This window comes from Deferrisoma palaeochoriense (assembly GCF_054656955.1).
Genome location: NZ_BAAHXI010000025.1, coordinates 1 through 48,827 on the forward strand (window position 1 = coordinate 1; position 48,827 = coordinate 48,827).

General features: G+C 72.2%; 45 protein-coding genes and 2 pseudogenes. 32 read left to right on the plus strand and 15 right to left on the minus strand.

Annotated elements, in window-relative coordinates:
- The 9 genes and pseudogenes from ACYQ8L_RS08655 to ACYQ8L_RS08695 all read left to right on the plus strand — a co-directional run.
- A partial coding sequence (locus ACYQ8L_RS08655) for a Clp protease/crotonase-like domain-containing protein (protein WP_459941388.1) occupies window positions 1-616 on the plus strand: 616 nt, incomplete at its 5' end.
- Between the two features lie 192 nt (window positions 617-808).
- Window positions 809-1,402: a carbonic anhydrase gene (locus ACYQ8L_RS08660; protein ID WP_459941389.1), complete on the plus strand. Its 594-nt coding sequence runs from the start codon at window positions 809-811 to the stop codon at window positions 1,400-1,402.
- Window positions 1,399-1,728: a PGPGW domain-containing protein gene (locus ACYQ8L_RS08665; protein WP_459941390.1), complete on the plus strand. Its 330-nt coding sequence runs from the start codon at window positions 1,399-1,401 to the stop codon at window positions 1,726-1,728. The genes ACYQ8L_RS08660 and ACYQ8L_RS08665 overlap by 4 nt, the downstream gene beginning before the upstream one ends.
- Entirely contained in the window at window positions 1,725-2,000 is a 276-nt protein-coding gene (locus tag ACYQ8L_RS08670) for a zf-TFIIB domain-containing protein (RefSeq protein ID WP_459941391.1), read from the plus strand. Before ACYQ8L_RS08665 ends, ACYQ8L_RS08670 begins: the two co-directional genes overlap by 4 nt.
- Window positions 1,997-2,488 (plus strand): annotated as a pseudogene (locus ACYQ8L_RS08675) (D-glycero-alpha-D-manno-heptose-1,7-bisphosphate 7-phosphatase); the annotation flags it as partial. The gene ACYQ8L_RS08670 and the pseudogene ACYQ8L_RS08675, both read left to right, overlap by 4 nt.
- A 51-nt stretch (window positions 2,489-2,539) precedes the next feature.
- Window positions 2,540-3,496 carry an L-threonylcarbamoyladenylate synthase gene (locus ACYQ8L_RS08680; protein ID WP_459941432.1) on the plus strand — a complete coding sequence of 319 codons (957 nt, stop codon included), beginning with the start codon at window positions 2,540-2,542 and terminating at the stop codon, window positions 3,494-3,496.
- A complete protein-coding gene (locus ACYQ8L_RS08685) occupies window positions 3,493-5,514 on the plus strand; it encodes a monovalent cation:proton antiporter family protein (protein ID WP_459941392.1) in 2,022 nt (673 codons plus the stop codon). The genes ACYQ8L_RS08680 and ACYQ8L_RS08685 overlap by 4 nt, the downstream gene beginning before the upstream one ends.
- Window positions 5,515-5,610: 96 nt before the next feature.
- A complete protein-coding gene (gene tyrS / locus ACYQ8L_RS08690) occupies window positions 5,611-6,837 on the plus strand; it encodes a tyrosine--tRNA ligase (protein ID WP_459941393.1) in 1,227 nt (408 codons plus the stop codon).
- Between the two features lie 15 nt (window positions 6,838-6,852).
- Window positions 6,853-7,719 carry a DMT family transporter gene (locus ACYQ8L_RS08695; protein WP_459941394.1) on the plus strand — a complete coding sequence of 289 codons (867 nt, stop codon included), beginning with the start codon at window positions 6,853-6,855 and terminating at the stop codon, window positions 7,717-7,719.
- 345 nt (window positions 7,720-8,064) lie between these two features.
- Here the strand turns inward: ACYQ8L_RS08695 and ACYQ8L_RS08700 are convergent, their stop codons facing one another.
- Both ACYQ8L_RS08700 and ACYQ8L_RS08705 read right to left on the minus strand, forming a co-directional pair.
- On the minus strand, window positions 8,065-9,438 hold the full coding sequence (locus tag ACYQ8L_RS08700) for a sigma-54-dependent transcriptional regulator (protein WP_459941395.1): 1,374 nt from the start codon (window positions 9,436-9,438) through the stop codon (window positions 8,065-8,067).
- A gap of 26 nt (window positions 9,439-9,464) precedes the next feature.
- The gene (locus ACYQ8L_RS08705; protein ID WP_459941396.1) at window positions 9,465-10,241 is read right to left on the minus strand and encodes a prepilin peptidase; all 777 of its coding nucleotides are present in this window, start codon (window positions 10,239-10,241) and stop codon (window positions 9,465-9,467) included.
- Window positions 10,242-10,451: 210 nt separating this feature from the next.
- Between ACYQ8L_RS08705 and tolQ the strand changes: the two genes are divergently transcribed.
- The 7 genes from tolQ to ACYQ8L_RS08740 all read left to right on the plus strand — a co-directional run bounded on the left by tolQ (window position 10,452) and on the right by ACYQ8L_RS08740 (window position 16,421).
- Window positions 10,452-11,165, plus strand: coding sequence for a protein TolQ (gene tolQ, locus ACYQ8L_RS08710; protein WP_459941397.1), 714 nt, complete (start codon window positions 10,452-10,454; stop codon window positions 11,163-11,165).
- Window positions 11,162-11,584 carry a protein TolR gene (tolR, locus tag ACYQ8L_RS08715; protein ID WP_459941398.1) on the plus strand — a complete coding sequence of 141 codons (423 nt, stop codon included), beginning with the start codon at window positions 11,162-11,164 and terminating at the stop codon, window positions 11,582-11,584. The genes tolQ and tolR overlap by 4 nt, the downstream gene beginning before the upstream one ends.
- A complete protein-coding gene (locus tag ACYQ8L_RS08720; protein ID WP_459941399.1) occupies window positions 11,581-12,498 on the plus strand; it encodes an energy transducer TonB in 918 nt (305 codons plus the stop codon). The genes tolR and ACYQ8L_RS08720 overlap by 4 nt, the downstream gene beginning before the upstream one ends.
- Window positions 12,458-13,147, plus strand: a complete 690-nt coding sequence (locus tag ACYQ8L_RS08725) for a septal ring lytic transglycosylase RlpA family protein (RefSeq protein ID WP_459941400.1) — start codon at window positions 12,458-12,460, stop codon at window positions 13,145-13,147. Before ACYQ8L_RS08720 ends, ACYQ8L_RS08725 begins: the two co-directional genes overlap by 41 nt.
- Complete coding sequence (locus ACYQ8L_RS08730) at window positions 13,144-15,042, plus strand: sensor histidine kinase (protein ID WP_459941401.1); 1,899 nt, start codon at window positions 13,144-13,146, stop codon at window positions 15,040-15,042. Before ACYQ8L_RS08725 ends, ACYQ8L_RS08730 begins: the two co-directional genes overlap by 4 nt.
- A gap of 11 nt (window positions 15,043-15,053) precedes the next feature.
- Window positions 15,054-15,878: a hypothetical protein gene (locus ACYQ8L_RS08735; RefSeq protein WP_459941402.1), complete on the plus strand. Its 825-nt coding sequence runs from the start codon at window positions 15,054-15,056 to the stop codon at window positions 15,876-15,878.
- Between the two features lie 165 nt (window positions 15,879-16,043).
- Window positions 16,044-16,421: a hypothetical protein gene (locus tag ACYQ8L_RS08740; RefSeq protein WP_459941403.1), complete on the plus strand. Its 378-nt coding sequence runs from the start codon at window positions 16,044-16,046 to the stop codon at window positions 16,419-16,421.
- A gap of 87 nt (window positions 16,422-16,508) precedes the next feature.
- Here the strand turns inward: ACYQ8L_RS08740 and ACYQ8L_RS08745 are convergent, their stop codons facing one another.
- Window positions 16,509-17,735 (minus strand): glycosyltransferase family protein, encoded by a 1,227-nt coding sequence (locus ACYQ8L_RS08745; RefSeq protein WP_459941404.1) that lies wholly within the window; start codon window positions 17,733-17,735, stop codon window positions 16,509-16,511.
- Between the two features lie 178 nt (window positions 17,736-17,913).
- On the opposite strand from ACYQ8L_RS08745, the gene mazG reads away from it, so the two are divergent.
- Window positions 17,914-18,822 carry a nucleoside triphosphate pyrophosphohydrolase gene (mazG, locus tag ACYQ8L_RS08750; protein WP_459941405.1) on the plus strand — a complete coding sequence of 303 codons (909 nt, stop codon included), beginning with the start codon at window positions 17,914-17,916 and terminating at the stop codon, window positions 18,820-18,822.
- On the opposite strand, the pseudogene murJ reads toward mazG, so the two are convergent.
- Window positions 18,796-20,400 (minus strand): annotated as a pseudogene (gene murJ, locus ACYQ8L_RS08755) (murein biosynthesis integral membrane protein MurJ); the annotation flags it as partial. The gene mazG and the pseudogene murJ overlap by 27 nt on opposite strands.
- Between murJ and ACYQ8L_RS08760 the strand changes: the two are divergent.
- From ACYQ8L_RS08760 to ACYQ8L_RS08770, 3 genes are all read left to right on the plus strand, one after another.
- Window positions 20,399-21,064, plus strand: coding sequence for a TIGR04282 family arsenosugar biosynthesis glycosyltransferase (locus ACYQ8L_RS08760; RefSeq protein ID WP_459941406.1), 666 nt, complete (start codon window positions 20,399-20,401; stop codon window positions 21,062-21,064). The pseudogene murJ and the gene ACYQ8L_RS08760 overlap by 2 nt on opposite strands.
- 295 nt (window positions 21,065-21,359) lie before the next feature.
- Window positions 21,360-23,705, plus strand: a complete 2,346-nt coding sequence (gene ptsP / locus ACYQ8L_RS08765) for a phosphoenolpyruvate--protein phosphotransferase (protein WP_459941407.1) — start codon at window positions 21,360-21,362, stop codon at window positions 23,703-23,705.
- A 59-nt stretch (window positions 23,706-23,764) separates the two neighbouring features.
- Window positions 23,765-24,037 (plus strand): HU family DNA-binding protein, encoded by a 273-nt coding sequence (locus tag ACYQ8L_RS08770; RefSeq protein WP_459941408.1) that lies wholly within the window; start codon window positions 23,765-23,767, stop codon window positions 24,035-24,037.
- Between the two features lie 78 nt (window positions 24,038-24,115).
- Here ACYQ8L_RS08770 and ACYQ8L_RS08775 read toward each other — a convergent pair whose 3' ends face one another.
- Together ACYQ8L_RS08775 and ACYQ8L_RS08780 are read right to left on the minus strand one after the other, a co-directional pair.
- Window positions 24,116-25,135, minus strand: a complete 1,020-nt coding sequence (locus ACYQ8L_RS08775; protein WP_459941409.1) for a peptidylprolyl isomerase — start codon at window positions 25,133-25,135, stop codon at window positions 24,116-24,118.
- A gap of 82 nt (window positions 25,136-25,217) precedes the next feature.
- Entirely contained in the window at window positions 25,218-26,081 is an 864-nt protein-coding gene (locus tag ACYQ8L_RS08780; protein WP_459941410.1) for a lipoyl synthase, read from the minus strand.
- Window positions 26,082-26,195: 114 nt separating this feature from the next.
- Here ACYQ8L_RS08780 and ACYQ8L_RS08785 point away from each other — a divergent pair, with 114 nt between their 5' ends.
- The 4 genes from ACYQ8L_RS08785 to ACYQ8L_RS08800 all read left to right on the plus strand — a co-directional run bounded on the left by ACYQ8L_RS08785 (window position 26,196) and on the right by ACYQ8L_RS08800 (window position 31,692).
- Window positions 26,196-27,530 carry a class I SAM-dependent RNA methyltransferase gene (locus ACYQ8L_RS08785; RefSeq protein WP_459941411.1) on the plus strand — a complete coding sequence of 445 codons (1,335 nt, stop codon included), beginning with the start codon at window positions 26,196-26,198 and terminating at the stop codon, window positions 27,528-27,530.
- A 65-nt stretch (window positions 27,531-27,595) separates the two neighbouring features.
- A complete protein-coding gene (locus ACYQ8L_RS08790) occupies window positions 27,596-28,987 on the plus strand; it encodes a sigma-54-dependent transcriptional regulator (protein ID WP_459941412.1) in 1,392 nt (463 codons plus the stop codon).
- A 112-nt stretch (window positions 28,988-29,099) separates the two neighbouring features.
- Window positions 29,100-29,999, plus strand: a complete 900-nt coding sequence (locus tag ACYQ8L_RS08795; protein ID WP_459941413.1) for an AEC family transporter — start codon at window positions 29,100-29,102, stop codon at window positions 29,997-29,999.
- Between the two features lie 397 nt (window positions 30,000-30,396).
- The gene (locus ACYQ8L_RS08800; protein ID WP_459941414.1) at window positions 30,397-31,692 is read left to right on the plus strand and encodes a class II fructose-bisphosphate aldolase; all 1,296 of its coding nucleotides are present in this window, start codon (window positions 30,397-30,399) and stop codon (window positions 31,690-31,692) included.
- 169 nt (window positions 31,693-31,861) lie between these two features.
- On the opposite strand, the gene ACYQ8L_RS08805 is transcribed toward ACYQ8L_RS08800, so the two are convergent.
- From ACYQ8L_RS08805 to ACYQ8L_RS08820, 4 genes are all read right to left on the minus strand, one after another.
- Window positions 31,862-32,572 (minus strand): hypothetical protein, encoded by a 711-nt coding sequence (locus ACYQ8L_RS08805; RefSeq protein ID WP_459941415.1) that lies wholly within the window; start codon window positions 32,570-32,572, stop codon window positions 31,862-31,864.
- 41 nt (window positions 32,573-32,613) lie between these two features.
- Complete coding sequence (gene mobB / locus ACYQ8L_RS08810) at window positions 32,614-33,123, minus strand: molybdopterin-guanine dinucleotide biosynthesis protein B (protein ID WP_459941416.1); 510 nt, start codon at window positions 33,121-33,123, stop codon at window positions 32,614-32,616.
- Window positions 33,120-34,358 carry a molybdopterin molybdotransferase MoeA gene (locus tag ACYQ8L_RS08815; protein WP_459941417.1) on the minus strand — a complete coding sequence of 413 codons (1,239 nt, stop codon included), beginning with the start codon at window positions 34,356-34,358 and terminating at the stop codon, window positions 33,120-33,122. The genes mobB and ACYQ8L_RS08815 overlap by 4 nt, the downstream gene beginning before the upstream one ends.
- Before the next feature lie 175 nt (window positions 34,359-34,533).
- Window positions 34,534-35,523, minus strand: coding sequence for a KamA family radical SAM protein (locus ACYQ8L_RS08820; protein WP_459941418.1), 990 nt, complete (start codon window positions 35,521-35,523; stop codon window positions 34,534-34,536).
- 101 nt (window positions 35,524-35,624) lie between these two features.
- On the opposite strand from ACYQ8L_RS08820, the gene efp reads away from it, so the two are divergent.
- Both efp and ACYQ8L_RS08830 read left to right on the plus strand, forming a co-directional pair.
- Window positions 35,625-36,188, plus strand: a complete 564-nt coding sequence (gene efp / locus ACYQ8L_RS08825) for an elongation factor P (RefSeq protein ID WP_459941419.1) — start codon at window positions 35,625-35,627, stop codon at window positions 36,186-36,188.
- Window positions 36,189-36,190: 2 nt separating this feature from the next.
- Complete coding sequence (locus ACYQ8L_RS08830) at window positions 36,191-37,105, plus strand: EF-P lysine aminoacylase GenX (RefSeq protein ID WP_459941420.1); 915 nt, start codon at window positions 36,191-36,193, stop codon at window positions 37,103-37,105.
- A gap of 12 nt (window positions 37,106-37,117) precedes the next feature.
- Here ACYQ8L_RS08830 and ACYQ8L_RS08835 read toward each other — a convergent pair whose 3' ends face one another.
- Window positions 37,118-37,414 carry a hypothetical protein gene (locus ACYQ8L_RS08835; protein ID WP_459941421.1) on the minus strand — a complete coding sequence of 99 codons (297 nt, stop codon included), beginning with the start codon at window positions 37,412-37,414 and terminating at the stop codon, window positions 37,118-37,120.
- Between the two features lie 124 nt (window positions 37,415-37,538).
- Between ACYQ8L_RS08835 and ACYQ8L_RS08840 the strand changes: the two genes are divergently transcribed.
- From ACYQ8L_RS08840 to ACYQ8L_RS08865, 6 genes are all read left to right on the plus strand, one after another.
- Window positions 37,539-37,856, plus strand: coding sequence for a hypothetical protein (locus ACYQ8L_RS08840; RefSeq protein ID WP_459941422.1), 318 nt, complete (start codon window positions 37,539-37,541; stop codon window positions 37,854-37,856).
- 147 nt (window positions 37,857-38,003) lie between these two features.
- Entirely contained in the window at window positions 38,004-40,331 is a 2,328-nt protein-coding gene (locus tag ACYQ8L_RS08845) for a DEAD/DEAH box helicase (protein WP_459941423.1), read from the plus strand.
- Window positions 40,328-41,554: a ribonuclease H-like domain-containing protein gene (locus tag ACYQ8L_RS08850; protein WP_459941424.1), complete on the plus strand. Its 1,227-nt coding sequence runs from the start codon at window positions 40,328-40,330 to the stop codon at window positions 41,552-41,554. The genes ACYQ8L_RS08845 and ACYQ8L_RS08850 overlap by 4 nt, the downstream gene beginning before the upstream one ends.
- Window positions 41,555-41,688: 134 nt before the next feature.
- The gene (locus ACYQ8L_RS08855) at window positions 41,689-42,192 is read left to right on the plus strand and encodes a CBS domain-containing protein (RefSeq protein ID WP_459941425.1); all 504 of its coding nucleotides are present in this window, start codon (window positions 41,689-41,691) and stop codon (window positions 42,190-42,192) included.
- Window positions 42,189-43,376, plus strand: a complete 1,188-nt coding sequence (locus ACYQ8L_RS08860) for a cation:proton antiporter (RefSeq protein ID WP_459941426.1) — start codon at window positions 42,189-42,191, stop codon at window positions 43,374-43,376. Before ACYQ8L_RS08855 ends, ACYQ8L_RS08860 begins: the two co-directional genes overlap by 4 nt.
- A 14-nt stretch (window positions 43,377-43,390) precedes the next feature.
- Entirely contained in the window at window positions 43,391-44,626 is a 1,236-nt protein-coding gene (locus tag ACYQ8L_RS08865; protein ID WP_459941427.1) for a cation:proton antiporter, read from the plus strand.
- Between the two features lie 68 nt (window positions 44,627-44,694).
- Here the strand turns inward: ACYQ8L_RS08865 and ACYQ8L_RS08870 are convergent, their stop codons facing one another.
- The 4 genes from ACYQ8L_RS08870 to ACYQ8L_RS08885 form a co-directional block, all read right to left on the minus strand.
- A complete protein-coding gene (locus tag ACYQ8L_RS08870) occupies window positions 44,695-46,047 on the minus strand; it encodes a dihydrolipoamide acetyltransferase family protein (RefSeq protein ID WP_459941428.1) in 1,353 nt (450 codons plus the stop codon).
- 114 nt (window positions 46,048-46,161) lie between these two features.
- Complete coding sequence (locus tag ACYQ8L_RS08875) at window positions 46,162-47,139, minus strand: alpha-ketoacid dehydrogenase subunit beta (protein ID WP_459941429.1); 978 nt, start codon at window positions 47,137-47,139, stop codon at window positions 46,162-46,164.
- 18 nt (window positions 47,140-47,157) lie between these two features.
- Window positions 47,158-48,237 (minus strand): pyruvate dehydrogenase (acetyl-transferring) E1 component subunit alpha, encoded by a 1,080-nt coding sequence (gene pdhA, locus ACYQ8L_RS08880; RefSeq protein WP_459941430.1) that lies wholly within the window; start codon window positions 48,235-48,237, stop codon window positions 47,158-47,160.
- A 93-nt stretch (window positions 48,238-48,330) separates the two neighbouring features.
- A complete protein-coding gene (locus ACYQ8L_RS08885) occupies window positions 48,331-48,717 on the minus strand; it encodes a hypothetical protein (protein WP_459941431.1) in 387 nt (128 codons plus the stop codon).
- Window positions 48,718-48,827 lie beyond the last annotated feature (110 nt).

Genomic DNA, 48,827 nt, shown 5'->3' on the forward strand with positions numbered 1-48,827 from the left:
GCCCAAGCACGGATCGGCGCCGGTGGGCGGGTCCACGGACTTTCTGCCGTGGTTCCTTTCCATGGAAGACGCCATGTGGAACTGCATCTCGTGCGAGCTGTGGTCGGCCTACAAGATGAAGGCCAAGGGGCTCATCTCGAAGGCCGTGCCGGTGTTGAAGACGGCGGACGGCACGTTCATCCGAAACCCCCAGGTGATCACCGAGGAGTACGTGCGCGACGGCGAGATCGTGTACGGGGAGTTCAAGACGGGGGAGGAGGCCCAGAAGGCCAAGGAGCTCGTGAAGTCGTGCACGGTGGACTTCGAGCTCCTCGACAAAGAAGTCAACCAGATCATCTGGCGGTTTGCGAACCTGTTCCCGGGGTGCCTGCAGATGTCGATCGACATGATCCGGGCGAAGAAGAAGTTCTTCTGGGACCAGGCAAAGCTGGCGAACCGGCACTGGCTGGCGGCGAACATGATGTGCGAGGCGTTCTTGGGGTTCACGGCGTTCAGCACCCGGAAGATGACCGGGGAGGACGTGATCGACTTCATCAAATACCGCCAGCTCGTGGCCCAGGGGGCGCTGATGGACGAGGGCGCGTTCGAGCAGGTGCTGCCCAAGCCCAAGGGCTGAGGGGCCGCGCCTGGCTCTCCAGCGGGCCCCATGCCCCCGACCGTGTCTATTTCGCCGCCGGAGTAATAGTACAAACGGGCTGGGCTCCTCTCGGTGGAGGCGCCCGGCCCGTTCCCTTGCCGGTGCCCCGCCCGGGCGGTACGGTTCCGCCTCGGGACCGCGAAACCCCGAAGACCCCACCGGGAAGCCGCCATGATCCAATGCATCCTTGACGGAAACCGACGGTTCGTGGAACGGGAGTTCGTGCCCCGCAGGGCGTTCTACGCGGCCCTGTGCCGGGGCCAGCGCCCGTCGGTGCTCTGGGTCGGGTGTTCGGACTCCCGGGTCCCGGTGAACCTGATCACCAACTCGGGACCCGGGGAGATCTTCGTCCACCGAAACGTGGCGAACCTCGTGCCCCGGCACGAGCCGGCGGTCGGCGCGGTCCTGGAGTACGGGATCCGAGAACTCGGGGTCCAAACCCTGGTGATCTGCGGTCACTATGGGTGCGGCGGGATCGAGGCCCTCGACCGTCCGGACGAACCGGGCGGGTTCGTGTCCCGATGGCTCGGGCACCTCGACGGACTGAGGGGACGGGCGGGCCGTCGGGCGGCCGCCGACCCATGGGAAGGCCCGTCGCACCGGCACCGCTGGATGGTCGAGGAGAACGTGCGGCTCCAGGTGGAGAACGCCCTCTCCTACCCCTTCGTGCGGGAGGCCGTGGAAGCCGGCCGGTTGGAGGTCCACGGCCTCGTGTACGACCTTGCCACCGGCCGGCTGGTTCCGGTTTCTCCCGCGCCCCCATGACCCCTGAACCCGGCGGCCGACCCGGCCTCCGCCCGCCCTGGTGGTACGCGGCCGGGCGGTCCCTTCCCGAGGCGGTCCGGCTGGTCCGCAAGGTGGCCGTGGCCCTGATCGGCGGGACCCTCCTGGCCGCGGGCCTGGTGCTCCTCCTGCTTCCCGGCCCCGGCATGGTGGTGATCCCCCTGGGGCTCGGCGTGCTGGCCCTGGAGTTCGGCTGGGCCCGCCGGACGCTGGCCCGGGTGCGGGCCTATTACGACCGGGCCGCCCGCCGGGAACGGGGCGCCGGCCACCCCGACCCCGAAACACCCGAACACGGAGTCGCCCCATGATCTGCCCCCGCTGCGCCAACACCCTTACCCGCACCCTGCGCTACCGGGTGTGGCTCACCCACTGCCCGGTGTGCGGAGGAATCTGGATCGACCGGGACCAGATCGACGAACTCGCCCGCCAGGTGGAGCGGCGCGACGCGGAGCGCCGCCGGGCCGAGGCCGAACGGGCCCGCCGGCGCGGCGTCGTGAACCCCGGGGTGGAACCCGCCCCGCGCACCAAGATGGAGCGGATCCTCCTGGCCCTGGCCCGCACCGACGGGGAGGAGGAATGACGCGCCCCGCCGTGTTCCTCGACCGGGACGGGACGCTCGTCGAGGACGTGGGGTTCGTCCGGTCGCCCGAGGATCTCGTCTGGTTTCCGGACACCGAGTCGGCCCTGGGGCTCCTGGCCCCCCACTTCGACCTGTTCGTCGTCACGAACCAGCCGGGCATCTCCCTGGGCGAGGTGACGGCCGACGAGGTGGAGCGGGTCCACGGCCATATGGCAAGGAGGCTCGGGGAGGTCGGGGCCCCGATCCGGGCCTTCTACACCTGCCCCCACCAGCGCTCGGAGCGGTGCGCCTGCGTGAAGCCCAATCCCCATTTCCTCCTCCGGGCGGCCGAGGAGTACGGCATCGACCTCGCGCGGTCGTTCGTGGTGGGGGACCGCCCCCACGACATGGAACTGGCCCGGCGGGTGGGCGCCACGGGCGTCTATCTCCTCACGGGCCACGGGGCCCAACACCGGGACGAACTGGGTGGGCTCGCCGATGCGGTGCTTCCCGGCATCGGAGAGGCCGCCCGCTGGATCCTGGCCCGGGCCGGCATCGGCATCGTGGGCACCGAGGGGATCGAACAGGCGACCCGGGTCCTCCGGGAGGGGGGGCTCGTGGCCTTTCCCACCGAGACCGTGTACGGCCTGGGAGCCCACGCCCTCGACGAGGACGCCGTGGCCCGGGTGTTCGAGGCCAAGGGCCGGCCCCGGTTCGACCCCCTGATCGTCCACCTCGGGGCCGCCGAGGATCTGCCGGCCGTGGCGGCCGAGGTGCCGGCCCTGGCCCGGGAGCTCGCCCGGCGGTTCTGGCCGGGGCCGCTCACCCTGGTGCTCCCCAGGGCGACCCGGGTGCCCGACCTCGTGGCCGCGGGCCTTCCCACGGTGGCCGTGCGGGTGCCCTCCCACCCCCTGGCCCTGGAGCTCCTCGCCCGGGCCGGCGTGCCCGTGGCGGCGCCCAGCGCGAACCGGTTCGGCCGCACCAGTCCCACCCGGGCGGAGCACGTGGTGGAGGAGCTCGCCGGGGCCGTGGATCTCGTGCTCGACGGCGGCCCGTGCCCCCTGGGGGTCGAATCCACCATCGTGTCGCTGGTGGGGGAACCCCGGCTGCTTCGGCCCGGCGCCGTGCCGGTGGAGGAGATCGAGCGGGTGACCGGCCCCCTCGCCCGGGGTGCGCCGAAGCCGGGGCTCGCCCCCGGCACCCTGCCCTCCCACTACGCCCCCCGGACCCCGGTCGTGCTGGTCGACTCCCTGGGTGCCGCCGACCTCCCCCGGGGCCGGCTGGGGGCGCTCGCGTTTCGCGGCTCGCCGCCCGGAGACCGGTTCGAGGCCGTTGAGGTCCTCAGCCCCCGGGGCGATCTGCGGGAGGCGGCCGCCCGCCTGTTCGCGGCCCTGCGGCACCTGGACCAGGCCGGCCTCGACGCGATCGTGGCCGAGGCCGTGCCCGCCGAGGGCCTGGGCCTGGCCATCCTCGACCGCCTGCGCCGGGCCGCGGCCGCCGGATCGGAGGCGCCGTGACCGTCGTCCAGATCCTGGGGGACTACGTCCTGGTGCTCGCCCTGACCGTGGCGGTGGTGTACCTCTTCCACCGGGTGCGGGTGCCGGCGGTGGTGGGGTTCATCGCGGCCGGGGTGGCCCTGGGGCCCCACGGGTTCGGGCTGGTGGAGCGGCACCACGAGATCGAGATCCTGGCCGAGATCGGGGTGGTTCTCCTCCTCTTCTCGATCGGGATCGAGTTCTCCGTGGAGCGGCTCTGGCAGCTCCGGCGGGTCGTGTTCGGGGGCGGGGCCGTGCAGGTGGCCTTGGCGGGGGCGTTGGTGGCGGGGGCCGCCCACCTGGCCGGGCTTTCACCGCCTTCGGTCCTGGTGCTCGCCCTGGCCGCATCGCTCAGCAGCACGGCCCTGGTGGCCCGGCTCGCGGCCGAACGGGCCGAGGTGGACTCGCCCCAGGGCCGGGCCGCCCTTTCGCTCCTCATCTTCCAGGACCTGTGCGTGGTGCCCATGATCCTGGTGGTGGACTGGCTGGGCGGGCACCACGCGGGCTGGGCCGGGCTCGCCTGGACCGCGGCCAAGGGCGTCGGGTTCATGGCCGGGGCCCTCGCCGCGGCCCGGTGGGTGGTGCCGGCGCTGCTGCGGGCCGCCGTGGGCACCCGCCGAAGGGAGGTCTTCCTTCTCACGGTGCTCGGCCTGGCCCTGGGCGCGGCCTGGGCTTCGGCCCAGGCCGGTCTCTCCATGGCCCTCGGCGCGTTCGTGGCGGGCCTCATCCTTTCCGAATCGGAGTTCGGGATCCAGGCCTTCGGCGACATCGCCCCGCTCCGGGAGATCTTCACCATCCTCTTCTTCGTCTCGGTGGGCATGCTCCTCGATCCGCGGGTGATCTGGGAGTCCCCCGGCATGGTGCTCGGGGGCACCGCCGTCGCCACCGGGGCCAAGGCCCTCGCCGTGGCCGCCGGGGTTCTGGTGGCCGGGTACCCCCTGCGGATCGCGGCCGCGGCGGCCCTGGCCCTGGCCCAGATCGGGGAGTTCTCGTTCGTGCTGGCCCAGGAGGCCGCTAGCCGCGGCGTGATCGCCCCGGCCGAGGCCCAGTGGCTCGTGGCCTCCACCTGCCTCACGATGGGGGTGACCCCGTGGCTCTACCGGGCCGGCGGCAGGGTGGCGGGCTGGAGGGGCCGCCTCGGCCGGTGGGCCCTGGTGCGGGGCCCGTCGCTGGAGCCGGAGGACACCGCCCCGGCCCTCGAGGACCACGTGGTGGTGGTGGGCTACGGGGTGAACGGCCGAAACGTGGTGCGGGCCCTCGAGGTGGCCGGAATCCCCTACGTGGTGGTGGAACTGAACCCCCACACCGTGCGCCAGGAGCGGAAGAGGGGCGTGCGGATCCTGTACGGCGACGCCACCTCCCCCGACACCCTGGTCCACGCCGGCGTGGAAAGGGCCCGGGTGGTGGTGGTGGCGGTCTCGGACGCCGCCTCCACCCGCCGGATCGTGGCCCAGGTCCGACGGCTCAACCCCGCGGCCCACCTCATCGTGCGCACCCGGTACGTGCTCGAGGTGCCGGCGCTCCTGCGGCTCGGCGCGGCCGACGTGATCCCCGAGGAGTTCGAGACCTCGGTGGAGATCTTCGTCCGGGTGCTCCGGCGGTACCTGGTCCCCCGGGAAACGGTGGAGGCCCTCGTGGCGGAGATCCGGCAGGGGGCGTACGAGATGCTCCGGGGGCTCGAGGCCGAAGCGGCCGGCGCGGACCTGGGGCCGTACCTGGCCGGGGTGGCGTTGCAGACCGTGCGGGTGGCCGCCGATAGCCCGGTGGCCGGGAAGACCCTGGCCGAGGCGGCCCTGCGGTCGCGCACCGGCGCCACCGCGGTGGCCGTGCGGCACCCCGACGGCCGGGTCATCGCAAACCCGCCCCCTGGCACCCGGCTGGCCGCCGGGGACGAACTCGTGCTGATCGGCGACCCGGCCGCCCTGGCCGAGGCGGCCCGGCTCCTCTCCCCCGCCCCGCCCGAGCCGGAGATTCCCCCGGCCCCCCCGGCCGGCCGTTGACCCCCCGGCGAACCGGTTGCTAGGATCGCCCGCCTTTGCGGGACTCCCCCGGGGGCCCCGCCAGCCCCGATCGATCACCACCAGGAGGGACACCCCATGGCCCACGTGCTCGACGTGCTCCGGGAGCGCGGGTTCCTCGAGCAGACCACCGGCGAGGAGGAGGTGCGCGAACTCCTCACCGCCCCCACCACCTGTTACATCGGGTTCGACCCCACGGCCTCGAGCTTCCACGTGGGGAGCCTCGTGCCCATCATGGCGCTGGCGCACATGCAGCGGGCCGGCCACCGGCCCATTGCCCTCGTGGGGGGCGGCACGGCCATGATCGGCGACCCCTCGGGCAAGACCGAGATGCGAAAGCTCCTGACGCGGGAGCAGATCGAGGAGAACGCCCGGGGGCTCAAGGCCCAGCTCGCCCGGTTTCTGGATTTCGACCGGGGGGCGATGCTCCTCAACAACGCCGACTGGCTCCTCGAGCTCAACTACATCGAGTTCCTCCGGGACATCGGGGTCCACTTCTCGGTGAACCGGATGCTCGCGGCCGAGTCCTACCGCCAGCGGCTCGAGACCGGGCTCAATTTCATCGAGTTCAACTACATGCTGCTCCAGGCCTACGACTTCCTCTACCTGTTCCAGCACTACGGGTGCCGGCTCCAGATGGGCGGAAACGACCAGTGGGGGAACATCGTGGCCGGGGTGGAGCTCATCCGGCGGGTCGAGGGCGCCGAGGCCCACGGCATCACGTTTCCGCTCCTCACCACGGCCTCGGGCGCCAAGATGGGCAAGACGGCCCAGGGCGCGGTGTGGCTCGACCCGGAGCGCACGAGCCCCTACGACTTCTACCAGTACTGGATCAACACCGAGGACCCGGACGTGGAGCGGTTCCTGGGGCTGTTCACGTTCCTGCCCATGGAGGAGGTGCGGGAACTGGGGCGGCTCGAGGGCGCCCGGATCCGGGAGGCCAAGGAGGTGCTGGCCTTCGAGGTCACGAAGCTCGTCCACGGCGAGGCCGAGGCCCGGAAGGCCCGGGACGCGAGCCGGGCGCTCTTCGGCGGGGCCGGAAACCTGGACGAGGCGCCGACCCACGAGGTGGACGCCCCCCGACTCCGGGAGGGCATCGAGGCCTTCGTGCTGCTGCACGAGGCCGGCCTCACGAAGAGCCGGGGCGAGGCCCGGCGGCTCATCGCCCAGGGCGGCGCCTACCTCCACGGCAAGCCGATCGGGAGCTTCGACCAACGGATCACCGAGGCCGACCTCCAGGACGGGGTGATCCTCCTTAGGGCGGGCAAGAAGAAGTACTGCGTGGTGCGGCCCCGGGGGAACTGAGGGCGGGGGCGCGGGGTGCGGCCCGGGCCGGGGTGGGTGCTCACGGGCGGGGTGGGGGTCATCTCCACGGCCGCCATCCTGATCCGGCTGTGCGAGGCGCCGAGCCTCGCCATCGCCGCCTACCGGCTGGGGATCGCCGCGGCGCTGCTGGTGGCCTACGACCTCTGGCGGACCCGGCGGCTCCCCCCCCGGTCGGCCTGGCCCTGGTTCGGGGCGGCCGGGGTGTGCCTCGCGGCCCACTTCGCCCTATGGATCGCGAGCCTCCGGTACACCACCGTGGCCGCCTCGGTGGTGTTGGTGACCACGAACCCCCTGTTCGTGGCCCTTTTCGCCTGGCTCCTGGGGGAACCGCCGGACCGCCGAACCCTGGCCGGCATCGGGCTCGGGCTCGCCGGGGCGGGGCTCATCGGGTGGGGGGACTTCGGGGGCGGGACCGAGCCGCTTCTGGGGGACCTCCTGGCCCTGGGGGGCGCGCTCGCCATGTCGGCCTATCTCACCGTGGGCCGCCGGGCCCGCCGGGGCCTGCCGGCCCGGACCTACTCCACCTGGGTCTACGCCGTGGCCGCGGCCGTGCTCGCGGCCGCCGTGCTGGTCACCGGCACCCCCTTGGGGCCCTATCCCCCGGCCACCTACGGCTGGCTCCTGGCCCTGGCCTTGGGGCCCCAGATCCTGGGGCACACCGCGATCAATGCGACCCTGAGCCACCTCACGGCCCCGGCCGTGGCCCTGGCGATCCTGGGCGAGCCCGTGGGTTCCACCATTCTGGCCTACCTGATCCTGGGCGAGGTGCCCTCGTGGCAGACCGTGGGGGGCGGGAGCCTCATCCTCGCCGGCATCGCCGCCGGGTTCGGCCTGGGCGGGAGAGGCCGGCCCGCAAGGTAGGAATGCCTTCCCGCTGGGACGCTGGGAGGCTGGGAGGCTGGGAGGCTAAAATCCTTTGGGGTTCCAACGTCAGCGGCTGTCCCAACCCGTGGGAGCGGCTGCTGTACCAGGGGCCAGAAGTCAGAGGACAGATGTCAGGTACCCCCGGCAACGCCGGGGGCTTACCCAGGATCAGAGAACCTCTGTCCTCTGTCCTCTGTCGTCTGTCCACTGGCCCCTGACAAAAGAGTCGCCGGAGACGGGTCGCGCTCACGCGCGGGGGGGCGTGCGGATGCGGGCGACGGACCGGATGGCCCAACCGGGCCATCCCGATTCACCCTTCTCGATTCCCGATCCCTCAGCCCTTCACAGATCGATCCCGTAGTCCTTGATCTTGTAGAGCAGGGTCCGGTGGCTGATCTCCAGGAGCCGGCTCGCCCGGCTCCGGTTGCCCCGGGTCTTCCGGAGCGCCCGGCGGATCAGCTCCTCCTCCACCCGGGCCACCACCTTCTTGATCGAGTACTCGTCGGGGCCGATGGCCGGGAAGAGCCCGTCCTGCCCCTCCTGGATCCAGGGGCTCAGGTGGTTCGCCTCGATCGCGGTGCCGTCGGCCATCACCACGGCCCGCTCGATCACGTTCTCGAGCTCCCGCACGTTCCCCGGCCAGCCGTAGCGAAGGAGCATCTCCATCCCCTCGGCGCTCACCCCGGTCACGGGTTTGCCGGTCTCCTGGGCAAACCGCTCCAGGAACCGGTTCACCAGGAGCGGGATGTCCTCGCGCCGCTCCCGGAGGGGCGGCACCAGCACCGGGATCACGCTGAGCCGGTAGTAGAGGTCCTCCCGAAACCCGCCCTCGGCCACGAGCTTCTTGAGGTCCACCTGGGAGGCGCTCACCACCCTGACGTCCACCGGGAGGTCCGCGGCCCCCCCCACCCGGCGCGTCACCCCCTCCTGGAGCACCCGCAGGAGCCGTACCTGGAGGAACGGGGGCAACCCGTCCACGTCTTCGAGGAACAGGGTGCCGCCCTGGGCCCGTTCGAACAGGCCGGGCCGGGCGCGGGGCACGTCGCCGAAGGCACCCGGTTCGTGGCCGAAGAGCTCCGCCTCCAGCACCGCCTCGGGCACGGCCCGGCAGTTCACCTTGAGGAACGGCCCGTCGGCCCGGCGGGAGTTGGCGTGCAGGGCCCGGGCCAGCACCTCCTTGCCGGTGCCGGCCTCCCCCACCAGGAGCACGCTCGTGCGGTAGTCGGCCACCTTGGCCAACAGTTCCAGCACGGCCTGCATCCGGGGGCTCCGGGCCACCAGGTTCTCGAACCGGTATTCGCGCCGGATCGCCTCCTTGAGGGCCCGGTTCTCCCGCAGGAGCCGTTCGCGCTCCTCGGCCTTCTTGAGGGTGAGGAGCACCTCGTCCGTCTTGAACGGCTTCGAGATGTAGTCGTAGGCGCCGAGCTTCAGGGCCTCCAGCGCCGTATCCACCGTGCCGTAGGCCGACATCATGACGATGGTGGAGGTGCACCCCCGGGCCCGCGCCTTCCGGAGGAACTCCAGGCCGTCCACCCGGGGCATCTTGATGTCGCACAGCACGAAATCGAACGCGTCGGCGCCCCGCTCGTCCAGCAGATCAAGGGCCTCCTGGCCGTCGGCCGCCTCGGTGACGGTATAGCCCTCGTCCGCCAGAATCGAGGCGAGGGTTTCCCGGACGATGGCCTCGTCGTCCACGATGAGAAGCGTGTGGGTCACGATCGTTTCTCCCGCCTGGCGATGGGTCAGCCCAAAAGCCCCAGGTACCATCCCACGAGTTCCGGCCCGGCGTAAAGGTAGAGCGCGGCCCCCAGGCACAGAAACGGGCCGTAGGGCACCTCGAGCCGGAGCCCGCCGCCCCGGGCGAGGCCCCAGGCCACCCCCACCGCCGCGCCCACCAGCGAACTCACGAACACCGTGAAGAGCACGGCCTGCCACCCCAGGAACGCGCCCACGGCGCCGAGGAACTTGACATCCCCGAGCCCCATGCCCTCCCGGCCGGTGACCGCCCGGTACCCCAGGGCCACGGCCAGAAGGAGCCCCGCCCCCAGGCCCGCCCCCAGGAGGCTCTGGACCGGCCCGAGCCCGGTCACGAACGAGGCGGCGAACCCGGCCGCGATGCCTCCGAGGCTCAGGGAATCGGGGATGATCTTGTGATCCAGGTCGATGAAGGTCACGGCCACGAGCCCGGCCACGAACACAAAGTACGGCCCGAAGGCCCACGCGGGCCCCACCCGGAGCCACAGGAGCGCCGAGAGCGCGGCCGTCAGGGCCTCCACCAGGGGGTAGCGGGGCGAGATGGGGGCCCCGCAGTCCCGGCACCGGCCCCGGAGCACGAGGTAGCTCAGGATCGGCACGTTGTCCCGGGGCCGGACCCGATTGCCGCACCGGGGGCAGTGGCTGGGGGGCCGCACCAGCGACTCCCCCCGGGGAAGCCGGTAGATCACGACATTCAAGAAGCTCCCCACCACGGCCCCGAGCAGGGCGGCCGCGGGGGTTCCGAACAGGGTCAGGGGGTCCAACGCGGTTCTCCAATCCGGGACGTCGCGGGGAGCGATACGGGCCCAAGGGACCGGGGGCGCCCCAGACGCGGCCGATTCCCCCCGAGACGGTGGACCGGCCGCCCCTGGGCCCGCCGGGGCGGCCGGCTATGCGTTGACACCCCGGCCGCCGGGCGCCTATCTTCGTTCGTTCCGATCCGCTTTCGCAACGCGCTCCCGAGGGAGATGGACGTGCATCCCTGGAACAGCTCTTCCAACATCCTCTCCATGGCTTTCGGGTCCGGGCCCGTGGTGGGCGGGGTGCTCCTCGTGCTCGTGCTCGCCTCGGTCCTGTGCTGGGGCATCATCCTCTACAAGTTCTGGGTGATCCGCCAGGCGGCCCGCCAGAGCCGGGACTTCCTGGAGATCTTCTGGGGCGGGAACCGGTTCGAGGCGATCCTGGCCGCCTCCCAGGACCTCACCGAAAGCCCCCTGGCCCAGATGTTCCGGGCAGGGTACCGGGAATGGAGGAAAACCCGCAACCGGGACGACGCCCACGACGAGGCTGGGGACCTGGCCCCCCACCTGGGCCGCCTGGAGACGATCCAGCGGACCCTGCGACTCGTGGCCGACGCCGAGATCACCCGGCTCGAGCGCATGCTCGTGTTCCTCGCCACCGTGGCGAGCGCCGGGCCGTTCGTGGGGCTGTTCGGCACGGTCTGGGGCATCATGGACTCGTTCCACCAGATCGGGGTCATGGGCACGGCCAACCTGGCCGTGGTGGCCCCGGGGATCTCCGAGGCGCTGATCGCCACGGCCACCGGGCTCGCGGCCGCGATCCCGGCGGTGGTGGCGTACAACTATTTCAACAACGCGATCAAGGTGCTGGCCACGGAGATGGAGGCCTTCTCGAGCGAGTTTTTGAACATCGTGACCCACCACCAGGCCGCGAGGGGGACCCCGTGAACGCGCCTGCGCCCGGGGGCCGCACCGCCCGCACCCACCTGGCCGAGATCAACGTCACGCCGCTGGTGGACGTGATGCTCGTCCTGCTCATTATCTTCATGGTCACCGCCCCCATGATCCAGCAGGGGGTGGACGTGAACCTGCCCCAGGTGGTGGCCACGGAACTGCCCGCCCAGACCGACCTCATGGTGATCTCGGTGGACCGGTCGGGACGGGTGTTCCTGGGGAACAGCCCGGTTCCGCTCGAGACCCTGGCCGAGAAGCTCGAGGCCATCTACCGCCGCAAGGGCGCGAAGGAGGCGTTCCTCCGGGCCGACCGGGACGTGCCCTACGGGGTGGTCGTGCGGGTGATGGCCGAGGCCAAGCGGGCCGGCATCGAGCGGCTCGGCATGATCACGGAACCCCCGCGAGAGCCGTGAGAATCCACCGATACCACGGCCTGTTCGGCGACCGCCGGGACCAAGGGGTGTGGAAGGCCCTGGGGGTGTCCCTCGTGCTCCACGCCGCCCTGTTCCTGGCCTTCGGACGGTTCCACATCCGGCCCGTGGAACGCACCTTCTACGCCCCGATCCACGTGGTGAATCTCGTGGAGCGGCCCGGGCCCAAAGGGGCGAGGGGCGGACCCGCGGCCCCCCGCCCGAAACCGAAATCCGCCCCAAAGCCGAAGCCCAAGGCGCCGGCCCCCAAGCCCGCGGCCAGAACCCCGCCCAAGCCGGCGCCGAAGCCCAAACCGGCGGCGAAATCCCCGGCGAAACCGGCCCCCCCGAAGGCGGCCGCGGCGGTCCCCGCCGAGCCGGCGCCGAGCCCCGCCCCGGCGGCGGAGCCCAACCCCGAGGCCCTCGAGCGAAAGATCGCGGAGCGCATCGCCGCCCTGCGGGAAAAGCACGGCGATCCGCTGGCCGCCGGCCCGGCCGGCCCCTCGACGGAGCTCGGGGAGCGCCGGGTGGGGCAGGCCATCGAGGCGATCCGCAAGCGGCTCGACGCCGCCTCGGCCCAGGGGCCCGGGGGCTCGGGCGCGACCGGGCTCTCGGGCCGGCGCTCGGCCCTGGAGGAGGTCCGGCTCCGGGCCTACTACAACCGCCTGTGGGACCGGGTGAACGAGCACTGGGCCATCCCCCCCGGCCTCAAGGGCCGGGACCTCTCCGTGATCGTCTCGGTGGTGATCGACCGCGCGGGCCGGATCCAGCGCCTGGTGGTGGAGGAGTCCTCCGGGAGCGACGCCTTCGACCGGGCGGCCCTGGCCGCCCTGGAGCGGGCCCAGCCGCTTCCCCCCATCCCCGACGAGGTGGCCGATGACACCCTGGAAGTGGGGTTCCGGTTCCACGGCGAGTAGGCTCCTCGCGGCCGGACTGCTGCTGGTGGCCTCGTGCGCCGGGCCCCCGCCCCCCGGCGCCTACCGGGTCAAGGGCCGGACCTACCGGCCGCTCCCCACGGCCCAGGGGTATGTGGCCGAAGGGCTGGCCTCGTGGTATGGTCCGGGGTTCCACGGCCGTCCCACCGCCAGCGGGGAGATCTACGACATGTACGCGCCCACGGCCGCCCACCGCACCCTCCCCCTGGGCACCCGGGTCCGGGTGACAAACCTGGAGAACGGCCGGTCGGCCGTGGCCCGCATCAACGACCGGGGCCCCTTCGTGGACGGCCGGATCATCGACCTCTCGTACCGGCTGGCCCAGGACCTGGGGATGGCCGAGGCCGGGGTAGCCCGGGTCCGGGTGGAGGCCCTCGACGGCGTCACGGACCGGACGGGGCCCTTCGCCTGGCAGGTGGGCGCGTTCACGGTGGCGGCGAACGCCCACCGGCTCGTGGCCCAACTCGATGGTCGGATGGGCCGAGCCTGGACCGAGCGGTTCGACCGGGGGGACGCCGTGTTCCACCGGGTGCGGGTGGGCCCCTTCGGCACCCGGGAGGACGCCGACCGGGTCCTCGGAGAACTGCGGGCCCTCGGGCTTCGCCCCTTTCTCGTGCGGATCGACCCATGACCCCTGCGCCCCTTCGCCTTCTCCTCGTGGACGATCAGGCGGACCACCGGCTGCTCCTACGGGCGAACCTCGAGGAGCAGGACCCGGAGCTCGGGTTCGCGGAGGCCGGGTCGGTGGAGGAGGCCCTCGATCTTCTCCGGGACGGGGGGGCCGACGTGGTGCTGAGCGACTTCTGGTTGGGGGGCGAGACGGGGCTCGATCTCCTGCGCCGGGCCCGGGCCGAGGGGATCCCGGCCCCGTTTCTCCTGGTCACGAACCACGGCAGCGAGGAGCTCGCCCGCCAGTCGTTCCTGGAGGGGGTGGCCGACTACGTGACCAAGGAGGTGGCCCTCCGGAACCCGGCCGACCTGGCCCGCCGGATCCGCCGCGCCGCCGAAAAGGCCCGGCTGGCCGAGGAGCGGCATCGGGCCGAGGTGCTCCTCGAAAGTTTCCTCACCAACAACCCCTTCGCCATCCTGATCCTGGACGAGGGAGGCCGGCCGATCCGCTGGAACCCGGCCCTGGAGCGCATGGAGTCCCACCCCGAGGACCTGGAGCGCCTGCGACGCTACCGGCCCTTCGAGGACCCCCAACTGGCCGAGGCCGGGGTGCGCCACCTCCTCGAACGGGCCCGGGGGGGCGAGTGGGTGGAGCTGCCGCCCTTTCCCTGGGACCCCGTGCGGGCCGGCCTCCAGGGCCCGGTACGGATCCTGAGCGGGGTGGCGTTCCCGGTGGCGATCGCGCCCGGCGAGACCTATCTGTGCGTCATGATCCAGGACGTCACCCTGGCCGAGACGGCCCGCCGGGAGCGCGACGAGTACGCCGCGGTGCTGGCGAGCCTGCTAAACGCCTCGCCGGCGGCCATCGTGTTCGTGGACGTGGAGGGCCGGGTCCGGTTCGCCAACCGGCGGATCGAGACCCTCCTCGGGGTGGACCCCCGCCCCTTCGTGGGCCGGCCCTACGCCGAGCTGGCCGAGGCCCTCAGCCGAAACCTCGCCGACCCCCGGGGCATCCTCCAGAACCCGGCCGACCCCGAGGCCTGCTCCATCGACTCCTGGAGCGAGGCCGTCGAGGTGGCCCGGCCCGAGCGACGGCATCTCGTGCGCACCGTGGGGCCGGTGCGCGGCCCGGGGGGCCGGTACCTCGGGTGCATCGAGGTCTTCATCGACGAAACCGGGGCGAGGGAGCGCCAGCGGCTCCTGGAGGAGCGGAACCGGGAGCTCGACGCCTTCGCCTCGCGGCTCGCCCACGACCTCAAAACCCCCCTGGTGAGCCTTAAAGGGTTCGCCGACCTCCTCACCCGCTCGGCCGGCCCCGGGCTCGACGAGCGCCACCGCATGTTCCTCGAGCGCATCCGGACCTCGGCCGACCTCCTGAACGAGATGGTGGACGGCCTGCGGGAGCTCTCGCGGGCGAGCCGGCCGGCCGGGGAGCTCCACGACCTCGACCCCCTGCCCCTCGTGAAGCTCGCGGCCGAGCATCTCGCGGCGGAGGCCGACGAGGCCGGGGTCCGGATCGAACTGCCCGAGAGCGTCCCCCCGATCCGGTGCGAGCGGGCGAAGCTCTTCCAGATCGTCCAGAACCTCCTGGCCAACGCCGTCCGCTACGCCGATCCCTCCAAACCCGATCGGTGGGCCCGGGTCGCGTTCGAGCCCCAGGGCGACCGGGTGGTCCTGGAGATCGCGGACAACGGCCGCGGCATCGACCCCGAAGACCTCCCCCACCTGTTCGAGCCGTTCCGGCGGGGGAAATCCGCGGGACAGACCCCGGGGATGGGGCTGGGGCTCGCGCTCACCCACCGCCTGGCCCAGGCCTGCGGGGCCAGCGTGGAGGTTCTCTCCCGGCCCGGCGAGGGCACCCGGTTCCGCCTGTCGTTTCCGGCGGGGTCGGCAGAGCCTTCCTCGCCCACCGGGTAGGGGAGCGGGTCATGGGCGGTGGGGAGACGGGCACGGCACCCGACCGGCGCGGACCGCGAAGCATCCGGGACCTCTGGGAGGCCCCGGCCGAGGAGCGGCACCGGGCCCTGGCCCGGGTGGTGCCCGAGCCGCTGCTCCGGCACTACGGGCTTGCGCTGCCGGAGAGGTGGTCCGAGGGACCAGAGGGGGCTTTTCGGTGTCTTGAGGTTCCCGGGGAAAACGCGGTGCGCATCGAGGTGTGGCCGGAGACGGAATGTGAAGACCCGGCCCTGATCCTCGAGCTCACGGATACTTACCTGGGCCACCTGGAGGCCTCGTGGATCGTGATCAACGACATCCACGGCCCCCGGTTCCACGTGGACCGGGACCCGAAGGGCAACCCGATTCCCCTGGGCTCGACGGTGCGCAACCTCCGGGAGGAGATCCGGGCGCTCGCGGCCGGCCTTGCCCCGAACCAGGTGCGGCCGGGGCTGCGGATGTTCCGGCACCTCATCGCGAACGTCGAGGCGTTCTGCCGGTTCCTCGGCGTCGAGATCCTCTACGTGGCGCCCCTGGCGTACCACAACGCCATCAAGTACGAGCAGTACGGGTTCACCTACGCCTCGGGCCAGGAGGACATGGAGTGGATCCACCGGCAGTTTCTGCCCGGGGGGGTGCTCCGGGCCCGCATGGACGGATCCCGGCCGTTTCGGATGCCCTGGATGGCCGACACGATCCGGGGCCGGTCGTGGGCGATCCACGACGGGGTGCTGGGCCGGCGCTGGATGGCCCCCCAGATGTACAAATTCGTCGGCCGCGATTTTGCCACCTGCACGTTCCCCAACGCAGTATGGTGATCGGGTGTCGGAATTCGGAGGACAGAGGACAGGATGGGCCCGATTTGGTGCGTTACACTCCGGCCCTAGAGAGGTCGCCACCGCAGGGGAATTCCCGACCACGACAATGGGATGACTGGGCTTTTGGCCTTCTAGCTTTCCAGCCTTCTCGCACCGAATACCGCCATGCCCGACTACCCCTACGTGTACGGCACCGCAGCCCCCCGGCCCGTGGAGCCCGGCGGCACCCGGATCCGGGTGTTCCGCCGGCGCCGCGAGGAGCAGGGGGAAGAAGGCGGCGAAGAGGCGGCGGACCGCTGGGCGGCCTGGGAGGAGGCCCTGGCCGAGGCGGTGGAGGAGCTCAACCGCGACCTCGAGGCCCAAGGGTCCGGGGTGCGGGTGCACCTCGCCGAGGAGGAGGGCTCTCTCTTCCTGACCCTGACCGGGCTCCCCGGGGCCCTGCCCTCCCCCCTGCCCTCCGCCCCCCTCGACCCCGCCGACCTGCCCCGCTGGTTCGCCCGCCTCCGCTCCCACCTCGGGCTCCTGGTGGACGAGACGGCGTAGGGCAGCGGCCGCGGGCACAAGCGCCCCCTCCCAGGAACCGTCGAACGCCTCTCTCCCCTGGCCCCCCAGCGCCCATCCGCCGTTCGGCTACCCCCCTCCAACCTCCCCGTCGGCCTCCACCGCCTCCCGGAGCATCGGGCCCACGTCGGGCACGCTCGCCAGCACCTCGGCCCACGAGGGGATCGGCGGGGTTCCCGCGGGGTCCTCCCGGAACCCCTGGCCGGCGTCTTCGAGCACCGCGGCGAAGATATCCACGAGGCCCAATTCGGCCCGGCGGTCGAAACCCAGGCCGTTGGCCGCGGCCAGGTGGGCGTACCGGCGGACCGCCTCGCGCCCCTGGTGGCGGTAGGCCAGGGGCAGCGCCCGCAGTTCCCCCTCCCCCAGCACCACCCCCTCCTCCGCCAGGGCCCGCAGGAGCGTGAGCGCGATCTCCCGGGCCATGCGCACGAGGCCCGCGGGCCGCGCCCCGCCCTCTCCCGTGGCCTGGTGCTTGTGGTCGTAGGGGATCGCCAGGTCCACCTGGCAGGCGCCCCGTTCCCCGGCGATCCGCCAGGCCTCCACCAGGGTCCCCACCTCGAGGCCCCAGTCGCCCGGGATCCGGGCCTCCCGGGCCAGCCGGGCCTCCATGGCGAACTCCCCGGCCAGGGGGTAGCGGAACGCCCGGAGGAACCGGAGGAGCGGGTGATCGCCCACCAGCCGCGAACCGGCCTCGAGGAGCGGCCCCACGAAGAGCCGGCAGACCCGGCCGTGGAGCCGGTCGGTCACCCGGGCGTAGTACCCCTTGGCGAACGCATACCCGAGCTCCGGGTGCGCCACGGGCAGGACCAGGCGGTCGAGAAGCTCCCGCTCGTAGGTCACGATGTCGGTGTCGTGGAGCGCGATGGCCGCCGGGGGCCGCTCGCCGGCCAGAAGGTACCCGTAGGCCATCCAGGCCGCGAGCCCCTTGCCCGGCTCGCCCAGGGTGAACCCGGCCCGCCGGATGCGCTCCTTGACCGCCGCGATCCGGGGGCCGTCGTTCCACACGATCCGCACCCGGCCGGGGAGCCGCGAGAACACCTGGCGGGCGTGGCGGAACTGGGCCTCGTCGGCCACGCCCAGGGTCACCACGATCTCGGACAGATACCCCACCCCTTCGAGCCGCTCCAGGATGCGCGGCAGCGCCGGCCCGGCCAGCTCGGAGTAGAGGCACGGGAGCACGAGGGCCACCGGCCGGCTCCGGGCCGCCTCGCCGAGGGCGGTCTCCCACCGGGCCGGGTCGTGGCCCGTGAGGGCCTGGATCGTGGTGACGGGTCCGGTCTGAAGGAAATCAGCCATGGGCGTCTCCGGGGTGACGTGAGGACGTTGGGACGTGAGGACGTTAGGACGGGCCAGGGACCGCAGCCGCTGACCGGGCGGCGGGTCGCATCCCGCGTCATCGGCCTTCCAGCCTCCTAGCCTCCCAGCTTCCCAGCCTTTACACTACCGGCCGCACTTTACCCCAAGGAGGCCCCCGATGTCCCTACCCCTTCCCGACGACACGGCGGAGCGGTTCCTGCGGCTCCTGGAGATCGTCGAGCGGCTCCGGGCGCCCGACGGGTGCCCCTGGGACCGGAAGCAGACCCCGGAGACCATCGCCCCCTACCTGGTGGAGGAGGCCTACGAGGTCCAGGAGGCCGTGGAGCGGGGCGACCGGGCCGGGCTTCGGGAGGAGCTGGGCGACGTGCTCCTGGAGGTGGCGCTCCTGGCCCAGATGGCCCGGGAGGAGGGGGGCTTTACCGTGGCCGACAGTCTCACGGAGATCTGCGAGAAGCTCGTGCGCCGCCACCCCCACGTGTTCGGGGAGGCGCGGGCCGACACCCCGGACGAGGTGGCCGCCTCGTGGGCCCGGATCAAGGCGAAGGAGAAGGGGGACCGGGGCACCCTCGAGGGCGTGCCCCGCCGGCTCCCGGCCCTCCACCGGGCCCGCCGGGTCTCGGAAAAGGCGGCCGGCGTGGGGTTCGACTGGAGCCGGGCCGACGAGGTGCTCGAAAAGGTGGACGAGGAGCTCGGCGAGCTGCGCCGGGCCATGGCCGAGGGCGACCGCGCGGCCGCGGCCGAGGAACTCGGGGACCTCCTGTTCGCGCTGGTGAACCTGGGCCGCCACCTGGAGGTGGACGCCGAGCAGGCCCTCCACGGCACGGTGGAGAAGTTCCTGCGCCGGTTCGCCGCGGTGGAGGCCGCGCTGGCGAGCCGGGGGCGACGGCCGTCCGAGGCCTCGCTCGACGAACTCGAGGTCCTGTGGCAGGTGGCCAAGCGAGGATCAGGCCCGGCCGAGACGCCGTCGGACCACCCCGAGGAGGATGGCCACCTCCCGGACCCCGAGGGCCCGGGCGAGCCCGAGGTAGACCCCGACCCCGACGGCCACAAGCCCGAGCACCCCTAGGAGCCCCAGGATCCCCCCGGCCGGCAGCCACGGCCGCCCCGCGGCGACCAACCCCGCCATGCCAACCGCGGCCAGGGCCATCGGCCCCAGCCGCCGCCCCAGGGGCCGCAGCCGCAGTCCCTCGCCCCGGCGGCTTAAGGCCCAGGCCAGGTACCCCGCGTTGAAGGCGCTCGACACCGCGGTCGCTAGCGCCAGCCCCACGTGCCGGAGCGGCCCCATGAGGGCCAGGCTCGCCGCCAGGTTCACCCAGAACGCCCACCACGAGGCCTTCACCGGGGTTTTCGTGTCGGCCAGGCTGTAGAAGGCCGGGGCCAACACCCGCACGGCCGCCACGGGGGCCAGCGCCGCCGCGTAGGCCACCAGCGCCCCGGCGGTGGCCTCCACGCTCGCCGGGTCGAAGGCCCCCCGCCCGAACAGGGCCCCCACGATGGGACCCGCCAGCACCGCCAGCCCGGCCGAGGCCGGGAGCATCACGAGCGCGGTCATGGCCAGGGCCTCCTCCAGGGTGCTCCGGAACCCCTCCCGGTCGCCCCGGGCCACGAGCCGGCTCAGGCTGGGGAGCGAGGCCGTGCCGATGGCCACGGCGAAAAGCCCCAGGGGGAGCTGGAACAGCCGTTCGGCGTAGTAGAGGTACGACACGCTGCCGTCGGGGAGCCACGACGCCAGGAACGTGCTCACCAGGATGTTCACCTGGTACACCGCGACCCCGAACACCGTGGGGCCCATGAGCCGCACGATCCGGCGGATGTGGGGGTCGCCCGGTGCCCAGGCCGGCCGAAACCGAAACCCCAGCCGCCCCAGGGCCCGCACCTGGAGCGCCAACTGCCACACCCCGCCCGCGAGCACGCCCACCGCCAGGGCCAGCACCGGCGGATCCAGGAGCCGCGCCAGCCCCAGGGCGGCGCCGATCAGGCACACGTTCAGCACCACCGGCGCGAGCGCGGGGGGGCCGAACACCCCCCAGGCGTTGAGCATGCCGCCGGCCAGAGCGGTGAGGCCGATGAGCCCGATGTACGGAAACACCCACCGGGTGAGCTCCACGGTGAGGGCGAACTTGGCCGGGTCCCGGCCGAACCCGGCCGCCGTGGCCCGCACGATCCCGGGGGCGCCGGCCACCCCCACGGCGCTCACTCCGGCCAGCACGATCCCCAGAAGTGTCAAGGCCCGGCACCCCAAGCGATCGGCGACGGACCGCCCCTCCCCCTCGGTCACCTCCACGAACACCGGCACAAAGGCCACCGTGAGGCTGCCCTCGGCAAAGAGCCGCCGCAGGGTGTTGGGCAGCCGGAACGCCACGAAGAAGGCGTCGAGCGCCCCGCCGGCCCCGAACGCCCAGGCGAGCACCACGTCGCGGACCACCCCGAGCACCCGAGAGAGACCGGTGGCCGCCGACACGATCCCGGCCGCCCGGGCGATCCGGCGGCCCTCTTCCCTGCGCGATTCTCCGGCCCGTTCCATGGCGTCTCCTGGCCCCTTCCGAAAAGAGCCGGTAGGATAGCACGCGCCCTGTGTCCGGACGAAGGGCCGCCGGGGCGGCACCGGGCTTCGTGTATCCAAGAAACGTTCTTCAGAGGCCATGCTTCATCTTTTTATTTTTGCAAAGGAACCACAACCATCAAAAGTGAAGACCCGGCTCATTCCCCTCCTCGGGGCGACAGGGGCCGCGCGGCTGTATGCCGCGATGCTCCGGGACGTGGCGGCTTCCGTGGGGTCCTGGCCCGGGGGCCGCACCACATGGGTCGTGGACGGCGATCCGGACCATCCCGCCTTCCGAGGGCGGGAGGTCTGGCCCCAGGGAACGGGCGATCTCGGGGACCGCCTGGAGCGGGCCGTCGCCCGCGCGTTCCAGGAAGGCGCGCGGACCGTGGGGGTGATCGGCACGGACTGCCCGTTCCTCGGGGTGGAGCACCTGGACCGGCTGTTTGCGTCCGCCGGCGCCCCTCCGACCGCCTCGGTCATCCCCGCCGAGGACGGGGGCTACGTGGCCCTGGCCCTGGGATCACCCTGCCCCGCCGCGTTCCGAGGCATCGCCTGGTCCACCTCCGAGGTCCTTTCCCAAACGATTGAGGCGTTGGAAGGAGCCGGGTTTCGGGTCACCCGATTCCCGGCGTTGCCCGACGTGGACACCCCCGAGGACCTGGCGAAGCTTCGGGAGGCGCTTCGCCGGGATCCCCGGCGGGCACCCCACACGGCGCGGGAACTGGAGGGGCTCCTGCGCGAAATCGCCCACCCCGTTCCCTGACCGGGAGAAGGCCCAGCCGGAACCGGGGCCGTGGGCGGCCCCTCGGTCGGAAGCCGCGCCAAGGGACCCGATCTTGCATTTCGAGATAGGCCGCCCGGTCCCCTGGCCGCCGGGTTGAATCCCCCGGCCCGGCAACCGGAAGGGGCGCCGCCGCCCTTTGCGTCGGCTCGGAGGAACCTGGAAAGGAAGTCCAGATCGTAGAGGTCAGTGGATCCAAACATTGGCCGCTGCAATAAGATGCAGACAAAAGAGAAGACCTGACCCTAGACGAGAACAACAAGAGGCCCGAGACCCAGTGGTCACCGAAAGCGAAAAGCTCATCTTGCTGGAAGACCTCTCCCGCATCGTGGTGTCGTGCCACGACCTCAGGGAAACCCTGGACGCGATCACCGGGCTCCTGCGGGAACGCCTGGGGGTCGAGGTGTGTTCCGTGTACCTCCACGAGGACGGAGAGCTCGTGCTGCGGGCGACCCACGGCCTCGACCGATCGGCCGTGGGCCGGATCCGGATGGGGGTGAACGAGGGGCTCACGGGGCTCGCCTTCGAGACCGGCCTTCCGGTGAACGAGGAGAAGGCCGACCGGCACCCGCGGTTCAAGTTCTTTCCGGGCATCGGCGAGGAGAGGTTCCGCTCGTACCTCGGCGTGCCCCTGATCCACCGGCGCCAGCCCATCGGGGTTCTGGCGGTGCAGACCGCCGAGGCGAGGCGGTTCACGCCCGACGAGGTGCGACTCCTGGTCACGGCGGCAAGCCAGGTGGCGCCGTTGATCGCCAACGCGAGCCTCCTCGACGCTCGGGCCCGGGCCGCGTCCGAGCCTCCCGCGCCGCCCCCGGCCGCCGCGTTCCTGCGGGGCATTGCGGTTTCGCCGGGCTATGCCCGGGGAGCGGCCTATCCCCTGGCCGAGGAACTCGGCCTGGAGCCGCCCCCGGACGACGCCCCGGCGGACCCCGACCAGGAGATGGCCCGGCTCGAGAAGGCGGTGGAGGCGAGCGTGGCCGAGGTCGAGGCCCTCCGGGACCAGGTCACCCGGGCGCTTTCCAAGGAGGAGGGCGCCATCTTCCACGCCCACCTCTTGATCCTCGAGGACCGGACGCTGCGCGACAAGATCAAGGAGCGGGTCCGGGCGGGGACGTCCGCCAGCCGGGCCGTGGTGGAGGTGGCCCGGGAGTACATCGGCGCCTTCCTCAAGCTGGAGGATCCCTACCTGCGGGAGCGGGCCGCCGACGTGCGGGACGTGGCCCTGCGGATGCTCGGCCATCTGCGGGGCGATGGCCCCCCGCCCCGGCCGGCCCGGTTCCGGGAGCCCACCGTGGTGGTGGCCGACGATCTCATCCCGTCCCGGTTCGTTCAGCTCCTGCAGCCCAACCTCGTGGGGGTCGTGCTCGCCGAGGGCGGCCGAAACTCCCACACGGCGATCCTGTGCCGCTCGGCCGGGATCCCGGCCGTGATGGGGGTGGGCCGGCTGCCCCACGTGGAGCCCGGAACCCAAACCATCGCCGACGGGAACGCCGGGGTCGTCTATTTCGATCCGCCCGACACGGTGGTGCGGGAGTACGAGCGCCTGGAGGCCGACGCCCAGGAGCTCAGATCGGAGCTCCTGGCGCACCTCTCGGAACCCGCCGTCACCCGGGACGGCGTCCGGGTGCGCCTGTGGGGCAACGCGGCCCTCCTGAGCGACGTGGCCCGGATCCTGGAGGCCGGGGGGGAGGGCGTGGGCCTCTACCGGACCGAGTTTCCCTTTCTCGTCCGGGAGCGCTTTCCCGACGAGGACGAACAGGTGGAGATCTACCGGCGCATCCTAGGAGCCCTCGGGGGGCGCACGGCGACGCTTCGCACCCTGGACGTGGGGGGCGACAAAAGCCTGCCGTACCTCAAGCTCCCCCGGGAGGAGAACCCGCACCTCGGATGGCGGTCGATCCGGGTGAGCCTCGAGATGGACGAGCCGTTCCGGATCCAGCTGCGGGCCCTTCTGCGGGCGGCGCGCCACGGGCCCTTGCGGATCGTGTTCCCGATGATCTCCACGGTGGAGGAACTGGACCGGGCCCTCGAGATCCTGGCGGAGGAGCGAAGGAGCCTGGAGGCGCGGGGCATGGAGGTGCCCGAGGTCCCGGTGGGCATCATGGTGGAGGTCCCCTCGGCCGTGCTGCTCCTCGACCGGCTGGCCGAGCGGGCCGACTTCTTCTCGGTGGGGACGAACGATCTGGTTCAGTACGTCCTGGCGGTGGACCGGGCGAACCCCCGGGTGGCGCACCTGTACACCCCGCTCCATCCGGCGGTGCTCGCCATGCTGGCCCGGGTGGCGGAGGCCGGGCGGCGGTTCGGAAAGCCGGTGTCGGTGTGCGGCGAGATGGCGAGCCTGCCCCTGGGCGCCGCGGCGCTCCTCGGGCTCGGCATCACCGAGCTTTCGGTGAGCCCGGGGGCCCTACCGCGGATCCGGCGGCTCGTGCAGACCGTGCGCCTGGAGGGGCTTCGCCGCCTCGTGCCCCAACTCCTCGCCTCGCCGGGAGCCCGGGACGTCCAGGAACTCCTCGCCGGGGAACTGCGGCGCCAGGGGGTGCCGGAGCCCCTTTTTCGCTCCCCGGGCCCGGATAACGGCGTTTTTGCCAGCAAACCCCTTGAGTTTCGCCAAACGGAAAGGTAAAGTCGGGCCGTTCGTTGGCCCCGTAGCCCTTCCCCCCTTCCAACCAAGGAGGATGCCCCATGAACAAGGCCGAACTGCTCCAGGAGATCGCCGTGAAGGCCGGGCTCAAGGCCAAGGAGGCTGAGGCCCTGCTCGACGCGTTTATCGCCACCACCGAGGAGGCCCTGAAGAAGGGCGACAAGGTGGCCATCACCGGGTTCGGCACCTTCGCCGTGACCGAGCGCGCCGCCCGCAAGGGCCGCAACCCTCAGACCGGCCAGACCATCGACATCCCCGCGAGCAAGAGCCCCCGGTTCACCCCGGGCAAGAGCTTCAAGGACGCGGTGAAGTAGCACCGAGGTCCTTCCGAGGCATAAGAACGGGCGGCCCCGAGGGGCCGCCCGTTTTCGTTCGTCCGGTTCGCCCGCCCCCTAGAGGTGGGGGGCCACCACGTCCACCTTGGCCGATTTCCGCAACTCGGCCAGCTTCGCCTGCACGGCCTCGTCGAGGGCCTTGGCCTTGAGGTACTCGGCGATGTTGTCTTTGACCTCGTCGAACCCGTGCTGGGTGGCCTCCTTGCGGTCGGTCACCTTGATCACGTGGTACCCAAACCGGGTTTCGACCACGTCGCTGATCTTCCCGGTTTCCAGGGCAAAGGCCGCGTCGGCGAAGGGCTTCACCATCCGCTCCCGGGTGAAGAACCCAAGGTCCCCGCCGTTGGGGGCGCTGCCCGGGTCCTCGGAGTTCTCCTTGGCCAGGGTGGCGAAATCCTCGCCGGCGGCCGCCCGCTTCTGGAGGGCCTCGGCCTTCTCCCGGGCGGCGTTGCGCTCGGCCTCCGGCTGGGAGGCGTCGGCCCGGATCAGGATGTGGCTCGCCCTCACCTGCTCGGGGGTGGAGAACTTGTCCTTGTTGTCCTCGTAGAACTTCTTCACCTCCTCGTCCGAGACCTTCACCCCGGGCTGGATCTCGGTCTCCACGTAGTGCCGCACGAGCACCTGCTGGGCGATCAGGTCCTTGAGGGCGTCTTCCGTCAGGTTTTCGCCCTCCAGGGCCTTCTGATAGGTGGCCTCGTCGGGGAACCGCCCCTTGATGGCCTCAAGCTCCTTGGCGACCTGGGCCTCCAGGTCGGCGGGCGGGTTCTTCTTGGCCTCTTGGTAGAGGAGCGTGCGGTCCACGAGCTGCTGGAGCACCTCGCTCTTCATCTGTTCGTTGGGCTGGCTCACCCCGCCGTGCATGCCACCCGTGAGCTGACGGAACCGTCGCAGGTACGCGGCCATGGCCCGGTCGTACTCGGCCTTGGTGACCGGCTGGCCGTTCACCACCGCGATCGGGGTGTCGGGCCCCAGGGTCGCTCCCTCCTTCACCTGGGGCTTCCCGGCCTCGTTCGCGGCAAACGCGGGTCCGCCCAGGGCGAGCCCCGCCAGCATCATCCACACCACTGCCTTCTTCATGCCTGACTCCTTCCTCGGTTGAGGGAAACACGGGGCGCCATGCCCCAATCGTGTTGAAAGCCTTTGAGGGACCCAAGGGACGTCAGGGACCCAAGGGTCGCCACTCGCTCGGCCCCGCCGCATAGGAACTTCTCACCCGCGGGCCGCTCGCCACTTCCGTGAACCCGAGGACCCAGGCCTCTGCAGCCCACGCCCGGAACTCCTCCTCCGGGACGTACCGCTCGACGGGCAGCCGGTCGGGCCCGGGCCGCAGGTACTGGCCCAGGCACACCGACGTTACCCCTGCGGAGCGCAGGTCGCGCAACACGCCCCGGACCTCCTCGGCCGTCTCCCCGAGCCCCAGCATGAGGCCGCTTTTCACGGGCCGCCCGCGGGCCTGGCCCACAAGGGCCGCGAGCACATGGAGGCTCCGGTCGTAGTCCGCCCCCGGCCGCACCCGGGGGTAGAGCCGGGGCACCGTTTCCAGGTTGTGGGCGAGCACGCCGAACGGCGCCCGGGCCACCGTGCGGATCGCCCCCGGGTCGCCCCGGAAGTCCGGCACGAGGGCCTCGGCCGTGGGAGCATCGGGCAGGCCGGCCAGCGCCCGGGCCACGGCCGCGTACTGGCCCGCCCCGCCGTCCGGGAGGTCGTCGCGGGTCACGCTGGTCACCACCACGTGGCGCATGCCGAGGCGCGCGGCCAACCGGGCCACCCGGGCCGGCTCCTCCGGGTCCACGGGTTCCGGGGCTCCACTCCCCACGGCGCAGAACCGACACCGCCGGGTGCAGTTCCGCCCCAGGATCAGCACGGTCACGTGGCCCCGCCGGTAACACTCGGGCCGGTTCGGGCACAGGGCGCCCTCGCAGACCGTGGGGAGGCCCAGCGATTCCAGGAGATCCCTCGTGCGGTCCAGCACGCCGGGCCGGACGCGGACATGGGGAAGCCGATCGGGGGGGGTTGGGACCAATCCGGGAAACGTTCCTGGTCAAGAGGGGCGGCGTGGACCCGCCGGGGTGTCGGGGTGTACGGTATGCGCCGCGAGCGGCCTACCGATCCTCTGCCTTGGTCCGGCGAGTCTACCATGGGCGATCCCCCCGCACCACCCGAACGCACCCACCGGATCCGGATTTTTGCCGCGGCCGACCGGGGAATGGGCATGGGCCACCTCGGGGGCAAGGTGGCCTTCGTGCCGCTCACGGCGCCGGGCGACACCGTGCTCGCGGCCGCCGTGCGCGAGAAGCGCCGGCACGTCGTCTGCCGGCTGATGGAGGTGATCGAGCCCTCGCCGCTCCGGCGGGAGCCCCCCTGCCCCGCCTTCGGCCGGTGCGGCGGCTGCCACTGGCAGCACCTTCCCTACCCCGAGCAGTGGCGGGCCAAGGCCGAGAGCTTCCGGAAGTTCGTCCGGTCCCGCCTGGGCGACGGGGTGGAGGGCCGGTTTCGCGACCCCCTTGCCTCGCCCAGGGAGTTCGGGTACCGGAACCGCGTGGGCTGGAAGGTCCGGTGGATCGAGGGGGGAGCCCGGGTGGGCTACTTCGCCCAGGGCACCCACCGGCTCGTCGAGATCGACGACTGCCCCATCGCCCACCCGGCGCTCCGGGAGCGTCTGGGCCCGCTCCGGGCGTTCCTCCAGGCGTTCCCCCCCGCCAGGGGGCATCTGCCCCAGGTGGACCTCCAGGTGGACGACCAGGGGCGCGTCTGGGGCGTGTTCCATCTGCTTCGCCCGCCCATCCCGGAGGAGCGGATCCGGCTCCGGGAGTTCTGCCGGTGGGCCGGGATCGCGGCGGCCCACCTCCAGGCCGGCCGCAAGGAGACCCTGGAGCCCCTGGCCCCCGGCACGGAAGCCATGCGGTTCCGGGTGCGCGCGGGCGGCCGCGACCTCTGGTACGGGGTCCGGCCCGGCGGGTTCGTGCAGGCGAACCCCGGGGTGAACCAGGCCCTGGTGGACGAGGTGACGGCCCTGGCGCCCCTCTACCGCGGCGCCGACGCCCTCGACCTTTACGCCGGGGCGGGCAATTTCACCCTTCCCCTCGCTCTTGCCGCCCGGCGGGTGGTGGCGGTGGAGGGCTACCCGCCGGCGGCCCAGGACCTCGCCCGCAACGCCCTGGAACTTGGCTGGACCCACGTGGAGGCCCGGGCCGAGCCGGCCGCCCGGGCCCTGGAGCGCCTGGGCCGCGAGGGGTTCCGGCCGCGGTTCGCCCTCCTCGACCCGCCCCGGGAGGGCGCGGCCGACGCCGCGGCCGCCTTGGCCGACCTCGGCCCCGACCACATCCTCTACGTGTCCTGCTCCCCGCCCACCCTGGTGCGGGACCTGGGCCTCCTCCTCGGCCGGGGCTACCGGGTGGAATGGATCCGGGCGGCCGACATGTTCCCCCAAACGGCGCACCTGGAGTGCCTCGCCCTGCTCCGGCGGCTTTGACTCCGCACGCCGCGGGTGCGTAAAATGGCGCACCTTTCTCCCGCGCAGCCGGCCCCGGAGCTCCCATGCCCAAGCCCAAGGTGCTGATCGTCGACGACGAATATCTGATCCGCTGGTCCCTCTCGGAGAACCTCCAAAAAGAGGGGTACCGGTGCGTCACGGCCGAGACCGGGGAGGAGGGGCTCGAGGCGTTCCGGGCCGAGGCGCCGGATCTCGTGCTCCTCGACATCAAGCTCCCGGGGATCGACGGCATCCAGGTGCTCCAGCAGATCAAGGAGGTGGACCAGGAGACCCCGGTGATCATGATCACGGCCACCACCCAGGTGGACGTGGCCGTGAAGGCCATGAAGCTCGGGGCTTACGACTACGTGTCCAAACCCTTCGATCTCACCGAGATCCAGACCAAGGTCCGCCACGCCCTCGAGACGAACCGCCTGCGCCAGGAGGTGGCGTTCTTCCGCACCCAGCACGGCCACAAGCTCGGGTTCGACCGGATCATCGCGGGCTGCGCCCGGATGAAGGAGGTGCTCTCGGTGGCCCGGCGGGTGGCCCAGTCGTCCTCCACCACGGTGCTCCTCATGGGCGAGAGCGGCACCGGAAAGGACGTGCTCGCCCAGGCCATCCACTACGAAAGCCCCCGGGCCGACCGGCCGTTCATGCCGATCAACTGCACCGCCCTTCCCGAGGAACTCCTGGAAAGCGAGCTCATGGGCTACGAGAAGGGCGCGTTTACCGACGCCAAGAAGACGAAGAAGGGCCTCTTCGAGCTCGCGGACGGGGGCACGATCTTCCTGGACGAGATCGGGGACATGAAGCTGGGGCTCCAGGCGAAACTCCTTCGGTTCCTGGAGGACCGCACCTTCAAGCGGATCGGCGGCAAGGAGGACATCGAGGTGGACGTGCGGATCATCGCCGCCACCAATGCCGACCTGGAGCAGGCCATCGCCGAGAAGCGGTTCCGGGAGGATCTCTACTACCGGCTCAGCGTGGTGCCCATCGTGCTCCCGCCGTTGCGGGAGCGGCGCGAGGACATCCTGCCCCTGGCCTACCATTTCCTCGAGACCTACAACCGGGAGTTCAAGACCTCGTTCCGGGGGTTCTCGGAGGAGGCCGAGGCGTTCCTCCAGCGTTACGACTGGCCCGGCAACATCCGGGAACTCCGGAACGTGGTGGAACGGGCCGTGATCCTCTCGACGGGCGACGAGATCGGGGTGGACGCCCTGCCCTGGAAGATCAAGGGCGGGGGGCCCGAGCGCAGGCCCGCGGCCTCCGGCGCCGCGCCCCAGCCGGGGGTGGTGGTGCTTCCGGACCAGGGCGTGGACATCGAGGAGGTGGAGCGGGAGCTCATCGTCCAGGCGCTCGAGAAAACCGGGAACAACCAGACCCGTGCCGCCAAGATGCTCGGCCTCACCCGCGACGCCCTGCGGTACCGGATGAAAAAGTACAACCTCCTGTAGGCTGGGAGACTGAAAGCCCGGGAAACCCTGCGGGCCGGGGCGCCGGGCGCTTCGTTCGGGCCCGCCCCGCGCGCCGACCGCTTTCCCCCTCACCCCCAACCCGACCTGGCCCATGGCGCCGATCCTACGCGTCCTTCCCGTTTTCCTGGTGATCCTCGTGGGCTGGGCCGGCCGGCGCCTCGGGCTCCTTCCGCCCGAATTCCGGGCGCCGGCGAACCGCCTGGCCTACTACCTGGCCGTACCCTGCCTCATCTTCCTCAAGATCTCGGCCGCCCCGTTCCGGGAGGTGTTCCGGCCGGCGGGCATCGTGGCCGCCGTGTCGGCCATCGGCACCGTATGGCTCCTGGCCCAGGTGGTAGCCCCGGTGCTGGGGCTTCGGGGCGGGAGCCGGGGGACCTTCGTGCAGGCCTCGGTGCACGCGAACCTGGGCTACATCGGGCTCGCCGTGGCCTACTACGGGCTCGGGGACCGGGGCCTACAGTTCGCCGGGGTGTACGCCGCGTTTTTCATGCTGGCCAACAACTTTCTCTCGGTGCTCGCGCTCGTGACCGCTTCGGGCCAGCGGCCCGGCCTCGGGGGGCTCGCCCGGCGGATCGCGCTCCAGCCCGTGATCGTGGGGAGCCTTCTCGGGCTCGTGTGGAGCTATTTCCGCCTGCCCCTCCCGGACCTGGCCGGGGAGACCCTGCGGATCCTGGGGAGCATGGGGCTTCCCCTGGCGCTCTTGCTGATCGGCGCCGACCTCGGGCTCCAGGCCCTGCGCCACCCCGTGCCGGCCCTCACCTCCACGGCGCTCAAAAACCTGGCGCTACCTGCGCTCGGCACCGTGCTCCTTGGGGTGGCCGGCGCCTCGGGCGTGGAGCGGACGGCGGCCGTGGTGCTCCTGGCTTCCCCCACCGCCACCCTGACCCTGGTGATGGCCCGGGAACTCCGGGGCGACCCGGGGCTCGCCTCGACCGCCATCAGCCTGAGCACCCTCCTGAGCGCAGCGACCCTCCCCCTCTGGCTGGGCTGAACCGGGCGCGCAGCGCAGCGCCCTGTGGCGTGGCCCCCGTAGGGGTGTCCGGCAACCGGGTGGAGCTGGGGGCGTTGTCGGAGCGCGACGCCCGAGCAGCAAGGCCCGCCCGGCTCGAGGGGAGCGGCCGCGGCGCGTGCCCTCACGCGCCGCAGCGGACCGAGCCGAGGCGGCCCCTGCGAGGGGGTCAGCGAAGACAACGCCCCCAGATCCACGCACGGCCAGGCTCTACGAGCTTACGGTCCACGACGCGTACCGCCGGGCCCCTCGCCCGGCCGACGCCCGGCGGACACCATTGACCCGCCCCGTTGGATTCCGTAAAAGTAGGCGTCTCCGGCGGTTTCCATCGATTCGGCCGCCCCGGGGCGGCCCCGTTCCTCGACGGAGGGGTATCTCCATGAGCCAGATCGTGTCGTCCGCTTCCCAGGAGTTCCAGAGGGCCCTCGAGGTGGGCCGGCCGCCCAACGTCCGGAAGCTGTTCCCCCACTCCCGGGCGCTTCTGGTGAGCGGCAAGGTGATCGACCGGGCCATGCTCGCCAAGGGCGGCGCCATGGCCATCGCGGCCAACGCCCGGAACCGGTTCGTGATCTACGGGGTGCTGCGGGCCGCCCAGCGGGCCAACGCCGCGGTCATCATCGAGATCGCCAAAAGCGAGGGCGGCACCGGCGCCTATTGCGCCGTGAACTACTGGAACATGGCGACCTACGTGGACCAAGCCGCCAACGAGCTGGGGATCACCGTGCCCGTGGCGATCCACGCGGACCACTACACCCTCAAGAAACCCAAGGACGTGGAGACGGCCCGCACCGAGATCCCCAGCATGTTCGACGCCGGCATCACCTCGATCGCGATCGACGCCTCCCACCTGCCCGACGACGAGAACCTGCTTACGAACCTCGACCTCTACCGGTACGTGCCCGCCTGGGCCGGCCTCGAGACCGAGGTGGGAGAGATCAAGGGGGAGTCGGGCCTCTCGACCCCCGACGAGGCCCTGTTCCTGGTGCGGGGCCTCAACGCCCACGGGGTGTTCCCCGACTGGATCGCCCTCAACAACGGCACCTCCCACGGCATCCAGGACTCGGACGCCGGGATCCAGGTGGAACTTACCGCCGAGATCCACAAGGCCCTGGAGCCCTACGGGGTCTCGGGCGCCCAGCACGGCACCTCGGGGAACAGCTTCGAGCGCCTGCGGCGGATCGCGGCCGAGACCCGGACCACCAAGGCCAACGTGGCCACGGCGCTCCAGATGATCTCCTGGGGGGTCAAGGTGAACGAGTACGGGAACGCCATCCTCGACGACCAGGGCGAGTTCGTGCGGGAACCCGGGGCGGGGGTGACCGACGAACTCTGGGCCGAGATGGTGGCCTTCGCCAAGGAGAAGGGGTGGAAGAAGGGCGACTACAAGAAGCTCAACCTCCCCTTTGAGAACAAACTCTGGGCTCAGCCTGCCGAGATCCGGGAACGGATGATCCGGGGGGTGGAGGAGTTCACCTACCGGCTCCTGACCGAGGTGTTCAACGCGGCCGACACGGCCCCGCTGGCGATCGAGGCCATCCTCCGGGCCGAGTCCTACGACCTCGGACCCAAGGCCGAGCGGATCGAGGACCCGGCCGAGTGGACCGAGGAGAAGATCCGGGCGCGGGCCAAGACCCTGCACAAGGAGGAAGGCCCCCAGGGCGACTTCGACGACTGAGGGGCCGGACCCGCCGGGCGGCTAGGCGGCCGGGCAGCCAGGCGGCTCGCAATTTCGGAGCGCGAGACCTCACGGCCAGTCCCAGCCGGGGGGCACGGCCCCCGGGACGCGGTGATGCCCCCGGGAGGTTGCCCCGCGGACGGGGCTCTGGCAACCCGGTTCCGGCGCCCTACCCCGGGATCTCGGGGGACCACAGGAGCCGCTCGGCTCCTAGCCGGGCGAGGTAGGCGGCGGGGGGTTCGCTCTCCCGCCGGAGGAACAGCGTGTTGCCCCGGGACCAGAGGGGGTGGGGATCTTCGTCGTTCCGCAGGCACGCGGGTTCGGCCGCCCGGCACGGCCGATCGCAGGCCAGCGGCGCCTCGGTCCAGGGGCACGCCAACGCCACGGTCACCGGGATCCAGGGGGCGTGGACCCGGAGCGTGACCCCCCCGGGGAGCGCGGGCACCCGGAGCCCCGGCAGGATGAGATCGAGCTCCACCCCCACGGCCCCGAACTCCTCCAGGAGCCGCACCCCTTCGGGCTCGTCCCAGACGCTTCCCCGGAGCTCCCGGGCCTCCCGCGGGGCGGCCGCCGCCACCATGCCGAGCACCCGGGGACCCCGGCGTTGCCGGGAGAGGAGCCGGCCGGCCACCCCCCGAAAGGCGAGCCCCTCGGCCCGCGCCCTCTCCCAAAGCCCCCAGTCGTTGAAGGCCACCTCGGCGCCCGGGGCGACCTCGAGGGCGGCGCGAAGCCACGCCCACACGGCCTCGAACGCCCCCTCCCGCACGGCCGGGGTGACGAACTGGACGCCGAGCCCCTGGCTTTTCCACCGCCGGAGGTAGGGCGCCAACTCGCCCGGAGCGGCGAGCCGGCGGGGGCAGAACTCCGCCCCCACCGCCACCCCGTCGTAACCGGCGAGATCTTCCGGGAAGGGGGGATCGGTCAGCCGGAGGTAGCGGGCGTGAGGAGCGCCCGCTCCACGAGGTCGGCCAGGCCGGCCGCGTCCTCCAGGCCGTACACCGGGCAGGGCGCCCCGAACCCGGCGAGGTCGGTGGCGACGCAGAGAACGTTCTCGGTCCATGGAATCTCCCGCTCGAACCCCCGCCGCACGACCTCGATCCGGGGATACTCGGTGAGGCCCTTGAATCCTTCCACCAAAAGCAGCTCGGTCCCGGCCGGGCACCACCCCGCAAGAACGGCGGGCGACACGTCGGCCGGCCGGTCGCGAAACACCACGATCTCGTCGGCCGTGACGAAGAACGTGGCCACCGCCCCGGCCTTCCGGTGGCGCCAGGTGTCCTTTCCCGGCCGGTCCACCTCCACCCGGCCCCGGTGGTGCTTGGCAGTGGCCACCCGGCGGCCCCGGGCCGTGAGTTCCCCCACCAGGCGCTCCAGGAGCGTCGTCTTGCCGCTTCCGGAGGGCCCGCACACGAGGCAGACGGCCGGCTTCACGGCCCGATCCCCGGCTCCGTCTGGTCGAGGAACCCCTCGTCGTAGATCTGGACCCGCACGAGGTCCCCCGGCTTCGCGCCCGTGGAGTCAGACGGGATGACCAAGAGCCCGTTGGCCTCCACCAGGGTGCTCAGGATCCCGGAGCCCTGCTTTTTCACGCTCACCACCCGGAACCCGGTGCCCCGGCGCTCCACCCGGCACCGCACGAAGTCCATCCGGCCGGCCTTCGTCTTGACCGGGCCGGCCTCGTCGCCCAGCACGGCCTCGACGACGGGCCGGAACAGCCGGGCGTGGCCCTGCATCTTCCGGAGGGCCGGCCGCACGAACTGCTCGAAGGCCACCATGGCCGACACCGGGTTCCCGGGGAGCCCGAACACGGGGGACGCCCCCCGGAGCCCGAAGACCACCGGTTTTCCGGGCTTCATGGCGACCTTCCAGAACTGCACGGCCACCCCGGCCTTCGCCAGCACGGGCCGCACGAAATCGTAGTCGCCCATGGAGACCCCGCCGGTGGTGATCACGGCGTCGCAGGTCCGGGCCCGCTCAAACATCTCGAGGAGCCCGTCGGGGTCGTCCCGTCCGATGCCCAGCACCACGGGCACCCCGCCGGCCTCGGCCACCTGGGCCGCCACGCCGTAGGAGTTCGAGTTGATGATTTTGGACCCCTGGGCCGGGGAGTCGAGATCCACGATCTCGTCGCCGGTGGCGAGCACGGCCACCCGGGGCCTCTGGTGCACCAGCACGAAGGCCCGGCCCAGGCTCGCCATCATGCCCACCTCGGCCGGCCGCACCCGGGTGCCCCGGGGGAGCACCAACTCCCCTTCCCGAACGTCCTCGCCCCGGGGCCGGATGTTCGCCCCGGCCTTGGGAACGCTCACGATCTCGACCCGGCCGTCCAGGGGCCGGGTGTCCTCCACCGGCACCACCGTGTCCGCCCCGGCGGGGATCGGGGCCCCGGTCATGATCTTCGCGGCCTGGCCCGGCCCCAGGCCCCGGGTGGGATCCGTGCCGGCCGGGATCTCCTCGAGCACCTCGAGAACGACCCCCGGGGCGAGGTCGGCGTGGCGCACGGCGTAGCCGTCCATGGCCGAGTTGTCGTGGGGGGGCAGGTCGCGGGGCGCCGCGATGTCCTCGGCGAGCACCCGGCCGTCGGCCTCGAGGATCGAGACCTTTTCGGGGGGTAGGGGCCTCACGGCCCCCAGGATGATCTCCACGGCGTCCAGAACGGGAATCATGGGAGGATCGGTCTCCGGTCGTCGGTCTACGGTCGACGGCAGGGGCACGGCCTCGCGGGGCGCCGTACGGGCCCGCGACGGAGGGGGCAGGTCCGAAAACGCGTCCCTCCGTGTCCTCCGTGCCCTCCGTGGTAAAAAACGGGGATGTGATCCTAACAACCCGGCGGAAAACCGGTCAACGAGGGGGCACCGGCTCCCACACGTCCCACCACTCGGCCCGGTCGCCGGCCACGAGCGAGCGCCACCCCGAAGGCCGGGCCCACCGGTACCGCACGCGCCGGCGCCCGCCGGCCCGCTCCTCGGCCACCGGCGCCAGGTCGCGGACGAACGCCTTTCCGTGGCCCGTGGGCAAATCCACCACGTAGGGCAGTTCCGGGCCCAGCCTGCGCTCGGCCGACCGCACCGTTTCGAGCCCCCGGGCCAGGCTCACCCGGAACCGCGCCGTGCCCGGGGCCCGGTCGGGGTGGTGCAGGTAGCGCAGCCTCATCCCCCACGCCTCGAGCCCCTTCACCAACCCCGCCAGCGTCTCCGGGTCGGCGTTCACGCCCCCGAGCAGCACGGCCTGGTTCTCCACGGCGACCCCGGCCTGCCGGAGGCGCCCCACCGCCTCGGCCACGGCCGGCCGCAGTTCGGCCGGGTGGTTCGCGTGGAGCACCACCCGGCAGGGGGGGCCGGCCGCGAGCGCCTCGAGGAGCCCCCGTCCCACCCGCCGCGGCACCACCACCGGGGCCCGGGTGTGGATCCGCCAGCGCCGCAGGTGCGGGATCGCCGCCAGCCGCCCCCCAATCCACGCGATCGCGCGGTCGGGCAGGGTGAGCGGGTCGCCGCCCGAGAGGATCACCTCCTCGACCTCGCCCCGTTCCCCCAGCCAGGCGAAGATCCGCTCCCAGTCCGCCGCACCCGGGGACTCCCGGTGGGCCGGACCGCCCCGCCGGAAGCAGAACCGGCAGTAAAAGAAGCACCGGTGGGCCGCGAGCACGAGCACCCGGTCCGCGTGCTTTTGCACCACGAACGGCACCGGGTGGAGCGCCTCCTCCCCCGTGGGGTCCGCAAGGGCGTCGGGATCGGGCCCGTCCTCGTCCGGCCCGGGGTCCCCCATGGCGTGAAGCGGGCTTCCGGGCCCCAGGGCCTCGGCCGTCCGCCGGTACTCGGGCGGCCAGCGCACGGGAAACGCGTTCAGTTTCAGCTCCTTTCGTTTTGACAGGGCACCCGGAGGGGCGGTAAAAATACGCCCTTTCCCAACCTCCGGCCAAGGAGCTTTTCGACATGTACAAGGCGGGTGATCTTCGCAAGGGCTTGAAGCTCGAACTCGACGGCGAGCCCTACGTGATCGTGGACTTCGAGTTCTCGAAGCCGGGCAAGGGCCAGGCGCTCTACAAGTGCCGGCTCAAGAACATGCTCACGGGCGTGCAGTTCGACCGCACCTGGCGCTCGGGCGACACCTTCAAGCCGGCCGACGTGGAGGAGCGCAAGATGAACTACCTCTACACGGACGGCCAGTTCTACACCTTCATGGACCAGAAGACCTACGAGCAGTACCAGGTGTCAGCCGACCAGTTGGGCGACAGCCGGTACTTCCTCACCGACAACCTCGAGGTGGACGTGGTGCTCTGGCAGGGCCGCGCCATCGGCGTGACGCTCCCCAACTTCGTGGTGCTCACCGTGACCCGGGCCGATCCGGCGGCCCGCGGCGACACGGCCACCAACGTCACGAAGCCCGTGGAGGTGGAGACCGGGTACGAGCTCCAGGCCCCGGCCTTCGTGGAGGAAGGGGACAAGATCCAGATCGACACCCGCACCGGCCAGTACGTGACCCGGGTGAAGGAGTAGCGGTGGCCGATCCGCGGGAGCCGTTTCTGCGGGCCCGGGCCCGGATCGTCGCGGCGGTCCGGGCCTTTTTCGTGGAACGGGGGTACGTGGAGGTGGAGACCCCCCACCTCCTGCCCGCCCCCCTGCCCGAGGCCCACATCGACCCGGTGCCCGCCGAGGGGGGGGTGCTCCACCCGAGCCCGGAGCTTGCGATGAAGCGGCTCCTGGCCCGGGGGTGGGAGCGGATCTTCCAGGTCTGCCGGTGCTGGCGCGCCGGGGAGAGGGGCCGGCTCCACCTGCCCGAGTTCACGATGATCGAGTGGTACCGGGTCGGCGCGACCTACGAGGACCTGATGGCCGAGTGCGAGGACCTGATCCCCGCGGTCGCCCGGGCCGCCGGGGTTGGGCCCGGGATCCGGACCGCCGGCCGAGAGGTGGACCTCGCCCCCCCCTGGCCCCGGATCCCGGTGGACGAGGCGTTTCGGCGGTGGGCCGGCGCCGACCCGGAGGAGGCGCTGGGCCGGGGGATGTTCGAGGAACTCTTGGTGGAACGGGTGGAGCCGGCGCTCGCGGAGCTCGGAAAGCCCGCGTTCCTCTATGACTACCCCCTCGACCAGGCCGCCCTCGCCCGCCGGCGGCCCGACCGGCCCGACCGGGCTGAGCGGTTCGAACTCTACGCCGGGGGGCTCGAGCTCGCCAACGCCTTCACCGAGCTCACCGACCCCGCCGAGCAGCGGGCCCGGTTCGAGACGGAACTCGCCCTGCGGCGGGCCCGGGGCGCCTGGGCCGGCCCCCTGCCCGAGGGGTTCCTGGCCGACCTCGCCCGGGTGCCCCCCTGCGCCGGCATCGCGCTGGGCGTGGACCGGCTCGTGATGCTCCTGACCGGCGCCGACCGGATCGACCGGGTCGTGGCGTTCACCCCGGAGGAGATCGGCTGAGCCGACCCGCCCCTACCTGCGGATGTGCCGCAGCACGTCCAGTTCGTCGCCCGAGAGCCGGGCGCCCTTGGTGACCATCCGCTCGAGCACCTCGTTCCACTCCTCGGCCGTGAACTGGCGGGCCTCGAACCGCTCGCTCGTGTGACAGACCGTGCACTTGGCGTTGAGGATCTCGAGCGCCTCCGCGCTCAGGTCCTCCGACGGTTTGATGGACATCGCCTTCGTCTCGTGGCTTTCGCCCCCGCCCCCGCTGCACGCCGCCAACCCCACCGCCGCAAGCACCACCGCCCTCCGAATCGCCGTCCACATGGACATCCTCCCTCGAGACGTTGAGAACCGACACGGGCCCCAGGGTACCCCAAAAGGAAGACGGCTCAAGTCCGGATCCCAACCCGCCGAAACGAAAGGTGAACCCGAAACCCGGAGGGGTCCGATGCCCGACGGCGTGCGGATGATGGACCTGGCCGCCATGAGCCGGGGTCTCGAGGAGTTCAAGCGGCTCGACCCCGAACAGAAGGTGCTGGCGAACCGCCTGGCCACCCAGGCCGCGGTGCACCGGGTCGAGGAGGTCCACCGGGACGTCACGGGCGCGGAGCAGGCCGAGGAGGCCCGCATCCGGGACCGGGACCACCGGGAGGGAGAACGCCGGGGGAACCCGGACGACCGCCGCGCCCCGCCTCGGGAGCCCCCCGAACCCGAGGAACCCCCGCCCGAGGTCGCCGAGGGCCACGTGCTGGACCTCAAAGCATAAGGGCGGTCGTCGGTCTTCGGTCCATCGGTTCTCGGTCCGTGCACGCCACACCAGGGCCCTTCCCCGGTTTCGACTCCCCATTCCCCATTCCCCAAACCCGCCCCTCTCCTTCCCCCTCCCCGCGGCGCTCTGCTATCCTCGGGCCCCATGCGAGCCGGTGTGGAACAGATCGTCGAGGCCCTCCTGCGCGACCGAAACCTGGGGCCGTGCGTCACCCGCCACGAGGTGCTGGAGGCCCTGCCGCCGCGCACGGCGGCGTTCCCGGAGGAGGTCCATCCCGATCTCGTGGCGGCCCTGCGGGCCCGGGGCATCGAGCGGCCCTACACCCACCAGGCCGCCGCGGCCGAAGCGGCCCTGGCCGGCCGGGGGTTCGTGGCCGTCACCCCCACGGCCTCGGGCAAGACCCTGTGCTACAACCTCCCGGTCGTGACCACGCTGCTGCGGGACCCCGACGCCCGGGCCCTCTACCTCTTCCCCACCAAGGCCCTGGCCCAGGACCAGTTGGCCGAACTCCAGGGCCTCGCCCGGGCCCTGGGCCGGGACCTCCCGGCCTTCACCTACGACGGCGACACGCCCCAGGACATCCGCCGCCGGGTCCGGGACCAGGCCCGGATCGTGCTCACCAACCCCGACATGCTCCACCAGGGCATCCTGCCCCACCACCCCCGATGGGCCCGTTTTTTCGGGAGCCTCCGGTACGTGGTGATCGACGAGATGCACGTGTACCGGGGCATCTTCGGCTCCCACGTGGCCAACGTGCTCCGGCGGCTCCGGCGGGTGTGCCGGTTCCACGGAAGCGACCCCGCCTTCCTGCTTTCGTCGGCCACCCTCCGGAACCCCGGGGACCTGGCCCGGCGGCTCACCGGCGCCGAGGACCTCGTGGAGATCACCGAGTCGGGGGCACCCCGGGCGAAAAAGCACCTCCTCTTCGTGAACCCGCCCGTGATCGACCCGGCCCTGGGCCTCCGGGCCTCGGCCGTGGGGGTGGCCCGGAAGATCGCCACCCGGTTCCTCCGGGAAAACGTGTCCACCATCGCGTTCGTCCGAAGCCGGCTCCAGGTGGAGATCCTGACCCGGTACCTCAAGGACAAGTTCGAGCGCCGGCCCGACCGCAAGGGATGGGTCCGGGGCTACCGGGGCGGGTACCTGCCGGACCTGCGCCGGGAGATCGAGCGCGGCCTGCGCGACGGCACGATCCGGGGGGTGGTGGCCACCAACGCCCTGGAACTCGGGATCGACATCGGCCAACTCGAGGCCGCCGTGCTCACCGGGTACCCGGGGAGCGTGGCGAGCACCTGGCAGCAGGCCGGCCGGGCGGGCCGGCGCACCGGGGTGAGCGCGGCCGTCCTAGTGGCCTCGAGCCAGCCCCTGGACCAGTACGTGGTGACCCACCCCGAGGCCGTGCTGGGGGCGCCCCCGGAACTGGGGCTCATCGACCCGGACAACCTCCACGTGCTCGTGAGCCACATCCGGTGCGCCGCCTTCGAGCTGCCCTTCGAGGAGGGGGAGGCCTTCGGCGCCGAACCCCTGGAGGAGATCCTGGCCTACCTCGAGGAGAAGGGCGTGGTGCGCCGGGCGGGCCGGCGGTGGCACTGGATCGAGGACGCCTACCCGGCCGACCAGGTGGCCTTGCGGACGGCCGACCCCGACAACTTCACCGTGATCGACACCTCGGGCCCCCGGCCCCGGGTGATCGCCCAGGTGGACCTGGAGAGCGCGCCCACCACGATCCACCCGGGGGCCATCTACATGGTGGAGGGCCGGCCCTACCAGGTGGACCACCTCGACTGGGACGGCCGCAAGGCCTACGTGCGGCCCGTGGACCCGGACTACTACACCCAGGCCATCACCTACGCCAAGGTGCGGATCCTGGAGGCCTTCGGCGCCGCCGATCTCCCGGGGGCCCGGGCCGAGTGGGGCGAGGTGCACGTGGTGAGCCGGGTGCCGGGGTACAAGAAGCTCAAGTTCTACACCGTGGAGAACGTGGGGTACGGCGAGGTGGACCTGCCGGACCAGGAGATGCACACCACCGCGGCCTGGTGGACCTTCCCCGTCGGGCTCGCCGAGGCCCTGGGGCTCACGGACGCCGCGTTCCTCGACGGCATCGCGGGCCTCGGCCACGCGCTCCACCACCTGGCCGCGCTCCACTGCCTGTGCGACACCGGCGACCTGGGCCGGGCCCTGGGCGACCGGGAGGGCCGGTGGGACGCCGGGCCGGGCCCCGTGAACTCCGACGCGGCCGTGCAGGCCCTCGAGCCCACGCTGTTTCTCTACGAGCGCTATCCCGGCGGGAGCGGCCTTGCCGAGGGCATCTTCGGCCGGAGCCGGGACCTTCTGGAATCGGCCCTGGACCTCCTCGGGGCCTGCCGGTGCGAGGCCGGCTGCCCCTCCTGCGTGGGCCCCCCGGGGGAGGTGGGGCCCGAGGCCAAGGCGGCCGCCCGCCGGATCCTCGAGCGGCTGCTTCGGACCGCATGAGCCGGCTCGCCGATCGGCTGCGCCGCCTGGACCGCGCCCCCTCCCCCGGGAACCCGGACCTCCGGGCCCGGCTCGAGCGCCTCGACCGGCCGGGCCGGCGAGTCCCCCTGGAGCGGTTCGTGGCCGGGACGCGGGCCGAGACCCCCTTCGGCCCCGTGTTCCGCACCGAGGCCGTCGCCGGGGCCGGGCGGTTCCACGGCCGGCTTCCGGTGGCCGCCCTGGGGGAGCCGCCCGACGGGGCGCTGCGGGACCTGTTTCCCGGGGAACTCGGCCGGGTGGACCGGCCCGAGGCCCTGGCGTTCCTCGACACCGAGACCACGGGGCTCGCCGGCGGCGCGGGCACCGTGGCGTTCCTGGTGGGGGTCGGCCGGTGGGACCCGGACCGGGGGGGATTCCGGGTGGTGCAGCTCTTCCTGGAGGACCTCGACCGGGAGGCCGCCCTTCTCGCCGCCCTGGCCCGGGAACTCGAGGGGGTCGGGTGTCTGGTCACCTACAACGGCCGGCGGTTCGACGTGCCTCTCCTCGAAACCCGCCACATCCTGAACCGCCTCACATGGCCCCTGGATGGGGCGCCCCACCTCGACCTCCTGCCCCCGGCCCGCACCCTGTGGAAGCCCTCCCACCCGGACTGCCGGCTCGTGACCCTGGAGGCCGGGGTGCTCGGGGTGCGCCGCCGGGGCGACGTACCCGGGTCGGAGATCCCCTCCGTCTACCAGCGGTTCCTGCGCCGGGGGGCCGACGAGGCGCTGGCCCGGGTGTTCTCCCACAACCGCCTCGACATCCTGAGCCTCGCGGGGCTCCTCTGGGCCGCCGGGTGCGCGGCCCGCCGTCCGGCGGGGGCCGAGGCCCTGGGGGTGGGGTTCCTCCACGCCCGGGCCCGGAGAACCGAACGGGCCTGCGAGGCCCTGGCGGCCGGGCTTCGGGATGCTCCCAGCCGGGGGGCGCGCACGCGGGCCCTGCGGGAACTGGGCCGGGCCCACAAGCGCCGGGGCGCCTGGCGCGAGGCCCTTGCGGTCTGGGAGGAATGGGCCACACTGGAGCCGGGCCGGCTCGAACCCGTGGAAGAGGCGGCCAAGGTGCTGGAGCACCACCTGGGCGCCTTCGATCGGGCCCTCTCCTGGGTCGAGCGGGCCCTCGGGTTCCCCCACTGGCCCCCGGCCGACCGGGCCCGCCTGGAGCACCGGCGAAACCGCCTGCGGCGGAAGGCCGGAGGGCCGGAATAGAAGGCAGGAAACCCGCAGGCCGCACGTCGTACGTCGCGGGGCGGACGCCGTGGAAGCCGGACGCCCCTGCGGCGGTTTCCCCGTCCACACGTCCTAACGTCCCAACGTCCGCACGGTTTCCCCAGAGGCCCGCCATGGACCACACCCCCGAGGACATCCGCCGACTCGTCGAGGCGTTCCACGACCTCCCGGCCCGGGAGATCATGGACCCCACCTTCGCCGCGGCCGCGTTTCTGCCGCCCCACATGCCGGTCCTGGACGCGATCGAGGTGTTCCTCACCGTGGACCACGCCTGGATCGTGCCCGATCCGCCGGCGCGGGCGGGGCTCCAGAGCATCCTCCTGCGGCGCGACCTCTTCCGGACCCTGGAGCCGGCCGAGGCCTCCTACTCCCGGTTCCTGAAGCTCCGGTTCCGGAGCCTCGCCCACGGCGCGGCCGACTGCACCTGCTGCTTCACCGAGGGCCGGGTGGTGCACCGCGTCGCCCCCGACACCCCCTGCGGGGAGGTGGTGCACCTCATGGAGTCCAAATCGGTGCTGTGGGTGCCCGTGGTGGACGGCGACGAACTCGTGGGGGAGATCGGGTCGCTCCAGGTGATCCGGGCCCTCCACCGGCTCCGGACGGGAGAGCCCCGGTGAACCCGGCCGCGTTCCTCGGGACCCTGGCCCTGGCGCTCGCGGCGGCCAAGGTGCTGGGCCAGGCGTTCGACCGGGTGAAGCTGCCGCCGATCCTGGGCCAGATCCTGGCCGGGATCCTCCTCGCCTCCGTCGGGGGGTTTCCGGCCGAGGTGCTCCGGGGCGAGGCGTTCACGGCCCTTTCCGACCTCGGGCTCGTGTTCCTTCTGCTCCTCACCGGCACCGAGTCGAGCCTCAAGGAGATCCGGCGGGCCGGGGGGCCCTCGACCCTCGTGGCCCTGGGCGGGGTGGCCGTCCCGTTCGCCCTGGGGGTGGCGGCGGCCCGGTGGCTGGGATTCGGGCTGCCCCAGGCCCTGGCCACCGGCGCCCTGTTCACCCCCACGAGCATCGGCATCACCGCCGTGACCCTGCTCGAGGCCGGCCGCATCCGCACCCGGGTCGGGGCGACGCTGGTGGGCGCGGCCATCCTGGACGACGTACTGGCCCTGTGCCTCCTGGCCGTGGTGCTCGGAACGGGGTCCCCCCAAGCCGTGCTGGGGAAGGCCACGGTGTACTTCGTGCTGGCCGGGCTGTTCGCCTGGAAGATCCTGCCGACCCTGTACCGCCAGTTTCGCCGGATCCACCTGCCGGAGGCCCCGCTCACCTTCGTGGTGATCGTGACCCTGGGGCTCGCCGCCCTGGCCGAAACCGTGGGCCTGGCCGGCATCACCGGCGCGTTCGTGGCCGGCCTGGCCGTGCGCGAACGCATGGGGGAGGAAAAGCTCCTCGACCGGGTCCACGCCGTCGCCTACGGGGTGTTCATCCCGCTCTTTTTCGTGCACCTGGGTTCGTCGCTGGACCTGGGGGGGCTCGGGGGGTTGGGGCGGGTGGGCCCGCTGTTCGTCGGGGTGAGCTTCGCCGGGAAGTTCCTGGGCGCCGCCCTGGGGGCGCTCCTGGGCCGGCTCAAGCCCGTGTGGGCGCTCCAGGTCGGCATCGGGATGCTCCCCCGGATGGAGGTGTCGCTGGTGGTGGTGGCCGTGGCCGTGCGCCAGGGGGTGTTCACCGGCGCACTCGCCGACTTGATGACGGCGGTGGCACTCGTCAATATGGCGGCAAGCCTTCTTCTGACACCCGTGGCCCTGCGAGCGGCTTTTGGGTTGGAGCCTCAATCCGGGCCACACCACCCCGTGCCGAGCCCCCCAACGTGAAAGGAGGGCCTTCGATGAGCCTGCCCCCATCTCTGATCGTCGGGCTTCTCCTCGCCGCCGGCTTCATCTCGGGGCGACTGGCCTCGCGGGTAGGGCTTCCGAAGGTCACCGGCTACATTCTCGCCGGAATCCTGCTAAATCCCGATCTTCTTCCGATTGTTCCGCCAAGCTTCCCGGAACACACCGATCTCGTGACGAACGTGGCACTGGCGTTTATCACGTTCGAAGTAGGAGGATCGCTGACCCGCGCCCGCATGAGGAAACTCGGACCGGCGATTCTCTCGATGGTGTTCTTTGAGGCCGAACTCGCCGTGGCTGCGGCCGCCCTCGTCACCTTGGCGTTCCTGACCTGGGTTGCCCCGGGCCCACCGGGTGCTGGTGGACCGGAGACCGTGGCGTTCTGTCTCCTTCTGGGCGCACTCGCTTCTCCCACTGACCCTTCGGCGACCTTGGCGGTCGTACACGAATACAAGGCCGAAGGCCCCGTCACCTCCGCGGTCCTCGGCGTCGCCGCGTTCGACGACGCGATTGGGATCATGAACTACAGCCTGTGCGTGGCGTTTGCCCGATCATTCCTCGGGAGCGGGGGGATGGAGGCCGGGGCCGTGTTGGCGGCGCTCGGAGAGATCGCAGGAGGTATTCTGGTAGGCATTGCGTGCGGACTGCTTCTCAACGCTATGGGATCGCTACTCTCGCGAGCTTCCGAGGGCAGTCTCATTGTTTTGCTCCTTTCCGCGCTGTCCCTCGCGTTCGGCCTTGCCCGCTATCTGCGCACGGACGAACTGCTGGCCACGATGGCCATGGGAGCGGTTGTGGTCAACACCAACCCGGTTCAAGATCGGATTTTCGGCCTCCTGGAACGGTACACAGAGGAGTTAATCTTCGTCCTTTTTTTCACCTTGAGCGGGATGCACCTGAAGTTCTCTGGAATCGGTTCGGTAGCGTCTCTCATCCCCCTGTACGTTGTCGGCAGGGCAACCGGAAAGATTTTGGGGGCATTCGTGGGAGCCCGACTCAGCCACGCCCCGAAGAGCGTGCAGCGCTACGCCGGCTTCGGACTCGTTCCGCAGGGGGGAATCGTGGTAGGACTCGCGCTGCTCATGCGGAGCGATCCCGCGTTCGCCCCGTTCGCCGCGCCGTTGGTGAACCTCGTGATCGGCGCAACGCTGATCCACGAGATCATCGGCCCGATTTTGTCCAAGACGGCATTACGAATGGCCGGGGAACTCCGGGCCGTTGAACATCCTTGATCGCAACGCGTTGGACACCGCTATCCAGCCCTCGCGCCCCCGGCTTCCACCGGGAGCGAGTCGCCGCGTCAGCCGCCCAAGAACACCCGGTCGGGGTCCTCCAGGTTCCGGACCACCTCCCGCAGGAACCGCTGGGCCGTGGCGCCGTCCACGATGCGGTGGTCGAAGGTGAGGGAGAGGGGGAGGACCCACCCGGGGCGGATCGCGCCCTGTTCCACGAGGAGCGCCTCCCGGGCCCGGCCCACCCCCAGGAGCCCCGCCTCCCCGGGGTTCAGGATGGGGGTCGCGAAGATCCCGCCGATGGACCCGTAGTTGCTCACCGTGAACGTGCCGCCCCGCAGATCCTCCAGACCGAGGGTGCGCTCCCGGGCCCTGCGGGCCAGATCCTGGAGGTCCCGGGCGATCTCCAGGACGGGCTTCTTGTCGGCGTCCCGGACCACCGGCGCCAGAAGGCCGTCGGGGGTTTCCACCGCCACGCCCAGGTTCACGTACCGCTTGAGCACGAGCTCCCCGGCCTCGTCGTCGTACCCGGCGTTGAGCCAGGGGACCTCCCCGAGCGCCGAGGCCGCCGCCTTCAGGACGAACGAAAGGAGCGTGAGCCGAACGCCCCGCTCCTCGGCCCGGGCCCGCTCCTTCTCCAGGATGTGGACGAGGAGCCCGATCCGGGCCTCGTCGGTGGTGGTCACCTGGGCGGCCGTCGCGAGGGACCGCACCATGTTCTCGGCCACCCGCCGGCGCACCCCCCGGAGCCTGACCCGTTCCACCGGCCCGTACGCGTCCCGGTCGGGCCGGCCCTCGGCCGGGGTCACCTCCCGGCCCGGCCGGCCCTCGGCCGCGGCCCGCCGGATGTCGGCCTCGGTCACCCGGCCCCCCGGCCCCGTGCCCTCGAGGCGGTCCACGTCCACCCCGAGTTCCCGGGCCAGGAGCCGGTCGCGCGGGAGCACCTTCGCCCGCCTGAGCTGGGCCCGCACCCCGGCCGGCTCGGGCGCGGCCGGGGCCTCTTCGCCCTCGTCCTCCGGGGCCTCCTCGAGCCGGCCCACCACCCCCACCGAGGGCCGCACCACCGGCTCCGTCGGCCCTTTGGGCCGTTCGGCCTTCGGCCGCCCGCCGGGAACCGGGATGTCCGCCGGCGTGGGGCGGGGCTCGGGCTTCGGAGCCCCGGGGGCGGCCTCCTCGGCCCCGCCCTCGGTGTCGAGGACGGCGAGCACCTCGCCCACCCGGATCACGTCGCCGGGCTCGCCCCGGGTCTCCAGCACCCGGCCGGCCACCGGGGAGGGGATCTCCACGACCGCCTTGTCGGTCTCGACGACCACCAGGGTCTGGTGGGCCTCGACCCGGTCGCCCGGCCGCACCTTCCACTCCACGATCTCGCCTTCGGCGATTCCTTCCCCCACGTCGGGAAACCGGAACTCGTACGGCATGGCGTCGCCTCCATTTCGGCCGCTCGCGCGCAACCTCCTCCGGGCGCCTGGGGCAACAGGGTTTTCGCTTCCCAGCTTCCCAGCTTCCCAGCCTCCCAGCGTCCCAGCCCCCCGTCAGAACGCCATCGCCCGGCGCACCCCCTCGACGATGCGGCCGGCGTCCGGCAGGTAGTGGTCCTCCAGGCGGAACAGGGGCATGACCACGTCGTACCCCGTGACCCGGATCACCGGGGCCAGGAGATCCGTCAGGGCGTCCTCCATGACCCGGGCGGCGATCTCCGCGCCGAGCCCCAGGGTGCGGGGCGCCTCGTGGGCCACCACGAGGCGCCCGGTCTTCCGCACCGAGGCGATCACGGTGTCCGAGTCCATGGGGGACAGGGTCCTCAGATCGATGACCTCGGCCCCCACCCCTGCGGCCGCGAGCGCGTCGGCCGCCGCCGCGGCCTCCCGGACCATGGCCCCCCAGGCCACGACCGTGACATCGGCGCCCTCCCGCACCACGGCCGCCTTCCCGATGGGCACGGTGTAGTCCTCCTCGGGCACCTCCTGGCGGATGGCCCGGTAGATCCGCTTGGGCTCGCAGAACACCACCGGGTCGGGGTGCCGCAGGGCCGCGAGCAGGATGCCCTTGGCGTCGTAGGGGTTCGAGGGGGTCACCACCGCAAGCCCCGGCGTGTGGACGAGCAGGGTTTCGGGCGAGTCGGAGTGGTGCTCGGGGGCGTGGATGCCGCCGCCCCACGGACACCGGAGCACGATCCGCAGGGTCTGCCGGCCCCGGGTGCGGTTGCGGAACCGGGCGATGTGGTTACACAGCTGGTTCAGGGCCGGGAACAGGAACCCCTCGAACTGGATCTCGGGCACCGGGAGGAACCCGCCCAGGGCGAGCCCCACCGAGGTGCCCACGATCGCGGCCTCGGCGAGAGGGGTGTCCACCACCCGGTCGGGCCCGTACTTCTCCTGCAGCCCCTCGGTCACCCGGAACACGCCCCCCTCACCGCCCACGTCCTCCCCGAGGAGGACGATCCGGTCGTTGCGGGCCATCTCCTGGTCCAGGGCCTGGTTGATCGCGCCCACGATGTTGAGCTTGGCCATGGCAGTCCTCCCGGGTTCTCACCCGTTCCCGCCCAGCGCCTCGAGGAACTCCCGGCGCTGGCGGTCCAGGTAGGCCGGGCGCTCGGCCCAGGTGGAGTCGAACATCTCCGCCGGGTCGGGCTCGGGGAACGCGAACGCCTGGTCCACCTCGTCCTGGACCCGTTTTTTCACGCGTTCCTGGAGCGCGGCCTCGTCCGCCTCGGACCAAAGGCCCTTCGCCTCCAGGTACCGGCGCACCCGCACCAGCGGGTCGAACCGGCGCATCCGCTCCACCTCCTCGTCGCTGCGGTACCGGGTGGGGTCGTCTGCCGTGGTGTGGGGGCCGAACCGGTAGGTCAGGGCCTCGATCAGGGTCGGGCCCTCCCCCGAGCGGGCCCGCTCCAGGGCCTCCCCCACGGCGCCGAGCACGGCCAGGAGATCGTTTCCGTAGATCTGGATCCCCGGGAACCCGAACGCCAGGGCCTTCTGGGCGATGGTGGGCGCGGCGGTCTGGCGGCGGCGGGGCACGCTGATCGCGTACTGGTTGTTCTGGCAGAAAAACACGGTGTGGGCCCGGAACACCCCGGCGAAGTTCATGGCCTCGAGTACCTCGCCCTCCGAGGTGGCCCCGTCGCCGAAGTAGACGAGGGCCGCCGCGCGCTCGCCCTTCAGGCGCAGGGCCCACCCGAGGCCCGCGGCGTGGAGCGCCTGGCTCCCCACCGGGATCGAGACCGGCAGGGTCCGGAGTTCCGGGTCCCAGGCCGAGCCGCGCTCGTCGCCGGCCCAGTAGAGGTAGAGGCGGTGGAGGGGGACCCCCCGCAGCCACAGCGCACCGGTTTCCCGGTACGAGGGCACGAGCCAGTCCTCGGCGGTGAGCGCCGCGGCCGAGCACTGGGCGGCCTCCTGGCCGGCCACGGGGGCGTAGGTGCCCATCCGGCCCTCCCGCTGGAGCCGGATGGCCATGTCGTCGGCGGCCCGCATGGCCACCATCCACTCGTAGAGGTCCCGGATCCGCTCGTCGGGGATGTCGGGCCGAAGCGACTCGTCCGTGATCTTCCCGTCGGCGTCGAGGATCTCGAGCCGCTCGCCGTTGAGGGGGTCGAACCGGTCCAGGTACATGGGGAGACCTCCGGCGGGGTGGGGATCGGGGCACGAAACGAGCCTATCCCGATCCCGCCGGAGGTCAAATCGATGTGCGGGAGGGGCCCGAACTCAGGCGGCCCGGGCCCCCAGTTCGGCCAGGCGCCGGGCGAAGCCCGGATGCCGGAGCACGAGAACGGTGCGGCCCCCGACCGCCAGAGGGCGGCGGACGGCGTCGGCGGCCGCGTCGTAGGCCGCCGCGAGGGCGTCGGGCGGGGCGGGCACCTCGGTCCAGCCGCCGGGGCCCAGTTCCACGGCCCGGAACCGGCCCTCGGCGGCCTCCTCCACGGCCCAGACCCGCCGGCCGTCGGTCACGACCTCCCACGGGCCGGGCTCGGCCGTCACCAGGTTCTCCAGGGCCTGCCACACGGGCAGGAGCGCCGGGGCCTCGGGCACGAAGGGGGTGAACCCGGCCCGGTGCAGCCGGGGGGCGCGTCGGACGAGCGTCGTGAGCGTCATGGCGACTCCTTTCGCGGAAATTGGGGGGCCCTAGTGGGCCGTCTCTCAAAAAATGTGCAAATTGCGGGGGTGGGGCTGGGGGTTCCGACGAAGCGCGACGGCCGAGCAGA

Excerpts from the sequence above, each read along its gene's own strand:
- ACYQ8L_RS08835 (WP_459941421.1), bottom strand. The coding sequence starts at position 37,414 with ATGTGGACGGCGATTCGGAGGGCGGTGGTGCTTGCGGCGGTGGGGTTG.
- efp (WP_459941419.1), top strand. The coding sequence starts at position 35,625 with ATGTACAAGGCGGGTGATCTTCGCAAGGGCTTGAAGCTCGAACTCGAC.
- ACYQ8L_RS08855 (WP_459941425.1), top strand. The coding sequence starts at position 41,689 with ATGGACCACACCCCCGAGGACATCCGCCGACTCGTCGAGGCGTTCCAC.
- ACYQ8L_RS08785 (WP_459941411.1), top strand. The coding sequence starts at position 26,196 with ATGGGCGATCCCCCCGCACCACCCGAACGCACCCACCGGATCCGGATT.
- ACYQ8L_RS08800 (WP_459941414.1), top strand. The coding sequence starts at position 30,397 with ATGAGCCAGATCGTGTCGTCCGCTTCCCAGGAGTTCCAGAGGGCCCTC.
- ACYQ8L_RS08850 (WP_459941424.1), top strand. The coding sequence starts at position 40,328 with ATGAGCCGGCTCGCCGATCGGCTGCGCCGCCTGGACCGCGCCCCCTCC.
- ACYQ8L_RS08770 (WP_459941408.1), top strand. The coding sequence starts at position 23,765 with ATGAACAAGGCCGAACTGCTCCAGGAGATCGCCGTGAAGGCCGGGCTC.
- ACYQ8L_RS08725 (WP_459941400.1), top strand. The coding sequence starts at position 12,458 with ATGACACCCTGGAAGTGGGGTTCCGGTTCCACGGCGAGTAGGCTCCTC.
- ACYQ8L_RS08840 (WP_459941422.1), top strand. The coding sequence starts at position 37,539 with ATGCCCGACGGCGTGCGGATGATGGACCTGGCCGCCATGAGCCGGGGT.
- ACYQ8L_RS08875 (WP_459941429.1), bottom strand. The coding sequence starts at position 47,139 with ATGGCCAAGCTCAACATCGTGGGCGCGATCAACCAGGCCCTGGACCAG.
- ACYQ8L_RS08660 (WP_459941389.1), top strand. The coding sequence starts at position 809 with ATGATCCAATGCATCCTTGACGGAAACCGACGGTTCGTGGAACGGGAG.
- ACYQ8L_RS08745 (WP_459941404.1), bottom strand. The coding sequence starts at position 17,735 with ATGGCTGATTTCCTTCAGACCGGACCCGTCACCACGATCCAGGCCCTC.
- mazG (WP_459941405.1), top strand. The coding sequence starts at position 17,914 with ATGTCCCTACCCCTTCCCGACGACACGGCGGAGCGGTTCCTGCGGCTC.
- ACYQ8L_RS08885 (WP_459941431.1), bottom strand. The coding sequence starts at position 48,717 with ATGACGCTCACGACGCTCGTCCGACGCGCCCCCCGGCTGCACCGGGCC.
- ACYQ8L_RS08790 (WP_459941412.1), top strand. The coding sequence starts at position 27,596 with ATGCCCAAGCCCAAGGTGCTGATCGTCGACGACGAATATCTGATCCGC.
- ACYQ8L_RS08775 (WP_459941409.1), bottom strand. The coding sequence starts at position 25,135 with ATGAAGAAGGCAGTGGTGTGGATGATGCTGGCGGGGCTCGCCCTGGGC.
- tyrS (WP_459941393.1), top strand. The coding sequence starts at position 5,611 with ATGGCCCACGTGCTCGACGTGCTCCGGGAGCGCGGGTTCCTCGAGCAG.
- ACYQ8L_RS08740 (WP_459941403.1), top strand. The coding sequence starts at position 16,044 with ATGCCCGACTACCCCTACGTGTACGGCACCGCAGCCCCCCGGCCCGTG.
- ACYQ8L_RS08815 (WP_459941417.1), bottom strand. The coding sequence starts at position 34,358 with ATGATTCCCGTTCTGGACGCCGTGGAGATCATCCTGGGGGCCGTGAGG.
- ACYQ8L_RS08845 (WP_459941423.1), top strand. The coding sequence starts at position 38,004 with ATGCGAGCCGGTGTGGAACAGATCGTCGAGGCCCTCCTGCGCGACCGA.
- ACYQ8L_RS08795 (WP_459941413.1), top strand. The coding sequence starts at position 29,100 with ATGGCGCCGATCCTACGCGTCCTTCCCGTTTTCCTGGTGATCCTCGTG.
- ACYQ8L_RS08870 (WP_459941428.1), bottom strand. The coding sequence starts at position 46,047 with ATGCCGTACGAGTTCCGGTTTCCCGACGTGGGGGAAGGAATCGCCGAA.
- ACYQ8L_RS08730 (WP_459941401.1), top strand. The coding sequence starts at position 13,144 with ATGACCCCTGCGCCCCTTCGCCTTCTCCTCGTGGACGATCAGGCGGAC.
- ACYQ8L_RS08735 (WP_459941402.1), top strand. The coding sequence starts at position 15,054 with ATGGGCGGTGGGGAGACGGGCACGGCACCCGACCGGCGCGGACCGCGA.
- ACYQ8L_RS08665 (WP_459941390.1), top strand. The coding sequence starts at position 1,399 with ATGACCCCTGAACCCGGCGGCCGACCCGGCCTCCGCCCGCCCTGGTGG.
- ACYQ8L_RS08760 (WP_459941406.1), top strand. The coding sequence starts at position 20,399 with ATGCTTCATCTTTTTATTTTTGCAAAGGAACCACAACCATCAAAAGTG.
- ACYQ8L_RS08670 (WP_459941391.1), top strand. The coding sequence starts at position 1,725 with ATGATCTGCCCCCGCTGCGCCAACACCCTTACCCGCACCCTGCGCTAC.
- ACYQ8L_RS08865 (WP_459941427.1), top strand. The coding sequence starts at position 43,391 with ATGAGCCTGCCCCCATCTCTGATCGTCGGGCTTCTCCTCGCCGCCGGC.
- pdhA (WP_459941430.1), bottom strand. The coding sequence starts at position 48,237 with ATGTACCTGGACCGGTTCGACCCCCTCAACGGCGAGCGGCTCGAGATC.